Source organism: Bacteroidales bacterium (genome assembly GCA_013141385.1).
GTDB lineage: Bacteria > Bacteroidota > Bacteroidia > Bacteroidales > Tenuifilaceae > UBA8529.
Genome location: JABFRB010000016.1, coordinates 173,014 through 230,684 on the forward strand (window position 1 = coordinate 173,014; position 57,671 = coordinate 230,684).

General features: G+C 31.9%; 46 protein-coding genes (1 of these 46 running past the window's edge). 13 read left to right on the forward strand and 33 right to left on the reverse strand.

Annotation, left to right across the window (positions count from 1 at the left end):
* Positions 1-81: 81 nt before the first annotated feature.
* The 12 genes from HOO91_09230 to HOO91_09285 form a co-directional block, all read right to left on the reverse strand.
* Positions 82-408 carry a helix-turn-helix domain-containing protein gene (locus HOO91_09230; protein NOU17726.1) on the reverse strand — a complete coding sequence of 109 codons (327 nt, stop codon included), beginning with the start codon at positions 406-408 and terminating at the stop codon, positions 82-84.
* Positions 409-1,229: 821 nt separating this feature from the next.
* A complete protein-coding gene (locus HOO91_09235) occupies positions 1,230-1,478 on the reverse strand; it encodes a hypothetical protein (GenBank protein ID NOU17727.1) in 249 nt (82 codons plus the stop codon).
* A 456-nt stretch (positions 1,479-1,934) separates the two neighbouring features.
* Positions 1,935-2,396, reverse strand: a complete 462-nt coding sequence (locus HOO91_09240; GenBank protein ID NOU17728.1) for a hypothetical protein — start codon at positions 2,394-2,396, stop codon at positions 1,935-1,937.
* 184 nt (positions 2,397-2,580) lie between these two features.
* Complete coding sequence (locus tag HOO91_09245; GenBank protein NOU17729.1) at positions 2,581-2,961, reverse strand: hypothetical protein; 381 nt, start codon at positions 2,959-2,961, stop codon at positions 2,581-2,583.
* 18 nt (positions 2,962-2,979) lie between these two features.
* Positions 2,980-3,948 (reverse strand): caspase family protein, encoded by a 969-nt coding sequence (locus tag HOO91_09250; GenBank protein NOU17730.1) that lies wholly within the window; start codon positions 3,946-3,948, stop codon positions 2,980-2,982.
* A 176-nt stretch (positions 3,949-4,124) separates the two neighbouring features.
* Positions 4,125-5,357: a DUF4407 domain-containing protein gene (locus HOO91_09255; GenBank protein ID NOU17731.1), complete on the reverse strand. Its 1,233-nt coding sequence runs from the start codon at positions 5,355-5,357 to the stop codon at positions 4,125-4,127.
* On the reverse strand, positions 5,338-7,458 hold the full coding sequence (locus HOO91_09260) for a serine/threonine protein kinase (GenBank protein NOU17732.1): 2,121 nt from the start codon (positions 7,456-7,458) through the stop codon (positions 5,338-5,340). Before HOO91_09260 ends, HOO91_09255 begins: the two co-directional genes overlap by 20 nt.
* Entirely contained in the window at positions 7,445-8,332 is an 888-nt protein-coding gene (locus HOO91_09265; GenBank protein NOU17733.1) for a hypothetical protein, read from the reverse strand. The genes HOO91_09260 and HOO91_09265 overlap by 14 nt, the downstream gene beginning before the upstream one ends.
* Positions 8,333-8,334: 2 nt before the next feature.
* Positions 8,335-9,261, reverse strand: a complete 927-nt coding sequence (locus HOO91_09270) for a VWA domain-containing protein (GenBank protein NOU17734.1) — start codon at positions 9,259-9,261, stop codon at positions 8,335-8,337.
* 20 nt (positions 9,262-9,281) lie between these two features.
* Positions 9,282-11,528, reverse strand: a complete 2,247-nt coding sequence (locus tag HOO91_09275) for a hypothetical protein (GenBank protein ID NOU17735.1) — start codon at positions 11,526-11,528, stop codon at positions 9,282-9,284.
* Between the two features lie 16 nt (positions 11,529-11,544).
* On the reverse strand, positions 11,545-13,983 hold the full coding sequence (locus HOO91_09280) for a hypothetical protein (protein NOU17736.1): 2,439 nt from the start codon (positions 13,981-13,983) through the stop codon (positions 11,545-11,547).
* A gap of 5 nt (positions 13,984-13,988) precedes the next feature.
* Positions 13,989-14,540, reverse strand: a complete 552-nt coding sequence (locus HOO91_09285) for a toll/interleukin-1 receptor domain-containing protein (GenBank protein ID NOU17737.1) — start codon at positions 14,538-14,540, stop codon at positions 13,989-13,991.
* A 407-nt stretch (positions 14,541-14,947) separates the two neighbouring features.
* On the opposite strand from HOO91_09285, the gene HOO91_09290 reads away from it, so the two are divergent.
* Together HOO91_09290 and HOO91_09295 are read left to right on the forward strand one after the other, a co-directional pair.
* Positions 14,948-17,068, forward strand: a complete 2,121-nt coding sequence (locus HOO91_09290) for a tetratricopeptide repeat protein (protein NOU17738.1) — start codon at positions 14,948-14,950, stop codon at positions 17,066-17,068.
* Complete coding sequence (locus HOO91_09295; protein NOU17739.1) at positions 17,065-17,703, forward strand: response regulator transcription factor; 639 nt, start codon at positions 17,065-17,067, stop codon at positions 17,701-17,703. Before HOO91_09290 ends, HOO91_09295 begins: the two co-directional genes overlap by 4 nt.
* A gap of 567 nt (positions 17,704-18,270) precedes the next feature.
* Here HOO91_09295 and gwsS read toward each other — a convergent pair.
* The 5 genes from gwsS to HOO91_09320 all read right to left on the reverse strand — a co-directional run bounded on the left by gwsS (position 18,271) and on the right by HOO91_09320 (position 22,071).
* Positions 18,271-19,386, reverse strand: a complete 1,116-nt coding sequence (gene gwsS / locus HOO91_09300; protein ID NOU17740.1) for a grasp-with-spasm system SPASM domain peptide maturase — start codon at positions 19,384-19,386, stop codon at positions 18,271-18,273.
* Positions 19,387-19,403: 17 nt separating this feature from the next.
* Positions 19,404-19,583 (reverse strand): hypothetical protein, encoded by a 180-nt coding sequence (locus HOO91_09305; protein NOU17741.1) that lies wholly within the window; start codon positions 19,581-19,583, stop codon positions 19,404-19,406.
* A complete protein-coding gene (gene gwsG / locus HOO91_09310) occupies positions 19,565-20,557 on the reverse strand; it encodes a grasp-with-spasm system ATP-grasp peptide maturase (protein ID NOU17742.1) in 993 nt (330 codons plus the stop codon). Before gwsG ends, HOO91_09305 begins: the two co-directional genes overlap by 19 nt.
* A 22-nt stretch (positions 20,558-20,579) precedes the next feature.
* Positions 20,580-21,740 (reverse strand): hypothetical protein, encoded by a 1,161-nt coding sequence (locus HOO91_09315; GenBank protein NOU17743.1) that lies wholly within the window; start codon positions 21,738-21,740, stop codon positions 20,580-20,582.
* Positions 21,741-21,876: 136 nt separating this feature from the next.
* Entirely contained in the window at positions 21,877-22,071 is a 195-nt protein-coding gene (locus HOO91_09320) for a hypothetical protein (protein NOU17744.1), read from the reverse strand.
* A 749-nt stretch (positions 22,072-22,820) separates the two neighbouring features.
* Here HOO91_09320 and HOO91_09325 point away from each other — a divergent pair.
* On the forward strand, positions 22,821-25,523 hold the full coding sequence (locus HOO91_09325) for a CHAT domain-containing protein (protein ID NOU17745.1): 2,703 nt from the start codon (positions 22,821-22,823) through the stop codon (positions 25,521-25,523).
* A 189-nt stretch (positions 25,524-25,712) separates the two neighbouring features.
* Here the strand turns inward: HOO91_09325 and HOO91_09330 are convergent, their stop codons facing one another.
* The 4 genes from HOO91_09330 to HOO91_09345 all read right to left on the reverse strand — a co-directional run bounded on the left by HOO91_09330 (position 25,713) and on the right by HOO91_09345 (position 31,943).
* Positions 25,713-26,561 carry a tetratricopeptide repeat protein gene (locus HOO91_09330; protein ID NOU17746.1) on the reverse strand — a complete coding sequence of 283 codons (849 nt, stop codon included), beginning with the start codon at positions 26,559-26,561 and terminating at the stop codon, positions 25,713-25,715.
* Positions 26,562-27,224: 663 nt separating this feature from the next.
* Positions 27,225-28,481, reverse strand: coding sequence for a site-specific integrase (locus HOO91_09335; GenBank protein NOU17747.1), 1,257 nt, complete (start codon positions 28,479-28,481; stop codon positions 27,225-27,227).
* Positions 28,482-28,919: 438 nt separating this feature from the next.
* Positions 28,920-30,392, reverse strand: a complete 1,473-nt coding sequence (locus tag HOO91_09340) for a hypothetical protein (protein ID NOU17748.1) — start codon at positions 30,390-30,392, stop codon at positions 28,920-28,922.
* 30 nt (positions 30,393-30,422) lie between these two features.
* Positions 30,423-31,943 carry a TolC family protein gene (locus tag HOO91_09345; protein NOU17749.1) on the reverse strand — a complete coding sequence of 507 codons (1,521 nt, stop codon included), beginning with the start codon at positions 31,941-31,943 and terminating at the stop codon, positions 30,423-30,425.
* A 154-nt stretch (positions 31,944-32,097) separates the two neighbouring features.
* Between HOO91_09345 and HOO91_09350 the strand changes: the two genes are divergently transcribed.
* The 7 genes from HOO91_09350 (at position 32,098) to HOO91_09380 (ending at position 39,442) form a co-directional block, all read left to right on the forward strand.
* Entirely contained in the window at positions 32,098-33,321 is a 1,224-nt protein-coding gene (locus HOO91_09350) for a histidine kinase (GenBank protein NOU17750.1), read from the forward strand.
* Positions 33,322-33,323: 2 nt separating this feature from the next.
* Complete coding sequence (locus HOO91_09355; protein NOU17751.1) at positions 33,324-34,694, forward strand: sigma-54-dependent Fis family transcriptional regulator; 1,371 nt, start codon at positions 33,324-33,326, stop codon at positions 34,692-34,694.
* Between the two features lie 129 nt (positions 34,695-34,823).
* The gene (acpS, locus tag HOO91_09360) at positions 34,824-35,252 is read left to right on the forward strand and encodes a holo-ACP synthase (GenBank protein ID NOU17752.1); all 429 of its coding nucleotides are present in this window, start codon (positions 34,824-34,826) and stop codon (positions 35,250-35,252) included.
* Between the two features lie 8 nt (positions 35,253-35,260).
* Positions 35,261-35,977, forward strand: a complete 717-nt coding sequence (locus tag HOO91_09365; protein NOU17753.1) for an ABC transporter ATP-binding protein — start codon at positions 35,261-35,263, stop codon at positions 35,975-35,977.
* A gap of 14 nt (positions 35,978-35,991) precedes the next feature.
* Positions 35,992-37,554, forward strand: coding sequence for an ABC transporter permease subunit (locus HOO91_09370; GenBank protein ID NOU17754.1), 1,563 nt, complete (start codon positions 35,992-35,994; stop codon positions 37,552-37,554).
* Positions 37,554-38,972 carry an ABC transporter permease subunit gene (locus tag HOO91_09375; GenBank protein ID NOU17755.1) on the forward strand — a complete coding sequence of 473 codons (1,419 nt, stop codon included), beginning with the start codon at positions 37,554-37,556 and terminating at the stop codon, positions 38,970-38,972. Before HOO91_09370 ends, HOO91_09375 begins: the two co-directional genes overlap by 1 nt.
* A 29-nt stretch (positions 38,973-39,001) precedes the next feature.
* Positions 39,002-39,442 carry a hypothetical protein gene (locus tag HOO91_09380; GenBank protein ID NOU17756.1) on the forward strand — a complete coding sequence of 147 codons (441 nt, stop codon included), beginning with the start codon at positions 39,002-39,004 and terminating at the stop codon, positions 39,440-39,442.
* Positions 39,443-39,507: 65 nt separating this feature from the next.
* Here the strand turns inward: HOO91_09380 and HOO91_09385 are convergent, their stop codons facing one another.
* The 12 genes from HOO91_09385 to HOO91_09440 form a co-directional block, all read right to left on the reverse strand.
* The gene (locus HOO91_09385; protein ID NOU17757.1) at positions 39,508-39,747 is read right to left on the reverse strand and encodes an acyl carrier protein; all 240 of its coding nucleotides are present in this window, start codon (positions 39,745-39,747) and stop codon (positions 39,508-39,510) included.
* Positions 39,744-41,657: a DUF1611 domain-containing protein gene (locus HOO91_09390; protein ID NOU17758.1), complete on the reverse strand. Its 1,914-nt coding sequence runs from the start codon at positions 41,655-41,657 to the stop codon at positions 39,744-39,746. The genes HOO91_09385 and HOO91_09390 overlap by 4 nt, the downstream gene beginning before the upstream one ends.
* Before the next feature lie 8 nt (positions 41,658-41,665).
* Positions 41,666-43,069 carry a radical SAM protein gene (locus HOO91_09395; GenBank protein ID NOU17759.1) on the reverse strand — a complete coding sequence of 468 codons (1,404 nt, stop codon included), beginning with the start codon at positions 43,067-43,069 and terminating at the stop codon, positions 41,666-41,668.
* A 528-nt stretch (positions 43,070-43,597) separates the two neighbouring features.
* Positions 43,598-43,768 (reverse strand): hypothetical protein, encoded by a 171-nt coding sequence (locus tag HOO91_09400; protein NOU17760.1) that lies wholly within the window; start codon positions 43,766-43,768, stop codon positions 43,598-43,600.
* A 202-nt stretch (positions 43,769-43,970) separates the two neighbouring features.
* Positions 43,971-44,132, reverse strand: a complete 162-nt coding sequence (locus tag HOO91_09405; GenBank protein ID NOU17761.1) for a hypothetical protein — start codon at positions 44,130-44,132, stop codon at positions 43,971-43,973.
* Positions 44,133-44,156: 24 nt separating this feature from the next.
* A complete protein-coding gene (locus HOO91_09410) occupies positions 44,157-46,106 on the reverse strand; it encodes a hypothetical protein (protein ID NOU17762.1) in 1,950 nt (649 codons plus the stop codon).
* Entirely contained in the window at positions 46,107-46,997 is an 891-nt protein-coding gene (locus HOO91_09415) for a hypothetical protein (protein NOU17763.1), read from the reverse strand. It lies immediately after the preceding gene.
* Between the two features lie 58 nt (positions 46,998-47,055).
* The gene (locus HOO91_09420) at positions 47,056-47,835 is read right to left on the reverse strand and encodes a helix-turn-helix transcriptional regulator (protein NOU17764.1); all 780 of its coding nucleotides are present in this window, start codon (positions 47,833-47,835) and stop codon (positions 47,056-47,058) included.
* Positions 47,836-48,023: 188 nt separating this feature from the next.
* Entirely contained in the window at positions 48,024-49,568 is a 1,545-nt protein-coding gene (locus tag HOO91_09425; protein NOU17765.1) for a glycosyltransferase, read from the reverse strand.
* 141 nt (positions 49,569-49,709) lie between these two features.
* Positions 49,710-51,713 (reverse strand): hypothetical protein, encoded by a 2,004-nt coding sequence (locus HOO91_09430; protein NOU17766.1) that lies wholly within the window; start codon positions 51,711-51,713, stop codon positions 49,710-49,712.
* Positions 51,710-53,164: a hypothetical protein gene (locus tag HOO91_09435; GenBank protein ID NOU17767.1), complete on the reverse strand. Its 1,455-nt coding sequence runs from the start codon at positions 53,162-53,164 to the stop codon at positions 51,710-51,712. The genes HOO91_09430 and HOO91_09435 overlap by 4 nt, the downstream gene beginning before the upstream one ends.
* Positions 53,165-53,277: 113 nt before the next feature.
* A complete protein-coding gene (locus HOO91_09440) occupies positions 53,278-54,909 on the reverse strand; it encodes an ABC transporter ATP-binding protein (GenBank protein ID NOU17768.1) in 1,632 nt (543 codons plus the stop codon).
* Positions 54,910-56,057: 1,148 nt separating this feature from the next.
* On the opposite strand from HOO91_09440, the gene HOO91_09445 reads away from it, so the two are divergent.
* From HOO91_09445 to HOO91_09455, 3 genes are all read left to right on the forward strand, one after another.
* Complete coding sequence (locus HOO91_09445) at positions 56,058-56,636, forward strand: hypothetical protein (protein ID NOU17769.1); 579 nt, start codon at positions 56,058-56,060, stop codon at positions 56,634-56,636.
* Positions 56,629-56,913, forward strand: a complete 285-nt coding sequence (locus HOO91_09450) for a transcriptional regulator (protein NOU17770.1) — start codon at positions 56,629-56,631, stop codon at positions 56,911-56,913. Before HOO91_09445 ends, HOO91_09450 begins: the two co-directional genes overlap by 8 nt.
* Positions 56,914-57,192: 279 nt before the next feature.
* Positions 57,193-57,671, forward strand: the 5' portion of a protein-coding gene (locus HOO91_09455; GenBank protein NOU17771.1) for a hypothetical protein. Its footprint extends 100 nt past the window's final position; the window shows 479 of its 579 coding nt (coding positions 1-479); its start codon is at positions 57,193-57,195; its stop codon lies beyond the right edge, outside the window.

Below are 57,671 nucleotides of genomic sequence, written 5' to 3' on the forward strand. Positions count from 1 at the left end.
CGACTGGAGCGAACTGTTCGATTACCCGATATCCTCAGCCAACCAGACTAGGAAGACTTCTGTAAGGCGGAGCTATTCATTTTAAATACCCCTTTCGCTGTCTTGGCGCAACTGTGCAATAGTCTTACGCTCGCCTGACTCCAACCATGCCATTAGTGCTGAACGGCGGTAGTACACCTTTCCCGACATCTTCAAGAAGGGAATGCGCCTTCGGCTATTCATTGTATACAATGAGTGGACGGACAGATTAAGAAAATCGGCCGCCTCATGAATGGTCAGCAACTCTTTAGGAGGGTTAGCCTCGTTAGGCAGTAAAGGGGGTAGGTCGTTTCTTATCGACCTCTGCAAGTCAATGAACTCTCCAACAGTTAGAGAGTAGAGCGGTCTTTCGGATTTTGTCGTTTTCATGTAATTTTTGGTTTCACAAAGATTTGTAAAACCCCAAAGAGCTCTTATGGGTTTTCATGGGTTATTATAGGTTTTTATAGGTTTTCTTTTTTTAATTAGTTGATGTTTAGCGACATACACATTATTACAGGATAATTTAATATATGTCTGTATATCAATGATTTAAAAGAAAAATAGATTAAAATGAACCTCAATTTCAATACTCGGTTGTTTATTTTTTAATGTTTTCATAAAAATACAATTTTGGATTACGGGCAAATAAATATAGTTTGATGTGATCAAACAACGTCAATCGGAAATATTCCGCTCGCTAATTCCACTACTTTATCTAGCTCTACTTTCTGTTTTTCCAGCCCTTTTCCCAGCATTAGGAGATTGAGCTCTGGTTTTCAGCCGAAAACTGCAAGAAATACCCTGTCCTATTTGCCATTTACAGTAAGAGTACTTTTTCTTCGGTGGGTAACTTTTATGTAATAACCTTATTCCTATTTTTCGTTTTTTTCAGGTTTTTTGAGTGTCTCCGTAAGGTTTCTTTGTTAAATATTTGTAAAACAGTAGTAATAAATTGGTAATATTTAAGTAGTAACTATGGAACAACCCGTAAATAGCACTGAGTAATACCGCTATATCGGCTCATCTTTTATTCGGTTCTTACCCTTTTACGGATGCTCTCTTACTAGAAAATCAGCAATATCTTCCCCGGCGATTTTTTTATGAGAGCCATAATTTGATATTCCCAATATTGGGAACTCAGGCTATGATTTTCAGACGGAAAATCCACCACTTGTTTTAAAGCATAATCATTTCACAGGATTTTCACATTATAAAATCTCATAAACCGGAATTTTCTCAATAATTACACCGTTAGGGCCTGTTCGCTGCCCCATACGTACAGGCCACCAGCGATATTGATTGTTGTTTTCTCTGTAAACTACCGAGAAGGTTTTATTATAATCTAAAAACCCTGATTCAACATTTATAAAAGGACAGTAATTTTCAGTTTGTGGCTCTATAATAAATTGAATACAATATTTTGCATAAATCCTTTCTATTCTTAATTCTTGGAGCATCATCTTGTGATTTTGAATAACTCTTTAGTAACTTGGTTTAGAACAACACTTGAACAATTTTCGTAAATTCTTTAGTGTTTTCTAAATTCTTTTCAATTTCTGATATTTGTATATCAATTTCATCTTTGGTACTATTGGACTTTGGATTGTTAATCTCTGGAATATTATCCGTCCACAAAGGAGTCATTATATTCCCATTTATGAAGGCATTATAATCACCATAATTTTGCTAAGGAGCGTAAACCCCAAATAATGTTCCTGTGGTTTAGAGTGCTGTGGAATGAACTGCTGCACAGTTATTCATCGTTAAAAACTAAGTTAATGATAGTAATAATTCTACATCTGCAAAATCAGCCACAGTAGGCTAAATCACATTTTACGGGCTTGTTATTGTTAAAAAACAGTTCAGCCTTAGACTTAAACTTGAAAACTTTGACTGAACTGTTTTTTAATGCATCAATCAAACTTTCTGAGTTCATTCATTATTTCATTTTGACGATTAATCTTTCTTTCATTTATTTCATCCGCTTCCTTTTTCTTTGGTTGATAATATGCAAAGAAATAAATTAACCAAATAACGACACCAGTACCGTATACAAATGCTAAAATTAGAAAAATCCAAAAACTAACTGGAAAGAGTTTTGGAAATTTTGGATTTTCCAGAGAAAAATATTCATTTTCCAACTTTCTAACTTCATCTAAATTAGGTAAATCCAACTCTCTCGTAAATGCTAATTTGACATAATGTTCTGATGTTGTTACAGAATAAATGGAATCCCCTCTTTGCTCAAGATGACTGTCTTTAACTTTAATTTCCTGTGTGTTAAGTAAATTCCAATGGAATTTTTGCATTAAATTAATTTGAGACTGCTCATCATTAGGATGAACTTGAATCGAAAAACTTTCTGTACGTGCCATTTGATTTTGTTTTTATTTTCTTACTCATAAGGCTTTTCAGTATCGCCCCGTTTTATTAAAGGTGGTGTCTGGTCTCCCCCTATACCACAATCTTTTTAGGTGGTCAATCTTTTTGAAACCACAATGTCAGTTTTTAACTTGCCCTTAGCTATGTATGAGAATTAACCCCAAAAACTATATGTAACTACAATGATTCAATAAAGTCTGAAACATTATCCCATGTCCATTCTTTACAAGGAATACCATTCATATTAGCAGGTTTATCCGATAAGGTAGCACCACCAATATAAATGCCCATCATAGGAATTTTTTCATCTTTAGCGCAATCTATTTCCCATAACTCACCGCTTGCTTTCTTTGTATTTTTAGAAATCAGTGCAATAAACCCATCGCATCCCTTAATTCTTGTTCTGCAATTTGTTTTCCATTTCTCATCAAATGGTTCTTTCACAGACATATCAATAAAATCGTAAGGGACGCTTTTATTTTTTGCTTGACCAGTAAACAAGTTTTTTGTTATTTCATCTTCGATAGCAAAAGCTACGAATATTCTTTTGTTTGCCATTTTAATTAGTTTTAGTTGTTATATTCTGTTATCCTTTACTAATCTCCAATAGTGATATCCCAGATTTGAAAGTTTACATGCCTTTGAATTCATTGCTGCGAAAAACATAAATTGCTCGTCAACGGGAACAACGAGACCAATACTTTGCAGTTTTTGAAGATTTTTAAATATTGTTACATTCTTAAGTTTTGCGTATGGCCTAACTACTTTATGTTCTATTTGCAAGGTGTTTGTATCTTCATATGATGGATCTAAAGGATAGTGTTCTATTGGTGTAGGAAAATATTCCGTTAACTTTCTCAAAACCTCAATGGAAACTTGAGGTGCTATTGTTCGCAGCGAAATGAATTTTGTAATATTCGTTTTGAAAACAGGACGCTGATCCCAAGCTCCTAAAGCCTGATCGATATACGCATAAACACTGCCTGGCGTAATATGTCCATTGAGGTCTGCAGCACCACCTTGTAAAGCATCAAGCAACAAATTTGTAAAAACGCCATGTCCATTAACTTCTAGTGAAGTCTCGTTATCCTTACTGGCAGTAAGTATAGTGACCCCTTTGGCAATATGAGAAGATAAACCTCCCGTTATTTTGGGAGATCCAAATGCTCCAGAGTAGCAGCAGTCAAGAATAATTACCCGATTTTTTGCTTCTGATGCATTTGCCGCAATAAGAATCTCATCCATAGAGACACCTTCATCATTCCGTTCATAATCGGGTGTTACTATATAACCGCCAAGTTCATTAATAAAACCATGCCCAGAAAAATAGAATAGTGCAGAATCGCTATCTCCATTAAATAACTCAATAATCAATCTTCTTAAGTTTGCTTTTGTTGGAACATCTGTTCTTATTTTTACATCAAAATTTGGAGTACCATCACCATTCTTTTCAATGATACTGGCGAACGCTTCTGCATCATTAACACACCCGCTAAGAGGTGCGTTGGGATATTTGTTTATACCAATTACGAGTGCTTTTTTCATAACTTCAAAATTGTTTTTATTTGTACTTTTTATTGTGAACGAGAATAGTACTAATCCTTAAAAGATGAATTGGCTCTATCTGAGTTTAAAAAAATCTTTTTCAGTAGTAATATTTTAAATGTACTTGTATAGATTGCCATTTTTATTTGAATGCATACAGGCATCATCTTAAGTTCTCACTGTCTCTTAATATCAAATAATTCTTCTGTTTTTAAACTTTTTATAATCTCTTCGTACAATTGCTGTACAAGATTTTCATTCTCCAATTTTTGCAATCGATTATTATATTGTTTTTCAATTACTTCCAAATCGAATTCTGTTTTCCTTCTCCATATTTTATTTTTAATTTGTTCATCGTAAATAACTTCGCCATTATATTGAGACTTCTTTCTTTTTTCCTCTATTTTTTTTTCATAATCTTGAAAATCTGAATTGCCCTGAATATTTTTGATATTTTCCTTTTCATGCGCTTCCAATAACTCTTCATACAATCCTTTAGTTTGTGATAACTTAACTAATACGGGTGCCGTTTCAATGAGAATAAAAATCAGCGTTAAAAAAATATTTGCGAGTTTAAGTATAATCTTTTTACTAGTTAAGCTGGAAAGAGCTTCGATTTCCGCTAATGGTCCTTCATAATTCTCTGCCTCCCCTTGAAGGTTCTTGTCTCTATCTTTAACTTTTTGGTGTAAATCCTTCATTTCATCGTTTATCTCTTTTTCTCTTAATGTTACTTTTTCTTTTAATTTCTCATATTCTTTTTCGGTTTGAATCCGAATATTATTTTTCCGTTTAGCTTCTGGTCCAATGCCTATTTCTCCTGTAGTTGTAGTTGAATTTTTCCCTTTTATTTCATTATAATAATCTGTCTCGCTGTTGTCCAATTCTTTTTTCTTTTCAGAAAGCGTGATATGAAGGCGTCCCTTTTCATTCTCAAGCCGTCTAGTTGTAGAATCCATTTGGGCAATCTCTGCATTGGAACTCCGCATTTCGCCATGCAATTGATTTTTGATATTCGCTAACTCTGTTTTTATTTCATGCTCAAACAATTTTAATTCCAAAGGCTTAGCTACAACAATACCTAAACAAATAGCTAGAAAAACTCTAGGAAGTACGTTAATAAATTTTTTACTTTGATTAACACCCATGCTTGTAACCAAATATCTGTCAAGCGAAAAAATAACCACTCCCCAAAACATTCCAAATGCAATAGCTAAATATATTTGTCGAAATGCTGTAAAGAAAAAATAGCCTCCCGAAAGACTAGCCATCACTGCTGTAATTAAAAGTATAGTCCCCATAGTGCTGTACTTTGTAACTTGGGTTGGGCACTTCTCTAAAATAACTATACAAGCCCCTGAACACCTGCATAAAAAGACCGTAAAAGGTTTAATTTTTTGTGCTTCCATGATATTGTGTTTTAAATTGATTGAATATTTCTGGGTTTATTTCCAAGTTGAGGATGCTATCGTCAGGTTCTTTATTAAAAAAACTATCGGAAGGTGTTATGTTGAATAACATAGATAAACTAATCGTTTTTGATGCCGTGACTCCAAATAGCGTTTTAGCCGTTAACGTAAATACATTCTGGTCGGTTAAACAGATTTCAGCCTCAGTTTTATTAGAAATATCCCCTAGAAAAGGTAAAATACAAATATGCTCTGCATCAATTACCTCCCACGAGAGTTTAAAAATGTTATCAAGAAGATCAATTGCTTCATATTCGAATTTCTCTATGATAGGAGGATCTTTAGATACATTAATAGTAATGCTTTTCTCAGTTTTAATACCAAAAAAACTTTCAGCTAATAAAGTATATGTTGTTACGCCCAAAGGTTTAACCTCAACATTTGTTTTGTTGGTAACATCAATGTTCTCCGGGTTTAGAATAAGTCGATGCGCACTTTCAACTTGCCATTGTAGTTTTATTGGATTACTATTCAACCTTATAGGATTATCTGATTTAAATTCCTTTATAATAGGCGGTTGGTCAGATATACTTATGAAGAGGCTTTTTTGGCATTCAAATCCAAAGTAATTTTTGGCAATTAACGTATAAGTTGTATCAATCATAGGTTCAACCTCAACACTGGTTTTTCCATCAACATTAATATTTCCCGGATTCAGTATTAGTTCACTGCAATTATCCACATTCCATGAAAGGTTAATCGGAACAGCACCAATTCTAATCGGCTCATCAGATTTAAATACAATTATTTCAGGAGGTTGTTTTGATACCCTTATTTCTAGTTCCTTTTTATGTTCACCACAGTAGTTTTTTGCAATAAGAGAATAAAATGTATCCGTAACAGGGCTCACGTTATAACTATCCATACCAGTAACATTAATATTGCCCGGTTGGAGAATTAACTCTTCCTCATATTTTACAATCCAATGAAGCTTAACAGGATCCGAATTGATTCTTATTTTTTTATCGCTTGCAAAAACACCTATTTGAGGAGGGTTCTGAATTTTTTGTAAAGCGTACTTCCATGAGCCGTATAAACTTCGCATGGCAGGATTAGAGTATCCATCATTAAAAGTAGTTTCGAATATCTTTTTGATTTCAACTGATATATTCTGTTTATACCATGAAACAAACTGATTATAAAATGATTCGTTGTCCTTGTTGAAATAGTCTTCATTTGGGTCAATGTAAGGCCATCGATATTTTAAGAAATAATTTTTTATTGTATCCAACCCTGTATCTTTAAGCATAAAGAATGGGTGTGAAGAGCATATAAGATAGAAAATAGCCACAGTGATAGACCACCTATCGGAATTTAGATTCACATTTATTTCTTGCTGCTCACGAATGGATTTTCCAAACTGCCCCATTATCTCAGGAGCTAGCCAATCCTGAAATGAACCCAGAGTAGTTGGTTGATCATTGGAACTATCGGCAACTGCACCGCTGTCAAAGTCTATAATAACACATTCTTTGGTTGAAATATTTAAAAAAAGTGCGTCCTCCTTTAAATCGGCATGTATATAAAAAATTGAACTTAAAAAATCGAATGCTTTAATCAGATGATAAATCATTGGTATTTTGATATCAAAACCCACATGTTGAATAATACTTTTATCCAATGCTTCACTGAAACTTATAAAGCCTAAACTATTTAAATTATTTGCGGAGTATCCATAAACCTCTTCACCATTTAACATCCCAATAAAACTGAATTGTGGAACAGCTTTTAATGCGGAGTATTCTTTTATAATTGAATCTGTACCATTCTGCCTTACCTCTTGATTTTTGATCTTTAACTTTTTCTGCAATTTCTGAATTGTTTCGTAACCCTTCCTGTGTATATCTCTATTTGGGGTTAGTATTTTAATAAGTTGATCTACAGAGCATACAGAATTATTTACAGTGTAGCATTTATACACTTTTCCAAAACCACCTTCACCACCGCTGATTATGGTATCCGAAATTTCGATTGTCTTTATTACATCAAATTCGACAAGTAATTCAGTTGAAAGTGCGGATTTAACTTTAATGGTTTGCATTTTTTTGTCGGTTTTTAAAATAGGTTAAAGCCTGCCCAGTGATTATTATTCCAAGAGAACAATCATCGTCCATCCCTCCTGGTGTTTCTTTAAGTTCTTTCAGATAACTTTTCATTGCCAATTCGAGTGTTTCCTTTTTGTAATCCTCATTTTGTATCACATAAGTCCTTAGCGCTTTTATAAGTTTTAGTAAATTTTTATTTACTTCTAACCATACATTGCCATTACTATCTTTTCCTACATTGTCATGATCTGATGAGTATATTCCATCGGAACAAATGATGATTATGTCCCCAAACTCATGGTTGTCCTTTGTCAATTCAATGATACTTGGAGAATATTGCTTTGGGGATGCTCCGTAAGAAAAGTACTTATACAAGGCCTCTTTGCCGTTTTCAGGAACGGTATGTGGATTAAGGTAATTATTTAAACACCAAGGTAGATTATAAATATCTTCGGGAAAATCAATAAAATTTCCTTTCAGATGTAAAATTGCTCCGTTACCAGAATAGCCTATTTTAAAGGAATCCTGGGTTTCAATAGCACAAATGCAGGTCGTTCCATATGCATTTTCAGGTATTTGCTGGTTTTCCCCTAACTGATTATTTACATTGCAATCAAGTGACTCTGCCACCTTTTTAAAAAAAGGCTGTAATTCTATTTCTTTTATAATTTCTGCTTCCTTAAAATTGTCTCTTATGCCTTTTATAACAGCACTTGATGCCAACTCTGCTTTATCAAACGATCCAAGACCATCTGCTATTGCTATTAGATTAGCCTTTATAGAGTCGTTCCTTGAATTACAGTCCCAATCCTGATTTACAGATTTGACTGTTTCCCTTAGGCTAACTACAATACTTCTTGATGTATCCATTTTTAATTTATTTTTACTCCTGATGCTCTTGATATAGAACTCTCAAAAAAGTTGCGTAAAGTTTCAGGATCATAAGTTCTCTTGAAACCGATGATAGGATCTGAAGCAATCTCTTTCATCAACTCTTCTGCCGCTGTATTTTTATCGCCAGCGTGAGATAAAAAAGTAGTACAGATACTCATTTTCTCCATTCTTTTAATGGAATTAGCAACTCCCCGAGTTATATCCGGCTGATGACATTCTCCGTCTGATAACAGAAGGATAATTACCGAATGTGGGACTCCGCTTGTTGGATTTGAAAGAAAAGCCTCAGCTATCTTTTTGGCCTCTTCCAAGCCAGAATGTATGTAAGTGCCACCTCCATGATTTATAATTGGATCATAATTCCCATTTTCATTTATATTTTTTAATGGGGTTGTGTTAGTTTGTACTGATGCCGTGAAATCAAAAGAGACAACACTGAAAGAAAAATTATTTTTCTTTCGACTTACCTTAAACCGAGTTAATACATCGCGTATTGCCATATTAACAGCATCCTTTTTTTTGATATTACCATTGGTTAATTCCTCCATAGAGCCGCTCCCATCCATTACAAATATTCCTAACTGATGAAATTGTTGAGGAGAACTTATATCTGTTGGAGGTACAAGAGGCTCTATTCTTTTGGAAAAAGAGTTGTTGGGACTCGAATTATCTCGGCATAAATAGAGTTTTGAGCCATCACGAACATTGAGTTCATAAAATCTCTTGCTACTATCAAAAACCTGTCCTTGCTCTGTTTTTAAAGCCGCATTTCCGTTTAAGTTGGAAAACTCACTCTCTTTTAATAACTGCTCAACGATCTCTCTTACAATATCATTGGAATCAACCGAGCCATTATAACGAGAATTATTTGTCTCGTTTATAAATTCAATTTTTATCTCACTCATAGGTTAATAATTTAAGATTGCTATTTATTTGTATTGGGATCCTCATTGTGATCAAAATCTATTTCTATGCTTTTCGTTACAGATGAGAGTATTTCGGTTATTTCTGGCAACTTTAATTTTTCTCGGATATTTTTTCTTGAAGTTTTGGTGAGGGTCTCATTTATTTCATCGATTCTTTTATTTATATATTTTTCCATTTCAGAATCATTATATTTCATGTCAAGTTCCTTTTTTTGGAAATTAATCATGTTACTTAGTTTTTCTTCTTCAAACTCTTTAATTTTTATCATATCGTTAATGACTCTTTCCTTATCAAATAAATTCTTCTTCTGTTGTATCTCGTCAGTTATAGACGGGTGTCTTCTTAACCAAGGTGCAATCTTTATATCCAGACCAAATGCCTCGGCAACAATATTTCGAGTAGCATTTAATAAGCCTACCAAATGCCGAAAGAATTCATCCGTGTTAATGTTCTCTTCATTTAGTTCATGAATCTTATCTAGATGTAATTCGACATTATGTTTAACAAATCTCGAAATGTCCTCTAGTAGGATTAAAATATCCTTACTCCTATAAGCATCACATTTTGCCTTAAAAAGATCGTAGCTGTCTTCATGCACGCTGACAACCATAAATTGCGCATCGAACTTCGCCTGTAGTTGATATATCTCAATGTTTATGGTATGATTAACCCCAAATAGCGTTTTAAAACTTCGAACCAGATCGGTTTCCAATTGTTTCAGGATAATGTCAACCTCTTTAGTTCCAAATTCTTCATTCAGTTTGCTTAATATCTTTTTTCTAAGTTCGTCTGCAAGCGAATCTCCCTTTCCATTTTCTGGAAAATTAAAATTCAAGTAGAACCTTTTGGGATCTACTTGGTGAATAAACTGCCGTACTGTATTCACAACCGTTTCTTTCATTTTTGAAATAATTCCATCACGTGTGGTTCTGGGGTTTATTAATCTGGCAATTTTTTTTGGATCTTCGATTTTTCCGCTCGCGATGATGTTTAGTTTGATCCGTACATCTTCCTTATGGGTAGGAAATTCGATATCATTACCCACTTCAAAATCAAAATGATCAGGTATAATGCCTTCCAGTTTAGGTATTGTAATAAGTTGCCTGATCTCGTAACCCTTCTTGGTTAATGATTTAGCCATCTCAAGTTTGATGTAATCGCTATTGAAGTTGAGGGCTAGTTCAGTGAAATCTTTTTCAAATATGCAATCCTGAGTGATTCGGTTCAATTCATCTTTCACCCATTCGTTAATATCCTTAATCCCAGAATTATAAAAATCTCCCAGATTTTTTAATGTAAGAATCAAGTGATGTTCAATGTCGATCCCATAACTATTTTTCGTAATACAACTAACATTGTGGATTAACTGTGAACGTTCGGGAGGAACGTTCCTTAGTTGTGATTCAAGTGTTAGAAATTCAGGTTTTAAACCGTCTCTATCTAGATCAATATCTAATTCACGAATCAGAAACTCTCTTAGCCCTGTATGAAGATTGAAATGAAAATAGTGGAGGTCTATAGTGCTTTTACTATTAATACTTTTTTTGATGATTTCTTTTACTTTTTCATCTAGTTTGGTTGTGTTCATTAAAGTTTGCATTCCCTCAACCTTTTTGTTTTCCAAAACATTAACCTCCAATTCATACGATAATGGTATTCTGTTATGGAAATCATTTACTTTTACATCAACCTGCCCACGTAGAGTTTTGGATACTTTTTCTTCACGAACTTCAATTGCTAAATCTAGGCTGAGTCCTAGTTTTCTAGCTTCATCCTCTAGGTAATTCTTTAATTTGGTTTGTAAACTGTAGAATCGTTTAACAAATTGTGGTTCATTGCTAGCAAAAGTTGATATCCATCTGACAATTCGGTTATTTAATGCATTCTCAAAGCGAAGCTCGGTTACAAGAAGTTTAATCAGATCTTTCTGGTGATTTTGCTGTATCTGCGCACTGTAGTTGATCGTAATGCTCAAGGAACATGAATTGTCTAACTCGGTCAACTCTTTTTTCAGACCTTTTATTTCAGCAATCTCATTAAAATCAATAATATAGTAAGCCCATTCTTTTTTTGAGAATGAAATAGGTTTGTTCTCATAAACCTCCATCGAACCCTTATCTAAATAGTATTTCTTTTCTGAAGAATTAGGTTTATAGGTAGAATCAACCTCTCTAATCAGATTGTTAATATTATTTATAGATGTTGAAGATTTAAGTTCTTCTGCGAGTATTCGTTGTAGTCCCATAACCGTTGTGTTATTATTAATTAAATTTTAAATACAAGGTTCTGCATGCTTTTGCCTTAGCTAAAAAAAGTAGTGTAAATTGATAGTCAGTCTTTCTTTTGTATTTGCTGACTTCTTGCATGTATTCTCTGGTCATCAAAGCCCATTGTTGTTTTAACATAATCTGCTGAACATGAGTTATTTCTTTTAATAGAGTATTGTAAAACTCTTCAATAACGTTTTTTTGTAGCCGCTTTAGTTCTACATTTTCGTTAGTGCCATTCAGAATAAGATACCACGATTCCAAAATAAAAGCCTGAGCTTTTGTAAGCACTTCTTCTATATTGATATCAGATGTTATTCTTTGATTGTCAGCAACTTTGTACGCTTTAACCATATCTGGGTGAAACAACCATTGAATAAGAAACTTCCAAACGTCTTTTGCATTTTCCTCTTTAAAATTGAAGAGAAAGAATTTAGATGGCCATTTTCCATAATTTATCAAAGGGAACCGCCCGTATAATGGGTTGGCAAGGAATAGAATTAGCAGAATACTATTTGCCTGGCACAAGGATAAACTTCCATTTGAAGGTTTATGTGACCACCATTTCTGTATTTTCTCAAGAATATCAAATGTTTCATAAGTATTCAACTTGGAAATTCTATATAAACTTTTAATACACTCATAATGGATCTCACCTTTAGCCCCCTTTTGATTAAGTATCCTCTTAATCCATAACATTGCATTGATATGAGAGAAGTCTTGTAGGTCTTCTACTATCCTAAGTACTACTAGGAATAACTCTTTTTGAAATAGGAATTCGATGAAATCTTGTACTTGCTGACGTAAAAGTTCTGATTTATCCAACATTAATCTCATGAGATCCAGCAAACGATTAAAGCCGATTTCACTTTCAAATGCTTTTTTTTCGATATAATTATTTACCACCTCTATTTCTTCCTCATTCAATTCCTCTAACTTTTTCTTAAGTTGGATTTTATTATCTGTGAATATTCTAATAAAAATCCAATGCAACAGGTTTAACCCATAGAGATCAGGATCAAATGGAATTATATTGGTGATGTTTTGCAACAAGTTTTGTAAAAACGGTTTAGATATACTCGTTTCAAAGAAAATTCCCGAGCCGATTATCTGTTGAAACTGCTCTTCAAAAAATAGGAAATGCCTTTTTTGAAAAATAGTTCGTACTTCATCTTTTAACTCTGGTTCTTTAAAATCAAAATATTTTCTTCCGCTTGGATGCTCATAAGAAATAACCTGACAAGAACTTAGTATCTCATCACCATTATTTTCCCATTCTTCAAAAAGATTAATGATCTTAGGTTCATTAACAAGATTTTTTTCGTTGCCAGCTTTCTGATGATCTATTTGATTTGCTATTTCTGTTGTTTTTCCATTCAGGAGTAATTTCGCTATTAATTTGTACTCAGTTGTCGTAATCTCGGGGAAAAAAGCAGTTATAAATAGAATATGCTGATGGGTTTTTTGATCAAACGGAAGTTTCACTACCTTGCCAACAAGTTCTGAATGAAAATCATTATTTCTTCTTCTTTCAATTTCTCTTTCCAAACTGGAGATGTCTTCTTTCAAATAGCCACTAATAACTTCGTACAAATCACTTTCTGTTTTATTTTTCCCCCAGAACCCTTGCTCTTTTTGAGTAAGGATAATATCATGAAACTCTCTCCATCTTTTTTTAAAGTGGAATTGAAGAATAATAGGTAAAAAAGGGATGCTAAAAAGAGGGAAGAAGAAGCTGCGTTCAATAGCATCATTTTTTTTTGAAAATGATGCGTGACGTTTATTAATAATCGTGTTTAATAACGATTTATCTCGAACATAGCAGATGAAAAATATGTTTTTTCTCCTGAGTTCGGCTTGCGTAGAATCAAAACTTTCTTCCTCTTCTATGAACAAGGACTTAAAAAACTCAGATTGAATTAACTTTGTTTTAATAAAACATACTTTCCCTTTATTAAAATTTTCTTGGCTAAACGTTGATAAGGTTATCGATTCTTGATTCTCTTTAAAAGGTTTATCTTTATCAACATCATCATCTTTATCCTGAATGGATAATAATCTTTTTTGGAAATCATTAATTCCCTCCCTTTTAATAATGTAATCTACAATATCTTCAATTGTATTTTGAATAACCCCTTTATCCTCGCAATGAAGAACAATGAGCCTATTTTCAATAAGACGATCGGCATATTGTTTTATTTCCTTTTTCTCAATCCCATAGATGGCTTTAGTACCAGCAAACTCCCAAATTGTGGTTGGATCTTTGATTCCTATTCCATAGTAATTGGTTTGCTCACCAATGGTGGTTCCATTATTATCTCTAATAAATTGTAAGAATCTATTTTGGGTTGTTGGTTTGGGCGGATTATTAACATCTTCTTTATCAGTTGATGATTCATTGCTTTCATCTTGTTTATTTTTTTCGTCTTCCATGACTTTTAATTATTAAAGTGATTAACTTTCCCTATCACAAAGCCATTGTTTTCACCTATAGTCTGGATTACTTCAGCGATACTCTTTATTTTCGGTTTTTTGGTAACATTAGCACCCTTAGTATTACCATCGCTTCTATTTCGTTCTTCAAATTGCTTTAATAGTTTAAAAACTTTTACAGCTATTTCATAGCTATTTGATCCTGTCCAACGTTTATAAATTATCTGTTCTGAAATTCCGTCTATTTTTGTATCATCAATTCGAATCGGAATTAAATAGGGCATCCCTTCTCGCCTAAGAACTGTTAGAATAACTTCTTGCTCTTCTTTTGCCCATCGTTTCCTACTGTAATGTTCTGAAATAAGAACTAATGCAAGTCTAGATTCTTCGTGATAAATTTTCCATGTCAATTTTTTAAGAGGCTCGCCTAAGTTGTCCTGCTCATAAAAAAGGTAATACTTTACATCCAGATCTTTTAAAGCTCTTCCGATTTGTTCGGCAATTTCTTTATCCTCTTCCGCAAAAGAGATAGCAACGTCATATCTATATTTTTCCATTGTCTGAATTTTTGTCAAATATCTTTCTCTTTAATTCCCAGAACTACATCAAAAACAATGATTTTTATATCCTCAGAAGTAAGGAGGTGAAATAGGTCAGAAGTGAGGATTGTTTGAATTTGGTTTTATTCAGAATTTTGATGTCGAATAAATCTTAACTAAAAATTCGTTTTATGGAAAACATTAATGAAAGTATCCCTGAAGTAAAAGTTCAGGATTCTTTAGAAGTATCAGGTATTCGTAGCCCTGGTGAAACCGATCCGCCGATACCTATAGAAAAACCGTTAGATGAAAAGTTATTTTGAGAATGACAAGAAAGGGTTATCTGTTTTTTTAATAGATAATCCCTTTTTTATTATCTTACAGAACATTACAAATGAAAAATTTCACAATCGTTCCCAAATACCATGAACAGAAAGAATTGTCTTAAATTGCGACTACTAGTAATTCTAATTTCTTGTATATCTCATATTCATGCTCAAAACAGCGTGATTGCCGATAGCCTTATCCAAAAACTTAAGAAATGTAATAACGATTCGGTAAAAGTCTCATATCTAAATGAACTATCGTGGCTAAATAGAACTAACCAACCCGATATAGCTTTAAAATATGCAAATGAAGCAAAATCAATTGCTGAAAAAATTGGCTTTAAGTCAGGAGTTGCTACTAGTTTAAATAGAATTGGTGAAATTGAAAGAAGTCAAGGCAATTATAAGCAAGCCATTACAACCTTTAATAATGCTTTACAAATAGAGAAGGAGATTAATAATAATTATGGTATTGCAAGAGCCTGTGGACAATTGACCCTACTGTATAAGACTGTTGGTCAAATCGAAAAGGCATTTACTGCAGGACAAACTGCCATAAAACTCTATAAAGAACTTAATAATTTACAAGCATTGGCTAATGCTTATGATAGACAAGCTATTTTATATGAATACCAAGTCAAATTTGATAGTGCGTTGAGTTTAGTATATTCTGGGCTGGAAATAAGGAAGCAACTTAAAGATTCTGCAAATTTCATATATTCATATATGAACCTTGCTAATCTACACTTAAAATTGCAGAACAACGCAAATTCCTTAGAATTTAATAGCAAAGCAATTGAATTGGCTACGAAATTTAATGATCAGGTTAACCTGTCAAGAGCGTATACTAACATTAGCTTGGTTTATTACAATCTAAAACAATTTCATACTGCTATTGATTATAATTACAGGAGTATTGAGATTAAACAAAGTTTAAAACAGGACAAATCAATTGATACAAATTACGACAATCTGGGGTATTGCTTTTACGCTTTAGGTGAGTACGACAAAGCCATTCAATTTTATACTAAAAGCCTTGATTTAAAAGAAAAGATTGGAAAGAAAGAGGGTTTGTCTGCTGTTTACACCAACCTTGGTAATCTATTTTTTTCTAAAAAAGAATATGATAAGGCTTTATTCTATTACAAAAAGGGATTAATTAACGCTGAGACCAATAGTAACAAGTTAATAACCCTTGAACTCTACCAAAATATTTATAAATCTTATTCAATTACTGGACAGTTGGAAAATGCTGTCTCTTTCAACAATAAATATATCGTCCTAAGAGATAGCCTTGATGCTACATATCGCAATGCGATGAATTTAAAAGATAAATATCAGGAAGAACAAAGAAAAAATCAACTTCTTGAAAAAGATAATCTGATAAATGAAATAAAATTAAAAAAGAAAAACATTATGATCATGAGCCTTGTAGGGGGAATGATCTTACTGATCTTATTATTTTTTACCCTATTCCGCAGCTACAGATTAAAACAAAAAACACTATTGTCCGAAAAAAACAATAAAATCAACGAACAAAAAATATCAGAACTTTTAAAAGATCAGGAGTTAAAATCGATGAGTGCAATGATGGAGGGGCAGGAAGGTGAAAGAAAGAGAATTGCACAAGATCTGCACGATAGGTTGGGCAGTATGCTTTCAATGGTAAAGTTGCATTTCAAATCGGTGGAGGAAAATATACAAGCACTCAGGGAAAATAATATATTGATGTATTCAAAAGCAAATAATCTTTTAGATGAGGCTTGTGACGAAGTTCGTAAAATTGCAAATGATTTAACATCGGGTATATTAAATAAATTTGGACTTATCCCAGCCCTTAATAATCTAAAAGAATCTATTGAAGCTACGGGTCAACTTAAAATCGAAGTGCTTAACTTTGGATTTGATGAAAGCAGGCTTGATTATAATATCGAGATTAACCTTTATAGGATTATTCAGGAATTGATAAGTAATATATTAAAGCATTCAAAAGCTTCGGAGGTAAGTATTCAATTATTAAAAAAGGAAAAACAGTTGAATATTGTAGTGGAAGATAATGGTTTGGGATTCGATGTTAATCAGGCTAAAAATAGAAAAGGAATGGGTTTGAAAAATATAGAATCAAGGGTTAACTCGTTAAATGGTGAGTTTAACATTGATTCCGGCAAAGGTGCTGGAACCACTATTACTATTGACATACCTCTAAATTCAATAAAATGATAAATGTAATTATAGCAGATGATCATCAAATTGTACTCGATGGGTTAAAATCTCTTTTGGAAAGGGAAAAGGATATCTGTCCCGTTGGTGAGGCTCTTAACGGGTTTGAGTTATTAGCCCTATTAGAAAACAAACAGGTTGATGTTGCTGTAATCGACATAGATATGCCACGAATGAACGGCATTGAAACAACAAAAGAAATTAAAAAACGGTATCCAGAAGTAAGAGTACTTATTCTATCGATGTATAATGACAATGAATACATTAGGCAATTAATAGAAATTGGGGCTTCAGGTTACATTCTAAAAAACAAGGGAAAAGAAGAATTAGTTAATGCCATTAGAAAAATTGCAGCAGGTGGTGATTATTTGGGAGATGCCATTATCAAGACTCTCATGGATGAAATGAAAAAACCTAAGAAAAGCCTCAATGACAATAAGATCCCGTTAACCAAAAGAGAAATAGAGGTTCTGAAACTAATCGCCCAGGGATGTACTACACCACAGATTGCAGATAAATTATGCATTGCACATAGTACGGTTGAGACGCATAGACGGAATTTAATTGACAAACTGGGCGTTGCAAACTCGAAAGAACTAATTAGGTATGCGATTGAAAATGGTTATTGTCATTAACTATAAAATATTCTATCCAAAAGTCAGGTTATGTTAGTTTAACCCAGATTCCGCAACAGAAAATATCAGTACGTTCTCCCTTAGAAATCCTAATACATAATCTGGGATAAATGAATATTTGCCGGAATAGTAAAAGAGAGCTTATGCCTTTGAGAGAATAGAATTAATAAAGTCCAAAAAAGTAGCCTTATTTTATTAGATTGACACTTTTTTCGAGTTTTAGAGCACTTTTTTGGACTTTTAGAGCACTTTAAGGGCAGTGTAAAACAAGTTTTAGGGTACTTTTTTTGCTTTTTAGGGCACTTTAATCTAACATCGGGGAAGGTTTACTGCCAATTAATTCCGCTATCACTTTGAGTTAGTCCTTTAGTTTTTGCCTGCCCCATTAAGGTTGAATACTTGTAGAAAATCTTGATATAAAGCGAGTATACTCTCTTTTTTAAGGTTTCGAACACTCGAAATTGTAAAACCTTGCTAACTGAAGTTTGGTTTAGATATAGGATTAGAATTGAACAAGTTTTCTCTTTTTATTTGATTGATAAAAAGGAATTATGCATTTAATAATTATCAAGAACCCCATAGTTCCATATTTAAAGTTTCGACCTTCATCACATCAACAACAAATCCCTTACTTTTAGAATATGTGCCACACTCCTCTACGGAAACATAACCCTCCTCGCCCTCCCATTTAGCAATGTAGGGATTATAAGTGCAATTGGCTGGCTGTGAGTAGATGTTTTCTGGATCTTTAATGTAGGCTCTACAATCAGTACACATGTGACGAAACTCACAATCCTTACAAACATCAATCTGGTCTTTTGATACACCCCACAATTTTCTGAAATCAGGATGTTTCATTGCTCCTTTAATTGTCGAATTTTTGATATTCCCAAAGGATTGGGTGCATGATGGGCAATTTTTGATATTGCCATTTACATCAATAGAAACCTTCCTGTTTAGGCAGGTATTAAAGTTTTGAGATTCGGTATAAGTGTTTAAATGGCAAACAAAGTATGCTTTACTAATAATTCCACAGCTGGACTCATTGATGATTTTATCAGCTGTATAGCGTACCGTGGTTTGCTTGTAATCTGATAATTCTTTGTTGGGTGAGTCTGTAATAAACAGAGAGGTTACTTTGCTGTTCCTGTCAATGATTTCCTTTATAAATTCAACATTTACACCTTCCTTATTGGGAAATATAACCTCTAAATTTTTTGTATCTATTTTTGAAAATATATTGATTATATCTGCTATTTCCTTTTTACCTTTTATTGAAAATATTCTTAGCTGAATTACTTTTGACCTTAACCTAGAAATATCATTGGCAATATTTGTATAATCATAATTACTGCATCCATCAATATCAATAATGATTGAATTTACTCCCGCCGAGGATTCCCATGATTGGTTAAGGGGAGGAAAGTTCTCCAAATCCTCTTTCTCGCATAAAAAAATAAACTCGTTCTCAAGCAGGTATGAAAAGTATTTTTCAACTTGTTCCCGCTCATCATCGACTAGTTGTAAAACCTCATCGAATGTTTTACCCGAGTAATTAGTAAGTATATCTAATAACGAATTTGGGATGAAAAGGTAGTTTTTCCTTTGTAAATCATACAGGGCAGATCTTAGGTAACCTTTCACTGGGATGCAGCAAGAAAATAGCTTAAAGCGGTCTCGCATTACTAAGTCATTTACGATTAGATATTTATAATCTTCGATACTGGTTTCGGATAGGTTGATAGCCTATACCTATGGGTTTGTAAGTACTCAATACTTATATAGGTAGCCTTAACACCTACTTTTCCTATTGTGGCAACCCTTAAGCAAAGAGGATTTGCTGGATCATTAATAATCTGTTTTAGCTTTGAATCGGACATGATGGGATCGTTTGAATGATATATTCAGCAATTTTTTTCTCCAGCCAATAGTTACAGCTATCGCTAACCATCTCGATATTTCCAGCAGGGTTCACCTCTAGGAAAACAAACCGATTATCAGGGGTAAGTACCAAATCGATAGAACCTGTATTCAACTCACATTTCTTCATGAAGTTTAAAATCTTCTCTTCAACCTTGGCAGGTAATTTATACGTAACCATTCGGTTCATTTTACTGAAATCGTAATTCCTATAATCAGTATCTGTTTGCTTGTTGTTCTGAGAGAATATTGCCATTGCATAAACCTCATTGTAGAGTACAAAAGTTCTTACTTCTACCCATTTTTCTATCTTTTCTTGAATTAATGAAGGGAAAATATGTTCTGATTGGTTTTTAATTTTATTAAGGTCAACAATAGCGGTTTGAAGATCTATAAAAGAATCATCCTCACCAATAGGCATTGCCTCTCCTATGGGTTTTGTTATACATTGATTTTTTTCAATATAATTGACTAATGCAGAGGGTTTGCTTGAGATAAAGGTGTTTGGTATATCAAAGCCTATTTCTTTGGCAATTTGCAGCTTCTCAAGTTTATTGACGGTTGATCTAAAAAAATTACCCAAGGAGGGTCTTTGCTGTAGTTGCCGAATAATAAAGTTCCTGCAAACGGTTAGCTCCCATCCTAAAAACTCTTTTAGCTGGTTTTCTAAAATTTCCTTTAAAGAATCAGGTAGTTCTAGTTTAATGCTCCCATTCCTATACCAGAAGAAATCAATTTCACTCACCTTAAAGATTCTACCCTCAACCATTAAATCAATTTCTGGCTCGATGGAATCGTTCACTAACCTCATTCCAAGAATAGTAATGGGCTTATCCTCACTCAATCGGAGAATATTAGAGTAGCCAAATTTTAAGAGCCACTCAATCACTCGGTCAACGCTCCGATCATCGGGTTTGCTGATTATTACAATCATTTTGGAATATTGCTGGCTAATATTATTCTACGCTTTTTGCATTCTTAAAATAATTTTTAATCCCATTCAAGAATTTACAATTAATACCCGAAAGATCAGGTAAAATAAAACCCTTAAGCTTGGGGTTTGCCTTAAAATGATCCGAAGCTTTTATTTCTTCATTTACTATAAGGTTTATGTATTTCGTTTCTGTTATACATGCTTCACAGGCAAGTAACATCTTTTTTATCTCCGCAAAGGGGTACTCGGAATACCATGTAGTATTTAAAACATCTGGGTTTGTAAAAGTTATTTTAGGTAATCCTATTGCAACCCTATTCTTATTCACGGCATTAATTTTTTCGGGCGAGAGGTTAAGAAATAGCGTTGTCTTTTCTTGATCAAAATCAACCTTTACACAAAGGTCACCGTATGGGTTACTATTATCCCAATGTGATATCATTCCAACATAGGTCTGAGGGAGTATTAACCCTTTATAAAGCCCATTATCAATAATCTGTTTTAAGTTAATTTTATTAAAATCCATTGATCTGTAGCAGCTCTCTTTTAGCATTTCCGAATTGCTTTTAGCCCGATTAACAAGCCCGAAGTAATGCCTTATAAGGATATGCATTTTTGTGTTCAAAGTATCCTTATTGATCATACAGCCCGGAAAACCATACTGTGAAAAAACCTTCTCTAGTTCAACTGCCTGATAGTAAAATATACTATCCTGAAAACATATTTTTTTTGATAAAGCAACACCTTGATCCTTGAGAAACATCTCATAAATTTTATTTCGAAAGTGCGGATTTAATGTCTCGGTATACTTATTACGTAGTCTTGTATAACTATTTATAAAGGCTTTCCAGTGTTGGCTTCTTATTAATGGAGTAAATACTGAGTCTTTTTCAAAATCGTTCAATTCATACCCATGAAGAACAAGTTCCTCCGCCAATATCTCCGCTTTATCTAGTTTGTTGGTTTTTATATAGCAAAGGCAAGCATTATGTAAATCCTTGTAGAAATGGTTCGGGTAGCTATTGAATGCAGTTTCATATACAACTAGAGCCGAGTCATTATCATACTTATTAATCAATAATTCCGCTTGATTTATTTTACTGTAATAGCCCAAATAATTGACATTTTGAGCAATACTATAGTTGGAGAGAATTATAAGCAATAAAAAAGCACCAATTTTCATTCTAATAAAATATTTAATGAATTAGCTAAAAGGTTGATTAAAATGGGGTAGAGATTTAACATGTGTTAGGAACCTACTTTTATAAAATTTATTATAAAAGTAGGCTTCTCTGATCATAAATGATGATACAATTGCACTAGCAATAAGTATAATAGTACGAAACTGTACCATCATCAAATGCAGAACACCATTCGCATACTGTTCCTCCATCACCACTTCTATCCCTGCCTGAGAACACAGTTTCAGGTTCTCCCCCTTTTACCATTTCCATGTTGGCTTGATTTAGTTCCATTTTGCCAAAGAGCTCTTCATTTAATTTCTTTGCTTTCATTTTTTAATGTTTTTAGTTAAACAAAATCTTATATCAAATCTACAAAAAAGTATTTGGTTTTTACAAAAATTTAAACAGGATAGAATTAATTTCTTTCCCAAACGGGTGCTTAATTACTTGTAGGAGGGAAGTAGGTATAGGAAACAATTGCGTAAGCACCAGCAATGCAGGAGAAGATAAAGCCCTACTCCCAACCGCACCCTAAAAGTTGAATAGCATTTGGGGTGCGGTTCTTTTTAGTAGGGTTTCTTTTAAAATTATACAACTTAAAATTTTGTATCATTAGACTAAATCTTTTTACAACTTTTTCCTTTTTGTGATCGTTTTCATAATTGCTGCTTTTTAGGTTAAACATTAATCTATTCTTTTAATAAAGTAGATTATTTCCAAATAATATCTATTGGTTGACCTTCTCCACCAATAATTTTACCCATTTGTTTTGGGGTTAACACAACCAACGTGTTGATGTTTTTCTTTGAATTTTTTGTTTTCATAATTGCTGCTTTTTAGGTTAAACATTAAACCAATTCCTTAAGAGAATAAATTATTTCTTAGTATTTAATATAGTCTATTGGTTGAGGGTCGCCACCAATAATTTTACCCATTTGTTTTGGGGTTAACATGTTTGAAGGGTTGATGTTCTTCTTTGAATTTTTTGTTTTCATAATTGCTGCTTTTTAGGTTAAACATTAAACTTATTGTAAAACATTATATCTTAGCCTCAAATATATGTTTAAGTGATCATTATTATGAAATATTTCTTTACTATTTTCATTCTTATCATTTCTAACATAAATGCGCTAAGCATTCCATCGGATACGGTTTATGTAAAGAAAATTTACGATAGGGCAAGGGGATTTATTGAATCGGGCGATAATGGCAAAGCCATTCCATTACTGGAGGAGATAGTAACAATCAAAAAAAGTAATACAACTGATTTTAGTCCTCAGTATTTCAAGTTGTATAATATTCTGGGAGTATTGTACAAAAATTCGGGTCTTTTGCAGATAGCCTTGGATTATTACCGTAAGGCGTTGGATGCTACAAAAGATATCGATGAAAAATCTTTAATGTACGGAAATCTTGGTGCACTTTATACTAAACAAGGTGAATATGCTAAGGCGATAAACTACTACTCCTACGCATTGGCACTGTTTGAAAACTCACAGAATCTCTCAAAAAAGAATATTTTCATTACGTATAGTAACCTAGGCTTTGCATACTATAATGCTGGGCAGTGGGAAAAATCGTTGTACTACTACCAGAAAAGCATTCAAATATCAAAAGAAAATAGCTTTAAAGATTTAGGGGTTACTTATTATAATGCTGGTTTTTCCTGCCAAAAATTGGGCAAGCTTAAAGAAGCGAATCAGTACTATTTCCTATCCATCCAGAACTATACGAATGAGTATGGGCAGAGGCACTACAAAACGGCCATGTCGTATATCAACTACGCACAGTACCTACTTGCAGTGAACGATTTATCAAAAAGTTGGGAATACAATACCCGGGCGTACCAAGTTTTATCCCAAACCGTTGGGCTAAAGCACCCGTACATCGCCATATGCTTAATGGATATAGGGAATTACTGCTACTCCAGCAAGGATTACCGCAGGGCATTATCGTACTACCAGCAATCGCTCATTGCCAAAGTTTCCACATTCAACGATACATCAATTCTGGCTAACCCAAAGAGCGAGGGTTTCCCCGATATTAAGATGATTGAGATACTAAAAGCCAAAGCGCAAGCCCTTACGGCGTACTCAAGGCATCTGAATAGTTCCTCTTACCTTTTGGCTGCACTGGAAACCTATCGGCTTACGGCGGGTTATATCGAGAAACTTCGTATGGGGTACTCCTACGAGAGCTCTAAACTGCAAATCTCATCGCACGAGCATGAGGTGTTTATTGCCATTGTGACTATTGCCTACCAGCTATACCTACAAACGAACGATGAGAGCTATAAAACCCTTGCCTTCGAGTTTGCAGAAAGGGGAAAGTACGGAGTTCTGCGTCAGCTCCAAAACGAGAACATGGCACGGGATAGAGCGGGTATTCCCGATAGCATAACCAGCAGAGAGCTTAGAATTAAAGAGCGTATTGGTAGCCTTCAGTACGCCATAAACGAGGAGAGCAAACTGGAACGCCCGAGTACAGACAAGCTGGAAAAGCTGAATGCCGAACTGTTCGGTCTGGTAAGGGAGAGCGACCAACTCGTGAAAGATATAGAAAGCAGCTACCCTGCATACTACAATCAGAAGTACAGCAACCAAGTTGTAAGTGTTACTCAGCTACAAAAGTCAATGGACAAGAAGGAGGCTATACTGGAATACGTGCTGGGGAATAATGAGCTGTACACCTTTGCCATTACCAAGGACACATTTTTACTAGTAAAGCAGGAAACCGACAGCACCTTCCGCTCAAACCTTAATTTTATAATCTACTCCTTGCATAGCGAGTCCACAATGGGTTACTACGAGTACATGGATGCAGCGTATGCCTTCTACCAAAAACTGATCTACCCGGTTGAACCCCTGCTAAAGAACAAAAACCTGCTTATAATCCCGGATGGTGAGCTGAACCTTATCGCCTTTGATGCGCTCATAGACAAACCACATGCTGATAAACGTGATTACAGAAAAGAATCGTACCTGTTGCGAAAATACCCCATAGGCTATGCCTATTCCGCCACGTTGTACAGCAATTCCCTGAGTAGCATTCACAGAGGCTCACCCGATTTTCTTGGAATTGCACCCGATTACAAAAACTCCAAAGATTCGCTAAGAAGCATTCCTATGGGGTTAAGGAGCATAAGGAGAACGACATTGCTGACCTTCGGCAAATCGCTAACTGGGAGTAACGCTACGGAAGCGAACTTCAAAAAGTACTATGGCAGGTACGGGATTATCCATTTCTACGCACACGGGTTGGAGGATACCCTTAACTCCGCCAATTCGAAGCTAGCCCTATCCGCTCCAACCGATTCCACTGACGATGGCTATTTGCATGCATGGGAGGTCTATAACATGCAGCTGAATGCTGATCTTGTGGTACTGGCATCGTGCTACTCTGGGTCTGGAAAATTGTCCAAGGGGGAAGGGGTGCTAAGCCTAAGTAGGAGCTTTATGTACGCTGGTAGCCAATCAGTAATTATGTCGCTATGGATTGCATACGATGAGCCAACAAACGAAATACTAAACGATTTTTACCTGAACCTGCTCATGGGGATGCGAAAGGATGAGGCGCTAAGGCTAGCCAAACTGAAATATCTTGAAAACGAACCCATTTATACTCGCCCACGTTTTTGGGCGGGCATAGTGGTAAATGGCAACCAGAATGGGCTGTACCACCACTGGCTACTAAAAAGGATAATCCTCGCCGTTACCATAATTCTGCTTATACTCCTTGCTTTATTGAAACGGAAAGCGATAAGAAGCTTGCTTCATAAATAGGCTACTTTCAGGTCTGGCGATGCTGGAAGGTCTTGCCTAACAGGAAAAAACCCGATAGGGTCTGAAAGACCTATCGGTGTTTTGCTTGTAGAATTTCACATCCATCAAGCCGATTAAACGCAAGAATTCCGAACTTTTAAAAAGTTCGGAACTCTGGGTTTAGAAGAAATAAATGCAGATACGAAGCTGTTAATCATAAATTCTTTTTAGAATTTGCTTTGCCTCTTTACTGTAATCATTATTACTGCTTACGGTGGCATGGAAGATTTCAATCGCCTTTTCCTTATTTCCCAATTTAAGATAGCAAAGCCCAAGATACCACCTGACCTGTGGGATATAATCAAAATTGCTCTGGTTTGTAAGAATTTCTTCGAAATAGCCTACTGCCACCTTATACCTACCAATCTCCATTGATGACAAGCCGATGAACATATTTCTCTCGGCCTCAATGTTTACATACGATGGTAGATCCTTCAAAAGCAGTAGGGCATTGGTATAATCCCCATCCCTATACTTCTGTTTGGCAATAATAAAGGTGTTGTTAGCCAGTATGTAGTCATTAAAATTACTAAGCGGAGCATAATACTCTGCGTACAGCCTGTTCTCCAGCGAATCACTGGGTTGAGCATTGTAGCCTATTGTTATACCAACAATAAAAAGCACAAGGATCGAAGCAGCGGCTAACCAGTATTTAAATCGATTACTTATAGAAGTTTTCTTTATTATGGTGATGCTAGGGGTGTTGATGCTAGGTTGTTCCTGAGATGCTTCGTAGTTTTTAAAAGCTTCCTCCAGCTGCTTTTTTAGAAGAAGTTCCTCCGAAGAGCTACTTGTTTCCTTAGGCTGGTCAACCTTACTGAAAAGCTCCATATCCTTTATTAGCCTACTCTCAAACTCGGCTCGTTGGGCTGGAGTCATTTTATTATCGTAGTATTTCTTTGCATCGATTTTAAATTTTTCTTCCTTATGGATTTTTGCTAAACGCTTATCCTTGATTAATGCATTTGCAACTAAAGACATTTTTTCTTGAAAGTTCATTTAGTATAAATGCTTTAATCATATCCCTGTTAATCTGTAAATCCATAGATAATGTTTTTTATATACGGTGTATATTAATGATTACAATATTAATAAAAAACTTTAAAACAACAAGTAAACTAAATTATTTTGCCAATATAAATAACATTAAATACGTATTAATGTTATTTAAAATTTCATTGATAAAATACATCATTTTATGTAGAACTTAAATAGTTTTACCGCCCATAAAGTAATGATACAATGAAAACAATACTGATTTAAATCTATCTTTTACATTACAAAACAGCAGGAGGGGTGTTAAAAATAATAACATAATTAACGTGAGTTCTATGTAAGCATAATATATTGATTCTCAGCTTACCATTAGATTGTTGCTTTGTCATGCTGAACGAAGTGAAATCCGAAGGATTCGCTGAAAGCAACCATCTGTTTTATAAACAATTAGATCCTTCGCTTCGCTCAGAACCGAGCTTGCGAACCGAACGTAGTGAGCTCAGCGGAGCTAATTCGGCGCAACTAATGACACCTTACATCGAGCTGACGTTAAAATAATGAATTAGGCGGTTAGGTATTAAAATACGGAGAACCTTCTTTGAGTAAATTCACTAAAGCCACGCCCATACTATCTACCCGATGAGAAAGTAAGAAATAAGCAAAATTTTACAATATTGCGTTACTGGCTTCGTCTAGCACATCATTTGCAAAACTATCTAAGTAGATTTGAGTAGTCCGTTCGCTATCATGCCCCAATGCTTCGCTAATAATTGAAGTGGAGACACCACTCCTTTTCATAACGGTTGCATAAGTATGACGTGCTACATAGGTCGTTAGGGGTATACTCAACTTTGCTTCATTACCAATAACTTTTAAATCCTTATTGGTCTGTCCCAAAACTTTATGCAATCTATTATTTATGCTTTCTTGAGTTTTATGCTTATCCTCGTCCAAAATCGGAAATATATAACTTTTATCGCCCCTATAGAATTTCTGCTTATAGTAACTAAGAATTTCTAATGCTGGTGCAAGGAGCAAAACATTGTAGGGTTTATGAGTTTTTTGTCTAATATAACCTAATCTATTATCCTTTATATTTTTCCACTTTAGCATCGCCATATCTACAAAATTTAATCCTCGGCAGTAGTAGCTGAAAAGGAATAGGTTTTTTGAGCGTATTTTCTGAGCATCATCCTCTAAATCAACACCCTTAATTTTTTCAATTTCATCTCTCGTAATAGCTCGTTTGGCGGTTTTAGAGCTTAATGAGGCAATTTTATAGCTGTTGAAGGGATACATCTCTATTTTGCAAACCTTTTCTTGTATTGCTCTATTAAAAACGGCTCGTAATGAACGCATGTAAAACGATATTCCATTTCCAGTAGCACCCTTTGAAAGAAAATAGTTCTCATACTTTTTTAGAAAAGAATAGGTTATCTCTTTAAAAACTACATCCGTTTTGTTTTGCTCAGTAAGGAATGTTTCAAAAGACTTCCCCAAGTCTTTGTAGCATTTAGCTGTACCTAGATTCCCCAATCGCCTTTTCTCTTCAACAACTTTGTCAATAAAACTTAGAACAGAATGTTTTCCAACCGATTTTGCCCTGAGCATTTCTTCCTTTACCTGCTCCGAAGAAATTACATTGTCATCGGCGATTAAATCCTTAATGACTTTATTGGCATCATTGAGTTTTTTCAATAAAAGTTCATTGTTCCTTTCATGATCCTTTGCTTTTTGCAAATCTTCGGCTTTACGATAATTTGTTCTAAAGCGATTCTCCTTAGAATCCCAATCTTTTTCAGTACAATTAAAGCCAGTCTTGATATACCGAGGTTTTCGGTCTTCAATTACTCTGATAAAAATAGGAGATTCTCCATCTTTATTGGTTTGATAACTCCAAAATACTATTTTTGCTAGTCCCACAGCTTAGAGTTTGAGGGTCGCTTGACGAATTGTTACTAAAACATTACTAAAACAAAGTAACATATTTAAGATTAAAAAAACAAATTTTAGCAAAAAATAAATATTTTAAAATATTGATATACAGATTTATAAAATTATTGCAAAATTTCACAAAATGAAAAATAGCAGCTTCCCAAGCTGAGGGTCGCGGGTTCGAGTCCCGTTTCCCGCTCATCCGAAAAGAGATCCACCATTTAGGTTGATCTCTTTTTTATAAACATGCTTAAAACCTAATTTGCCAAAAATTTTAAATGCAAATTAGCATAACTAATTTGCATTTATAGAGTCCGTTAAAAGACTACTCTAACAATTGTTGATTTTTTATCCTGAACACCTAAAATACACAAAAATCTATTATGTTATTGAAAATAATTCTTTTATAACACTAAGGGCAATAGATTAACGTTTACTAATTTTAATTCCAAAAATTACAATCCCAACAATTAATCCAATAAGTAAAACAATTAGAACAATTATCCATAATACTTGGGTTTTAGCCTCAATTTGTATTCTCACCGTTTTATCATCAGAATCAACACGTCGATTATCAGCTAAAGCTTCCGTTTTAATTTTCACTTCTTGAGCTCCAACACCCTCATCTTTTGCAGGAATTATCGAAATATCAACCTCAACTTCTTTGTTTGGTTCCAATTCTTTTATTAATTCAGGATTAACATTTGAGTGCCAATTAACAGGCATATCTAATAGTACTTTAATATTATCCAAACGACGCGTACCTGCATTACGAATGACAACCTTCATATTTACACTATCGCCAATCTTTATTTCATGATACAAATTAGGGGCATTTACCTCTATTTTTCCTTTTCCTCTTGGAATAATTTCAAGTTTCTCTTTCCCTCCAAGAATATTTTTTATTTCGCTTTCCGAAAATATTTGATTGTTTTTCTCTACAATTTTATTGTATTCAGCATTAGTTAGTACTGCACAGTAAAATGTAATAGGTTTATCCATTACAATAATATCATCATCCCTATCAGGTAAATATACCTTTAGAGATAATTTTTTTGTATTAACACCTTGTAAAAATTTAATCTGCGATACTTTCGATTCAGCATCAAGTATATCATATGTTATTTGTTTGGGTAAATTTAGAATCATTATTCTATAGGCATCATCGTCAGATGAGAACTTTTCTAATGATAGATCGTAAGTGGCTTGCGAACTTAGATCTGCTTCTTGCGAAAACTGTGTTGAACTAATATCAATTGAGTTGATACTGGCATCTTTTTCTAAATAAATATTTTTCTGATCCTTTTTGCCGTTGTAATTTAAAACAACTTGTAAATTTTCCATATCTTTTAATAGTTCAAAATCAGCAATGGCTTCATTTCCCATATCAATAGATGGAATCCTATATTCATAAGGAGAACTAATAGTTATTTGATCGGCAATGTTAACAAGTGATACAAATACATTATATATTTTCCCAGAACGCATTTCAGGTGAAAATACATCAAAATGATCTTTAAACTGATTTAGATACTCTTGATTGCCTTCTATTGCACTTTTTACAGTAACCTTGACTCGCCTATTACCCTTTGCATCTTGATATTTTGTTGCCTTTTCAACAATTATATATGATTGTACAGAAATCAATCTAAGTAATAACTTTTGATAGTCAACTTCTTTACTTAAAAGCTCATTCTTGCTTTGGTTAAAATCATTCAGTGATATTGCCCTCTCATCTAACAGTTTTTTATTATTTTCGAATTTCTGTTTGGCTATTTCGTAATCAGCTCTTGTCTTTTTTAAATCCAGAACAATAGTTGCTTCGTCTTGTGAGAAACACAAACACCATGCGAAGAGCATTGATGATGTTAATATTAGGATTCGAACTATTTTATTCATATTTTTATTATTATTCATTCTTATTGTACTTTATTCTAATGGTGCTATATAACTTCTATAATTTTGAAAATCCCACATGGTTTTTCTTTTCAAATCAGCTAATGCCATTTGATAAGTGATATATGCATTTAAATATTCTAATTGCACTTGCGAAAGTCTTTCTTGCTCTACAGCCAACTGCTGACTTGTAAGCTCTCCATTCGAAAACCTAAGTTGACTTATTTTATAACTTTTAGCTGAAACTTCCTTGTTTTTTTCATAAATATTCAGCCTACTTCGACTTTCCTCGACAGTACGCACGATATCGCGAATTTCCTTTATAATTGTGTTCTTTGTATTTTCAAGAACTAATTTCCTCTCTTCAAGCCTGCAATTTTCTCTTCTGTATAGAGATTTAGATCTACCCCAATCAGAAATAGGAATTGCTATTGAAAATACGATGCTCCTGTTCGGTGGTCTCACTTTGATATTGTCTATTGAAGAATTATACAATTCGCTTAAAGATCCCTTATTCAATGTACTCACTCCCGTAAGATCGTAGTACGCTGATATTTTACCCTGTATCCTTCCTTCCCGTTTTGCTCTGTCAGTCTGTATTTTTTGTAACTCAATATCAAATTGCGCTTCTGACAATTCAAGTCTATTAAGCAAACCTTGATTAATAGCAGTGTTTAAATCAATTTTGTAAATATCATATCGTAGGTCTGTTACAATTGTAATATTTCTATCTATTTCCAATCCTATCAACTGTTTAAAATTATCCTTCTCTCGATCAAGGATGCTACAAACCTCAGAGTATTTAGTCTTATTTTGTGCTTTTGTTATCTCGGCAATCAATAAATCTCCCTCGGGTATGTTCCCTGTTTCATATTTCAATTTTGCAATCCGAAACGACTCCTCTGAATTTTTCATTTTTTCGTTTGCAATATCTTTTTCCATACTTGCACGATATAAGTTATAAAAACCAAAGCTTACATTATATATAATATCCATTTGGGCCCGTGTATATATACAATTCGATTTTTCATATTGAAGTTCAGCCTCTTTCAAATCCTCTTTCAATCTATTTTTAGTAAATAAAGGTTGCTCCAAACTTATCACAAATCGATTATATACATCATTAGTGTTAAGTTTTTTATAATTCATACCAGAGAATGCTGTTGATATATATTCTCGATATGAATAAGAGGTAAAGGCTAAATTACCTCCTGTGGGCAAAGTGTATGTAAATTTAAGATTTCCCCCAACTTGCATCGATCCAATTGAATTATATACAGGCAATGTATCTGCCTGTTGAATTTCAGTTACGGACTCAGACCAAGCAGGTGCAAACAGATTCAAATCGAGTCGAGGTTTGAAAGTCGCTTTATAAAATGAGAAATAATGCTGCATGGACTGTTGATTCGATTTAAACAATTTTATCGTATAACTTTCTTTTAATGCAATTTTAACGGCATCATCAAAAGTGATTAATAAGGTATCTTGTCCAAATATTTTAATGGAAAAGCCAATCAACACAATAGTTATGATAATTTTTTTATTAGGAATCATTTTTATACTTTTAGCATATTGCATAGCAAGAGACTTGCCAAAACACATTTGTTTTATATGTTGCTATATATTAATTGCTTATGTGATTTATTGCAAAATCAGTCCCTGTGTTGCATTTCACAATTTGAGTAAAATTACCCATTTAGGTTAACAAATGACTTCTCGACTCTATAAAATATTTGGGGGAAAAAATGATTTTTCTTTTAAGAATTTTTTAAAAGAATTCAACCGATCTATTTCTATAATAACTGATAAAGACTTACTGATTAACAATATTTTATCCAAACTTAAATATATAACGAGAGCCGAAAATATTCATTTATTTTTGCTTAATCCAGATATTAACAAATATGAATTTTATATCAGCTCAAACTATACACAGGGTATTACATCCATTAAACTAACACCAATCTCGCATATTATCAGGTGGCTTTTGATAAATGAAAAGCCAATGTTTTTAAGCAAGTACCTATTCCCATTAGAGGAGGATGAAAAGGAGTTATTCGATAATTTACACGTTAAGGTTTTATTCCCATTAAATGTGTTGGGCAAGTTAAATGGAGTGCTTTTTGTGTGTGGAAACATCAAAACGGAAGGAGAAATAAAAGAAAACATCGATCTAATCTCGATAACAATAGATCAGGCTGCAATGGCTTTTGAAAATGCTTTGTTATATGAACAGCAAAAAGACAGGTTGAAAAAAATGTATCGGGCAGATCAATTATCTGTTTTAGGTCAACTCGCCGCTGGAGCAGCACACGAAATTAGAAATCCCTTAACCATTATTAGGAGTACAATTCAGTTTCTAAAAGATGAGATACAAAACAAGGAAATGGTTAGTGAACTTATTGAAGAGGTTGATAGAATAAATTCCATTATTCAAGGCTTGCTAAATTTTGCAAAGCCAGCTCAACTTAATGTAGAAACAACTTCTCTTGAAACAATAATAACTCAATCTATTTCATTAGCTCGAACTACGGCAAAAAATAAAATTGACATCAAATTCATCAATAATTGTAAAAATTCTGACATTCACGCTGATGCCTCACAATTAAAACAAGTATTCTTAAACTTACTTCTAAACTCCATTGATGCAGTATCAGATAAGGACAACGGTTTCATTGATATTATTCTAGACATACAGAATCAGAACGAAAAGGGTATCAATTTTTTAGTCGTAAAAATAAAAGATAATGGGTATGGAATACCTGAAGAAAACTTAGAGAAGTTGTTCATCCCGTTTTTTACAACAAAAGCAAATGGCACAGGTTTGGGATTGTCTATCTGTTATGGTATAATAAACAGGCATGGTGGTGAAATCGAAATACATAGTAAAGAAAACTTAGGTACTACTATAAATATAAAACTCCCGCAATAATGATGAGTAGAAGTATTATGCTGGTTGACGATGAGGATAAACTTAGAAACATATTATCTAAGGTATTAACTAAGGAAGGCTATAAAGTATTAGCCGTTGGCAATGGTCATCAAACCTTAGAATTATATCCCTCCTTTACTCCTGATTTAATGATTCTAGACTATAAAATGCCTGGTATGACAGGGATAGAGTTAATGAACAAGATAAAAGAATCGAATCCAAACCAAACCTTCCTGTTTTTAACAGCATTTGGTAATGTGTCGCTTGCGGTTGAGGCAATAAAAGAGGGTGCTTATGATTTTATCGAAAAGCCCTTTGATAATGATCGGCTTTTACATACCATACACAAGGCATTAGAAAACAATGAATTAAAAATTAAAATAACCACCTTAAAGAAACAATTATTCGAAAAAAGTGCTTTTGATAATATTATTGGTAACAGTTTTAAAATTCAGCAAGTATTCTCACAGGTAAACAAAGTTGCCGAAACTAATGCTACCGTACTGCTTACTGGTGAAAGTGGTGTAGGCAAAGAACTTGTTGCTAAGGCCATTCACAATACTAGTTTTAAAAAAAATGGTACATTTATAGCCGTAAACTGTGGTGCTATTCCCATTCACTTAATGGAAAGTGAATTTTTTGGCTATGAAAAAGGAGCTTTTACAGATGCTAAAGAATCAAAACCGGGTCTATTTGAATTAGCCAATGGAGGCACTTTGTTTCTTGATGAAGTAGCGGAACTTACTCTTGAAGCCCAAGTTAAATTATTAAGAGTACTTGAAGAAAAAAAAATTTTCAGGCTCGGGGGCAAAAAAACAATTCCTGTGGATATGAGAATTATCTCTGCAACTAATAGAAATATTGAAGAAAAAGTTAAAGATGGAAGTTTTCGACTGGATTTACTGTACCGTTTAAATCTTTTTACTATCACAATTCCTCCGCTGAGAGAAAGAAAAGATGATATACCCCTTTTGGTTGATTACTTTATTACAAAACACAATGGCACACTTAACCTCAAAATAAGCAACATATCAAAAGAAGCGATTGAAACCCTTATGAATTATTCCTGGCCTGGTAATATAAGAGATCTTGAAAACGCCTTGCAAAGCGCAATGATATTGTGTTGCGAAGGGGTCATAACAAACGCCCATTTACCTTCGCGCGTTAAGGGATATGTGCAATTGAATGAGCAAAATGATTTGTCATATATTACTCCAACAATTCTAGGCAAAAAAGAAATAAGTCCCGAATTAGAAAAAGAAATAATTACTGATGCATTAATTAAATGTAAGCATCACAAATCAACAACGGCTAAACTACTTAATATAAGCAGAAAAACCCTATTCAATAAAATGAAAAAATATAATTTATAAATACCCATTTACTCAAAACAGGTATTACTTATTACCCAAAGTGAGCAACGACAATTTGTGTGTTGTTTGTAAAATACAGATTAACTGCATATTATTAGAAACTTTCCACATGGGCATATTTTTTGACTTATGATAATTGGAATTGGAGTTGATATTGTTGATGTAAACTCATTTACTGAATCATTCAACAGAAGTGAAAGGTTTAAGCAAAAGGTTTTTACCCAAAATGAGATTGCTTATTGTGAAAGTAGACCTAATAAGTATCAACATTATGCTGTTCGCTTTGCTGCCAAAGAGGCAGTAATGAAAGCCATTGGAACTGGTTGGAATAAAGGCATACAGTGGAAGCAAATTGAAACAATAAATGAGATAATAGAAGTTGAGCAACATCAAAAAAGCGATAAGAATGTTGATGCGAAAGGGGGAAAACCAGAAATAATATTAAGAGGAAAAGCATTAGCAATAACAAGTAAAATCGGGATTAATAAAATATTTATATCATTGTCGCATAGTGAAAAACAAGCTATTGCATTTGTTGTTTTAGAAAATTGTAAATAATATATAATATGCTACAAGCCAGCAATTTAACCAAACGTTACGAAGACGGGAAATTAGCATTAGATTCTTTAAGCCTGGAAATTAAAGATGGTGAAATTTTTTTCTTATTAGGTGCTAATGGGGCAGGAAAAACAACAACCATTAATTTGTTCTTAAATTTTATTGAACCAACTGACGGCAATGCATTAATCAATAATATAGACATTATGAGAGAACCATTAGAAGCTAAAAAACATGTTTCTTATGTTTCTGAAAACGTAATGCTATATGGAAACTTTTCTGCAAGACAAAATCTCGATTTTTTCGCCAAACTTGGCGGTAAAGAAAATTTAAAAAAAGAAGACTATTATCGCCTGTTCAATGAGGTTGGTTTGCAGGAAGAAGCATATGAGCAAAAACTCAAAACCTTTTCAAAAGGCATGCGACAAAAAGTAGGATTGGTTATTGCTATGGTAAAAGATGCAAACAATATTCTTCTGGATGAACCAACATCTGGCTTAGACCCGAAAGCCGCAGGCGAATTAATAGAAATTTTGAAAAAAGAACGAAATAGAGGAAAAGCCATTTTAATGTGTACTCATGATATTTTTAGAGCCCGAGAATTGGCCGATAGAGTAGGTATAATGAAAGAAGGTCGATTAATAAAAGTTCTCACTCATCAGGAGTTTATTAACGAAAATATTGAAAAGTTATATATTGAATTTACAGAAGGTAAGGAGAATTAAAACTACGATTATCAATGATGTTAACTTTAATTAAAAAGGAAATTAACCTTTGTCTTTTAGAGACAAGAATTCAAATTTTATTGATTACGGTATTTAGTCTTACCTTTGTAGTTACAATTCTAGATTCTTACGAATACAAAGATAAATTTGAAAAATATTTGACAGAACGTAATAGCTCTGTTGATAACCTTAAAAAAAATCAAGTTTATGCTACTATTAAACCTAAATTACTAAAAAAGCCATCAGAATTATCAATAATTTCAAAAGGTGTTGAAGACGATATGGGTGATTGTGTTGATTTTGATTATATGAACATTCCATACACCGCCTATAAAGTTAATAAAACTAACGATTATACAAGTGAATTTACAAACTTAGACATATCTAAAGTGTTGATATGGCTAATTAGTTTAATATCAATATTTATATCTTATGATTTGGTGTCTCGTGAAAACGAATCAGGAACTCTTAAATTAAATTTAGTAAATAAAATTTCGAGAAATAGCCTCTATTTGTCAAAATTTATTGCCGCATGTCTATTAATATTTTTTATTATAACATCGATACTTTTCATCATTTCTTTAATATATATAATTTCACCTTGGCTAATTATCAATTATGAAATTTTAAGTCGTTTCTTATTCCTTTTTATAACATTATTTCTATTTTCCCTTTTCTTCATCACTGCAGGTTTGTTTTTTTCTGTAATTTCAAAATCCTCAGTTCAATCATTAGTTTTTTGTCTAACATTATGGGTAATACTAACTATTGTAATTCCTAGTTTGATCAAATTAACTATTGGGAACACTAATTTCACTACAGAAAACAAAAAAATACATGCAAGTCAAAATGAAATAATGCAACAATATTGGTCGAAAAACGATGAAGCATGGACAAATTACTTAAATCCTTTAATCAATGATTTGAAATTTTGTACTTTCGGAGGAAGTCCTGGTTGGGAGCCTGTTTTGGGGGCTAATCCTGCAACAAAAGAAGCAATTATTAAATATTATGCATTATTGAATCCGCTCAAAGAGAAAATAGCTAATACGAAATATGAAATTGCTAATAGAGAAATAATAGTACCACTTAAAAAGAAGTTAAAAAAACTTTATACACTTTCTTATCTTTCTCCAATTACTTCTACAGACATAATTTTGATGAATATCTCGAATACCTCATACGAAGATCATTTCAAATTTCTAGATGATGCTCGGGTTTATAGAGATGCCGTTCTTAAATATGTACAAAGTAAGAATGGCATTTATTCAACAAGATGGTTTACTCCAGAAAATGATTATTATCCTTTTAGTGCAAATCACCCTCTTTGCCCAACTAACGTTTACAAGCTAACAAAGACAGAATTAGCAAACCTAAGTAAATATTACCAAGGTGTAGAAAATAATAGTGATTTTATTCTTGACTTGGGAGATTTCCCCCAATTTAAATCTCCATTTAGGAATTATTCAGACTTTATTCAAGATATCTGGTTATACTTTGTTGCTATTTGCATGCCAAGTATTATTTTGCTAGCATTAGGTTTTAGTTTTATGAATAAATATAATTTAGATAAATAATGAAATATATTTTTTATAAAGAAATTCAGAACCAAATCAAAGATAGTAGGTTTTATATAATTATTACTATTTTCCTTGTCCTATCCATTTTAAGTGGGGTAATTGAGTCTTTTTACTTTAAAGAGAATAATGAAATTTACAAACAGTTAAATGAAGAATATCACAAAGAATTAAAAGATAATTCTTATTCATTGCAAAGCATCGCTTTTATGAATCACCTAGCGATAAAAAAAACGTTTCCTTACACTTTTATTGTTGGTGCAAATGCGAATAATTTTCCTAATTATTCAATTGTTTTTTTACCAGAAATTTTTTTTAGAGGTGATTATTATCAATACATTCCTAAAAAATCACTGAATGAACATATCCCTATTTTCAAGTTTTTCAGATTGGATATTTGTTTTCTGAATGAAATATTACTGTCTTTTTTAATTATATTATTAGTTCATGATAGCATTTGTAAGGAAAAGGAAGAAAAAACTATAAGTTTAATTTTAAGTAATAGTATTCCTAAATATAAATTATTACTTGGGAAAATTTCTGCAAGTTTTATCACAATATCAATTTCTTTTATTCTTGGACTTGTTTTACAACTTTTAATAATAGTTTCTATTAATAACATACCTATATCAAATAATTTACTATTTGATTATTTACTTTTTATTCCCATATCCTTTTTATATATATTGTTATGGATACTAATTACTACTTTTGTTTCTATTTTTTCAAAACAATCAAACATAGCATTGTCATATTTACTGATAGTATGGATTGCCTTCGTTTTTGTAATACCTTCAATAGGAAAAATAATTGTTTCATATAATAATAAATTAACTAGTTCGAAAGAAATTAGTCTTGGTTTCGAGACTATTGAGAAAAACATGTTTGACGAAGCCAAATTACATAATGGCGGATGGAGAGGAGGCAATATTAAAGCAAATGAAATAGACAATCATATTTATGAACGAAACTTCTCTCCAATATATCTAAAATACATGGATAAAAGTAATGAATATCAAAATTTCATTATAAAAAAACAAATAGATCAATTAAAATACATCTACAATATTTCATCTGTTTCACCATCTTTTTTATATAGGCGATTATGTGAGTCAATTTATGGGGTTGGAATTAAAAATCATTATAGATTTCTTGAAGATTTGAAAAATTATAGGAATAGGTTGAAAATCGAAATAGCATCTATTGATGCCAAAGATTTAGACTCATTCCATTTCTTATTTCTCCCTAATTACATGTCAAAGAAAAACTTAGATCCAAAACTGATCTCAGAGTTTAACTTTAATAATTGTACTACCCAAGAAGATTTCGAGTATATTTCTCTTTTTATTCTCCTTTTTGAGGTTATTATTATGTTTCTTATTATTTACACTTTTTTCATTAAATATGATCCGCGATAAGAATAATCAAAAATTTAAAAACCTTAACTATGAAAACAACAATTGTATTTCAAATTATTTTTCTTGCTTTACTTTTATCTTGTAAACCTACTAACACAAATGAAAAGCAGACAGGAGAAGATTGGTGGGGACCAATTATTAGTAAACATAAAATAGAGAAATACTCATTTAATAACTATAAAAATTATTTGGAAATATCTAAAGATGGTAATAGTATTAGTGCTGATAAGGTTGAATTAAAAAATGCAACATTGATTATTAATGAAGGCAATTGTTACTTAATAGCAACCGCTTCAATAATATATAAGACAAGAAAAGATAGTTTATATTTTGTTATTAACGGTTTTATTGATAAATTTAATAAAAAGGATTCATCCATTAAATCAATAGAACACTGGGAATCAGACACCCTGATTATTAGATCTAACAAGGAACAAAGTGAGATTTTGAATAAAATACTCCTCAAATAATAAAATTTCTAGGGTGAAGTCGCATGTGAAAGGGATACCAGCTTAGGTACTCTTAACTAAAAGGTTTACAAATGCTTTAAAATTCGAGTAGTAATTACATTATAGTCCATAAAAAAATCGATATCAATTTCTTCATCTTCAAACTCTATATTAAATTCATCTTCAATTAAACAGACAAATTCAAGGGCTTGGGCCGATTCACTTAAAATATAATGAAGAATTTCATTGTCATCAGAACATGAGTTATCTCCTAATATATTTTTAGCCAATGAAACTATTTTTGCTTTGATTTCTAGATCATTCATTTTGAAAATGCATTTTCAATTACATCGAGAATAAATTTGTCATTATTCTTATCCATAATATTAATAACAGGGAGGCCTAATGTATTTTGAAGTTCCTTCATTTTTTCATACATTTCATTTTCTTCAAGAAATTTATGCTCTCCAACCACTTTGTCTTTATTTATAGTTTTATAGTTTCTTTCCCAAGGAGTCATTACAAAAAAAAGAATCTTGGCTTTTGAATAAATCTTAATACATTGTATCATGTTATTTATTAATTCAACCGTATCCTGAGGATTAATAGCACAAATAATAGCATCCGGTAATACACCAACTAAATAATGAAGTGATGATAAAAGGCCTTCTCCTGTATATTCCTCAAATGAATAACCTCTCGGTAAAAACTTTCCTTGAGTCCCGCTCACTATAATATGTGGTCTATTATATCTTTCAATTCCTTTCATAACGGTACTAATGTACCTACCCCATAAATCTTCATTTACAGTAACAGTCGTCTTATGTCCATATGGAAAAACAAACTCTGAGCCCAACAATATTCCTTGAGGTTCTGTCGATAAATGGGATAATTTATATCCATCTCTGGACATAACTTCCATAATTCGCAATTGTGTTGTTATTTTTCCTTGCTTATTACTTGTTCCAACAACCAATATTACGGGTACATTAACATTTGGAAGATGCCTGAATTGCATTATTTCATCAAATGATTTCTGAGTTGCCTTAGGCAGATATAAAGTTCCCGTATAATTCAATTTGAGTTTTAAAATTTGTTTTTTTATATAATTATATACATTAAAATCCCATGTAATAATGTTTTTATTTAGTTTTAAAGCACTTTCGATTAGTTTATATCCAAAAAGAATGTTTGCATCAAATAATTGATCCAGAAAATATCCGACAACAAGCGTGTCAAACATAGCAAAATCTTCCTCTTCAATACTCTTTTTTACTAAAAATTCATTGCTAATAGATTGATTAAAGAAATTAAAACGTCTTGGGTAATCATAGCATATTGAAATATTGCATGGACATAAACTCCTGAAATTAAGGATTGTGCTAAATTCTTTTTCACAAATGGGAAAAAGGGCGATATTTTTTGCAAAATCTAAACGATACTTTGAAGTAAATAATCTTTCTCCTAGATCATCAATGTTTGTATCCTTTTTATGAAAATAAAATCTTTCAGTGGTCGGTGCATATTGAAGGATAGTAACTTCTTTATTGGAACCTTCCTTCAGAGAATGATACAATTGTTCATTTGTTATATTACAATTGTTCGTATCCATAAGTCGTTTTGCAACCAAGGCACTAAAATGGGCTGTTGCAAAACTTGTCCCAGATGTAATTCTGTAACCTTTATTTGTCCATGCTAAGCGTTGTGTAGTTCCTTTTGCAATAAATACGTCCCCATCTTCGTCGTATCCATATTCCCCTTTGTTTTGGATATATCCAGTAGTCACACCAAATACAAAAGGAAAACTAGCAGGGTATGTATCAAACCCTGGCATATTTTGATGAGCGGCACAGATAATGACCCCTTTATCAAAAGCTTTTTTACATATATCATGCAGCTTATGATAGGGAGTTTTACTTGCAATTCCCATACTGATATTTAGTATCTTTATCTCCTCATGAGAAATGCACCATTCAATTGCAGCTATTAATAAATCTTCGGTAATATTTTGATTATAAGAAGAAAGTTTTACGGCCACAATTTCAATATCAGGAATTTGCTGATGAATAATACCTGCAATTGCAGTACCATGTCCACTTTCATCGGCAAATTCATTAGCCAATATTTCAATCTTATTATTATCTTTCTTTAGAGTAATGCCTTCTATTCGACAATTTTTAATTCTTGGGTGATCCCTATCTATTCCACTGTCTATTACTCCAATCTTGATTCTCATTTAAATTATTATTTTTTTAAAAACATAATATCAGGATTTTCAGAATATTTTAAATATTGAGCTTTTATTCCTTCTTCAATTGAACCGTCCTTATAAATACATTTTGCAATTTTATTATGGTGCTGAGGACAACTAATATCGCCACACACTGGTAAATATTTGCAAATATCGCACCCAGATACGGAAATACGATTATAATTTAATGAGAATCTATATTTCTCAATATCGAATTCTTCTGAAATACTCTGTAACCTTGTATTTACATCATTAACATCCTCCCAACACTTATGTGTAAAACCATCAGCATCTATACAAAAATTATATGGTGAAATTATTGACCAGCAATCTTCAAAACTTGGTTTTTCAACTTGAAATATTAACCTTCCATGGTTAACATTGTTTTTAGAAGCCCAATCGTTAAAAAAATCAAACTTCATTTGGCGTAATTTTTGGTAATATATATTAAATTCCTTATTAGGAATCCTACATGAAGTATCAATTTCATTCGCTTGCGGGTAGGTTCTCAATAATGAAGGGGAAACATTAATATTTTTATAACGCTGAGGCCAAATTCCATAGGATTTTAAATCTTCTAATAACTCGCCAAAACTATCCACAACTTCTTTGTCCGTATTTACACGGATAGTCACTCTCATTCCATCTGGGATTTTGGCAATATTTTCTAAAATCCTTTCATAATTTTTTTCATTCTTGTTTTTTAATGGCCTATTTTTATTATGAACATGCTTTGGCCCATCTATTGTAATCTGAGCCCAATTAACATTGTTTTTCTGAAGCATTTCCCATGTTTCATCAGTTAGCAGAATACCATTTGTAATTATATCCGCTTTGTATTCCATTCCGTTTTTTTTAGCAAAAGAGATAAGTTGGGGAGTAAGAGATTCTATTACATTCTTTCCAATTAATGGCTCTCCACCATACCATGTAATTCCAAATCCTCTCCAATTTTTAATTGGGGAATTCTTAATTACGCTCTCAAGAAAAATAATTAGTTTGTCCATGCTATCATTGCTAAAAACACTACTGTTTTTCGTAAACTCATAACAATAAGGGCATTCCATATTACAAGCATTTGTGGTAGCCAGAGTTAATACAATGTTTGCATCTTCAGAATAAAATAATCTATTGGTTCTTTCAATATATTTTTCTTTATATAATTCAATTTCATCTAACTCCGATGAAACTAAATATCCCCTTTCTCGTAAATTATCATATAAGGATTGATATTTATCAATTTCTGTAATATTAATAGTACCATCAATCAACTCTTTAATAAAATGACCTTCGTTTTCATTTAGAGCAATTAAACCGCCCGTACAAGTATTAAATAATAAATATTCATTTAATTCTGGCACAGGAATCAAACAATTGTAATAACTACTTTTATACATATTGAAATTTTTAAATAAAGCTTAGTGTTTGTCACACTAAGCTTTATCTGGTTATTAATTAAAAGAGTAATTCATCTTCTCCACTCATGGAGCTATTAGGGTTTGTATTTGAACACCCTCTGACAGAGTCACAACAAACCTTATTACATCCAGATGAACAAGATTCATCTAGAAACATCATTAGCTCATAGTTGTTTTCTAATGAAACTGGTTTTACTAATTCTTTCATAATTTTTCCTCCAATTACAGTTTTTAAAATAAAATATCATCGCCTTCAACTGAAGTATTTGAGTAAGTACGACAATCACAAGCCCTATTGCATGTATCACGACCACTACATACAGTTTCACAATAAGAATAAACACTATCTGTGTTTTTCATTTCTTCATTGTTTGGTTTTACAAGTTCTTTCATATTTTTTCCTCCAAATTAATTTGTTAAAATATATTATCCTTTTCTTCTACTAATAGTTTTGATAATCCCTATATCAATCAATAATTACCGTAATATATTATGAATAATTAATGATTAAAATATTATATCGCCCTCATCATCTAAGGAAGTATTTGAGGCACCACCAGTACAATACTTATTGCAATTTTGCCTCCAAACATTTCCATCACAGCACGATGATTCACTTAAAAAATAAATTGATTCATTAGCTGCTTCTAGTTTATTCGATTTTACAAGTTCTTTCATATTCAAAAGTTTTAAAAGTTAAAATAGAATATCATCTTCATTATCTAATGAATTGTTTGTGGCACCACCCCGGCAGCCCCTATTAGCAACGTGATCACAGCTTGAGCAATCAACCTCACAATAAGGTTGAAGTATTTTGTGCTCAGATTCAAAATTGTTTGGTTTTACAAGTTCTTTCATAATTTTTCCTCCTAGTTTTTAGTTAAAAAATAATGTCATCTTCTAAACTACCTGAACTATTTGTAGTTCCTCTATCACTACAAACTTTGTTACAATTATAACGGCAATTGCATGGACCTTCATCAAAAAGTTCCATAATTTCGTATTCCTGTTCAAACGAAATTGGTTTTACTAATTCTTTCATAATAGTTAATTTAAATTGTTAATATTAGTTTAATAAAAGGCCTTTACAAGCTTTAAGCAATTTGTCGTTATATGGGATTAAGTCAAACACACTGCCACGTGTTATCCATATATCAGGAGATAATCCTTTATTCTCAATAATTCCTACATTTGAATGATATATTTTGGGCGTTAAGCAATCTATGCTAAAGTAAGCTCCTGAAGGAAAAGTAATACCAAACCTACTTTGAAGAGCCCCACATGTTCTTGAAGATCCCATAAATATTGCTTTTGAACAATTACGCATAGCTTGAATAAAATCTTCTGAAGCACATGCTGTATTTTCATCACCAATTATTACAACCTTAATTGAAGCAGGGATTCTGAAATTGCAATTTGGATTTAATACTAATGATTCGAATTTTGAGCTATCAATTAAACTCATAGCATGGTGATAAACTGATGGTTTGTCGATAAACATCGAAAATATTTGCATCCCATCCGAAGATGAACCGCCAGGGTTACCGCGTAGATCAATTATTAAACCCTTACATTTTAATATCTCATTGTAATGATTTCTAAATCTAAGAAATACATTTCCATCCATACGATTAGCCCTAAAATAGGCAATACTTTCATTTAATATTTTAAAATCACAATGTTTGGGTTTAAAATTTTCTGGCACTCTAAATTTCTTATTATAAAATAACGTTACATATGATGTTTTTTTAAATTCCTTTCTTGATTTATACCCTAATATACAACTATCTTGTTTAGCACGATTTAAAAGGGATGTAATTGTACTGCTTCGTTTCCTCTCGGTAATTCCAATTTTACTTTTCGACAAACTATCGATAAGAGTTTCAATAGGAATATTGTTTACAGATACAATCTCATCACCTAAATGAAGTTTTTTACAATAAGTACTATCAAAAATTGCAGCAACCACAACCTTACCATTTATTTCGAAAAGCCTAACAGGAGAATTAACTAACTCATCATTATCTCTGGAGGGAGGTTCAATAAAGAGATGCCCATCATTGAACTCCTGAATAAGAAATGTTGCTATTGCTTTTGTAAATGTTTTTGTTGAACAAGTATCTTGATATTTTACACATAATTTAGAAAATTCATTTCTTATATGGCTTTTATTAATCCTCCTTTCAGAATAAAAAGGGTAAACATCAATTAAATTGAATATAAAACTTTTAATCAATCTATTTTCTTTACTAACATTATAATCCTTGCATACAAGATCAAAATAATTTGAGAACTTCTCTAACTTATAAGTTTCTTCGGTTGAAAGTAAAATGTTATTATTAGGAGTATAAAAACAATTTTTAGTCAAAATAGTATCAGACCTGCCCTCTGTTCCTAGTACTTTATCCAAAAAAGGATGAATACACTCTTTGTTTATTTGTTTACGATTTCCAATTAATAATTCTCCAAATATAAAATCAAACGGTTCATGTATATTACTAATTGTTGCATCTATTTTAATTGAATCTATTATTGAAAAAAGTAAAGAATCCTTTGCAGACTCCTCGTAAAACCAATCATTTACAAGTTCATTTTGAGGAGGTTGGTATCCATCTTCTGTAATCAAGAAGTCTTTCGAATACCATTTATTGTTTAAATATGTATGAAATAAAATATTATAGCTTTTAACATTTTTAGTATATACCTTTTGGTACAAAAAAGTAGAGTTTTTAATATTCATTATTCTTGGGTTCAATCTCTTTATCCAAAGAATTAAAGAATTATCTTTATGAAAATCTGAGAGTTTGGAGGTTATCCTGCAACCTGTTGTCAAAGAAGAATCTAAATCACTATAATAAACAAAAAACAAACCACTATCTTTTTTTATGTTACTGTCTTGCTTGATAGAATACATAATATTTAGTATAGAATCCTGTTTATAAACAGCCTTCCATTGAGCATTAATCTCACTGAATTGTAAAAAGCAAAAAACAAATATTACTAGTAGTTTTGTCATTTATTTTATGTTCTCAACGTTATTAACCTCAATCTTGAAATGATTATTCAAATGTTGAAGTAATGTGTCCTCAATATATTTCCATTGATCATCAGGTGTATAGCCACTATATCTTGAACGGCATATTGAAATAATTGAAGGTTTCACACTCTTTGTTATAATGTTGTTTACGAAATTTTCAATCCTAACTAAAATCTCATTTTCTGAAACCCTAAATTCATTAGGGTATATCTCACGATAATTATTTAAGACATAAAAATATTTTTCGCCTTTTATTTCTGCATCAACTTTTCCTATCCCGAAATATCTTAATCTATGATAATTATTTTTCTTGAAATTGTCATATTCTTCTTTCGTTATCTCAAGGTATAATTCATTTAATTCATTCGGATTACCAGAGCATGAAAAATAATCTAGATCTATATCCAAAACAACTCTTTTTTTGGAAGGAACTGTTTGAATTGGTTCAAGGTGATAATCAAAAAAAACTCTATCAGGATCTTCTTTTATTTCTTTCAAATCTTTTACTTTTCCAGACATTAACCTCTTTCCTGCTTGATTGTATGATCTAACATACATCTTAGTACCCTTTGTTTTTTCTACACGATGTTTTTGCCTTATCCAGTAGACTTTATTAAATATACTTTTATATACCGCAGGTATTATAAAGCCCGCTATTCCAAGCTCTGAATACGTAAAATCTTTAATTTCTTGAATATCCCCATTCAACTCATGGATTGATCTATTAAATCGTGGAGTCCCCATATCGGAATGCTCATCCACATGAAAAAGTATATTTTCCCTTGGGGGTATTATGCCATGTTGTATTGCATAGTTCCATACAATAAAGGCCTCGTGATGTTCTTCAATGATGAAAGCAGGTATTGACATAGTTATTCTAAAATTTATATACAAATATGTGACTTATATTAATGGTATTCATCCAGACTTATTTGATATCTATTACGCTTTCTTGACTACCTATACCAACCCCTCTCACAATCCCTTTATTTCTAAATTCAGAAGGTGATTTGCCAAATACCCTAATAAAACACTCAATAAATCTCTGTTCATTCGTAAATCCCGACAAGTTTGCAATTTCTTTAATTTTCAAGCCGGTCCTCTTTAAAAGTTCAACAGAATGCATTACTTTAAAATACATCAACAATCGTTTAGGAGAACAAAGTTTGTTCTTTTGAAATTCTCGCGAAATTGTACTTTCGGTTACTCCTATATAATCAGCAATATCAGTAATAGTAAAAATGTTAAGATAATTTTGCTCTATAAAAGCTAGTATTTTTTGCATATTCATTGGGTGATTTTCAATAAAAATAGAAAATTTAGTTAGTGTTATCTTTGTATTATGAATGTTTGAAAGTTTGCTGTCAAGAAGATTCAGTTCTGAGTATGCAAGTACTTCTTTCACATTACAAGTTCCAAGAAAATGTGAAGTTCTGTAACTAGGTTCCTTTAAAATGGCTATACTGTAAATATTTGGAAAACTAGCCCCAATATAGTTTAAGATAATATACTCATCTGTGGTTTGTTCAAAGTTTATATACAACAACAAGATATCAAAATGGTATTTTGTAAGTTTATAACGTATTTTTGATAATGTGCTTACAAAGTGACATTCATATCGCGTTAAATAAGGTTTAAAAATATATTCATCATTGTGATTACAAATTATTAAAGAAATATTTTTTCCCATTCTGTCAATATTATCCATCGTGTATATAGTATAGGTTTGGGTCGTTAATAATTATTAAAACAATCAGATATAAAAGTGAATACCTCCATCTGATTTTCTATTTGCATGTTAAGTTTGCTTTTGCCTCTTATAATCTAACTAAAAATAATTAAACACTTTTAATTGTGTTAATAAGTCCAACTTAATTCGAAATTTAAAAAGACATACTATGTCGTTTCATTTATTAGAACCTTATTAATTTCTATTTCTTGAAAAAAACTAAAATAGTTTTGTACATTTTTATCCCATGAGAAATCTTGTGTCATTGCATTTTTTTGTATTTGTTCCCAGATATCCCGATGGTTCTTATAAATTTCGACTACTTTTTTAGTTGTAAACAACAGGTCTTTCCTACTAAAATTATTCATATAAAAGCCTGTTGGTATGTTATTTTTCTCAAAATAACAGTTAATCGTGTCTTTAAGTCCCCCTACTGGATTAACAATGGGTACTGCTCCAAAAGCCATAGAGTACAACTGAACTAATCCACAAGGTTCAAATAATGATGGTAATAATACCACATCAGCAGAGGCCAAATATAGGTGAGCATCCTTTTCATTATAATATGGGTTATAATAAAATGATTCAGTAAATTTTTGGCTTATTAAAGTCAACGCTTCGTGAATTTTTCCATTTAGTCCGCCTGCTGGAGCACCATATATAATGAATTTAGATTCTAGGTCAAGGAATTTCTCAAAAAAAGCTGTTGCTGCATTTTGATCTTTATCATAAGCATCATAAAACAAATTGATACCCTTTTGCTCAGAAAGTCTGCACATATATAGTATCAAAGGAGTATCCTTAATATTTTCAGATTTAAATCCACAATTTTTAAAAACTTCCTTTTTGAATTTTATTTTTTTATCTTTAGAATTGATGTTAAAATTATCTTTTAAATAAGGGCTATTTGAAGGGTGCCATATTTTGTAATCTGCCCCATTTAATAATCCCACAATCTTTTTTTCACTTTGAGATACAAATTTTAAGTTTTCATGCGGTAAATTGCCATCTGTCAGTTCTTTTGCATAATTTTCGCTCACAGTCAAAATTGAATCCGATTGATTAATAGCCAACCCGAGCATTGTTGCAAACCCATATCTATTATATAAATCTCTGATAAGCAAAAGGGTTTCTTCTTCCAAAAAAGGTAAAACATCTTCAAAAATATACCCTTGATAACCATAATTATGGATAAGGATAAAACTTAAAATATTACGACTACAACTAGTTTTAATTGTTTTTAAAATTGAAGGGTATGCGAATACACCAGCTGCATGCCAATCATGGCAAATTATATGCATTACATTTGGGATTCGAAGTTGTATCAACTTTAATACGGCCTTTCCAAAATACAAGAAAATAATGACAGAAGATAAGTTTTTATATGGGTTATTTCCATTTAATGAGCTAAAACCAAAATTGCAAAAGACATACTCATCTTCCATGTTAAGGAAATAGTATTCTACATGGTTTTTTGTAAGATAGTAGTATTTGAACTTATACTCAACCCCTTGAAATTCAACAAAAAAATCATTTGATATATAATTATTAAAATGACTCATCATTCCTTTATAATAAAAAGAAATAACTACATTACTGTATTCCTTTGATAAGTATTGAGGTAAAGCAGAAACAACATCACCCAAGCCTCCATTTTTATAGAAAGGAGCAACCTCATAAGCAATGTGTATAATCTGTTTTTCTTTTTCCATTTCTTATAAACTATACAAAATATACTATTTTTATTATCTAAATTCCTGTTCTCTAGACTCTTTAATAATCAATCACTATGTTTCATTGCAAATAATCTAGGTTAAACCTTTTATTTGAAATATTTTGAACTGTTATTATCCTTAAACAACCGATTGTATTTGCTTTCTTGCTTTTTGACTATCATTTGTTTCAGAAATATCTAATTGTATAATGGTGATATTTTTTTCAAGTATTTCAACATTTTCTTCATCGGTTCTCATTCCCATTAACACTTCAGGTTTTCCATATGAATAAATAAAAACATCCGTATTCATTATTATCTTTTCTTCAGAAAAATTCATCACAAAACAAACGATATTCGTATTGAATTTTCTAGTAATAATCAGCAACTTCTTACTGTTATCAACATATGGGATCTCAATATTGCCATAATCAAAAACCTCCTTAAATTGATTTCGAATCTCAACTATTTTTTTTAAAAATTTAATAACTTCTGAATCTAAATCATATCCGTTCCAGTCCATGGAGCATCTATTATCTTCCATTTCCCCAAGCAACAAATGTTCTTCCCCGTAATACAAAACAGGTGTTCCTGGTATCGCTAAGAGTAAACACAAGGCCAACAAATAGTCCTTCCTATTCTTCAATTCATAATAAAATCTTGGCAAATCGTGATTACTTAAAAAATTCCATGAGTGTTGAATAGCCCAAAATGAATGCGAATAGTTATATTCCATAAGTTTATTGGCCAATTCAACAAGAGTTATTCTTTTTTCAATAAAAAAAAGTTTAAAAACATCTATATATAAACCATAAGCAGTTATTCCATCGCCACCAACTTTATTAACAAAATCTTCGGTATCATCGTGAAGGTTTTCTCCAATTAGAAGTATATCTTTTTTGATATCCTTAACTGCATTTACAAATTTGGACACAAAAAAATCTGGCATTTCACTGCTCACATCAATACGCCAACCATCGATATCATAACTGGTTATCCAAAATATTGCAGATTCAATTAAATATTTTTGAACTTCAATATTGTTAAAATTAAATTGTGGTAATTCTTTATATCCATGCCAACAACTATAGTTTTTTTCATCTATTAAAACAGGAAACTTTTCAATTATAAACCAATCTCGATATTTTGATTTTTCTTGAAAGTTTAATATATCTTGAAATGCGAATAAATCCACACTGCAATGATTAATTGAAATATCCAAGATTATCTTTAAGCCTTCGGTATGTATCTTTTCAACTAATCTTTTAAAATCAGCATGAGAACCTAATACTGGATCTACTACTCTATAATCAATAGTATCATACCTGTGTGCGCTTTTAGCATGAAATATTGGATTTAAGTAAATGAATTTGATTCCCAATTTTATAATTAAGGGGATTTTTTCAATTATCCCTGAGATGTCTCCGCCATACCAAGTGTAGGTTTGATGTAAACTTCCCCATTCCTGAAAACTTGGATTGCTGATCTGGTTTTTTGATTTCCAAAAAGCATCTGGGAATATTTGATACCCAACACCTAAGAATGGGGTTTCACTATTGAATTTTGGAAAGATAAAGAACACATCTTCATTATAATCTTTCGAGGCTTTGTTTTTATCTAAGAGCCAATATTCTCTTTCTCCAGCACCAAATTTGATAGCAAATTTTTTTTGATCCCGTATTTTATACCTAAGATTCCAGAATTTAATATTTCTATACTCAAAGCATATATGAAATTCAAATTCTTGAAATTTATCATTTACTAGTTTCACTTCATTTATCCAAGAATAGTAACTAATGGCCTTGAATTCGACTAAATCATCCTTAATGTAGGAAATAAACCTTGGAGTATTGTTAAAATACAAATGGGTAAATATTTCTGATTTTACTATTATAGGAACTCTAGATTTTAAATCCTGACCCACCAAAGGTGTATTAATATCAACATACTCGATTGTAAAATCATCATTCAAATACAAGTGATAATAGGAAATCCCTATAGGTAAATCTAATTCAACAATAAAAAAATCATTTTTCTTCAACATTTCTTTGCGATAATACCTTCCCTTTGCTGGAAATATACCTATCGTAATACAATGAATATCCTCTCGACCCTCTCTATGTATTATTACCTCTTTGATCATATTTTAGACTTGTCATAAAGCATTAATTCAATATCTTGTATTTTTTGAGTAGTGTTTATTTTAAAACTATCAATTAATTGAAGATAACTATTGAATATAAACTCGATTGTGTCTTTTGAAAACAAGCTTGTTTTATAGCCACAACTTATATCAATAATATTGTTATAAATTGTAATACCACAATCAATATTAAAATAGGGATTTCCAGCGTTTTCTCTATGTACCGCTTCTTGATTATAATTATTATTTATTACATCCTCAGAACCTATAATATTTAGAAATAAATTACTAATGCGATGGAAGGGAACATCAGAATCGCATAATGCCTTTTCAAATGGGTATATTTGGTGTCTTAATGCTTTAAAAAAACCAATATAAACATTTTTAATATAACCTATTAAATCAATAGATTCTTCTATTTTATAACGAAATAAAACTGTATTTGTCAAACAGCCTATAATATTGTATAATTCTTTTCGCTCCCTTGTATTCGAACATATCCCGATAATATTATCTCTTTCACCAGTCAGTTTGTAAATTAGAAGGTGAAAGGTTGCAATGATTATATGAGGCATACTAACATTTGATTTCTTTACCAATCCTTTTAAAATCGTTAGCCGTTGTGAATCAATTATAAAATGATAACTAGCACCTCGCTCAAACTTTAGAAAAGAAACCGTTCCAAAAAAATCATTCTCCATCTTTGTAGATATTGTTCTACAACATTCATTTATTTCTTTTCGAATTGTTTCCTTGTATGAAGTACTCTTATTAGATTTACTATTTGCGAATAGGGTTGTTAAATTATTACTTGGTAGTTCGTTTAAAACATTTTTCCAATACAATCGATATTTTTCTCCCTTATCACTTCTTAAGATTTCATTTATTTCGGTTACATAATCTTTATATTGAAAAGTTTTAGGAATATCAATACTTTCACCATTTAAATATGCTTCATATATTAAAGACAATTCTTTCTTAATAAAATTAATTGAACTATCATCAGAAATCATGTGAGGTGTCACCATAAGTAAGATACTTATTTTTTCATCAAACATTACAAGCTCCGCACGCAACCAAGGACGCTGATTACATTTAAAAAGCACTTGACTAAAATCGCTCCTTAATTGATCAAGTTGCTTTTCTTTATTCTTAGATTTGTTAAGATTTGTTATTTTAATATTAAAGAGTGCAGAATCGTGATCCCATATTTTCTGCTTTACCTCACCATTTACCATTAAAAGAGTAGTTCTAAAGATTTCATGACGTTGAATTAAGATATCAAAAGCCTTCTTGAGTGCTTCTAAATTCAAATTTTTTATTTTAATTGAACCAGAAACATTGAAAGGAACAATTTGTTTTTTAGTTTTAGCATATAAATGCCCTATGAAAGCTGCTTTTTGAGTTTGTGATGCTTCATAGTATATCTGATTTTCGTTACTCTCTTTCATATCATTGTTTGATTAGTAGCCTTCTTTTAAGTCCTATGAAATAATCAAATAAATTATTTTTCTTTTAAGCCTTACTTTCCGTTAATTAAAATTCAATATTCGTACTCATAATATTACTCTATTTGTTGTTTAAATAACTCCCAATAAAATCCTCTCTTTTGAACTAAATAATTGTGATCTCCTTTTTCAACAACCCTACCCTTATCCAAACAGATAATTTCATCAACATTTTTTATAGCACTTAGTCTGTGGCTGATTAGAATTATTATCTTGCCTTTATAATGATTTGATATATTATTAAAAATGTTATTTTCGCTTTCAGAGTCTAATGCCGAAGTTGCTTCATCTAATATTATCAAATCAGCATCTTTTAAAAATGCCCTTGCTATTGCAATACGCTGTTTCTGACCACCCGAAATTTTTGTTCCTTCATTACCAATTACTGAATCAAATCCCTCGTTTAAAATATTTATAAAGTCATCTAATCCAACCTGATGAGAAACATGTAAAATATCTTCAGGTGTACAATTGAGATTTCCATATTTAATATTTTCTGATATTGAATCGTGGAAAAGATGATTATCTTGCGTTATTAATGCAATTCTTTTTCTTACCTCATGTACATTTAATTTTTCAATTCTTTGACCGCCTATAATTATAATTCCTTTTTGATGCTCATAAAATTTACATAATAAATTAATAATTGTGCTCTTCCCACAACCACTTGAGCCCACAAAAGCATACTTTTTACCTGGCATCAACTCCAAATTGAAATCCCTAAGCACAATTTCTCCATCATATTTAAATTCTACATTTTCAAAACTTATTTTCTTATTTAAATCTATATTCTTTATTTCTTCACTCATTTGCTCAATAGGTAAATCCATATACTCAAATATTCTTCGCATTGATACCGAAGTTCGTACCATATCCCAATATAAGTACATGAAATCGTTAACTGGGTTAAAAATTCTATTTAGATATTGTATGAAGGCTATTAATGAACCCATCGTCATTGCACCTACAATTACACTTTGTCCTCCCCAAGCAAAAATGATTAAAGGAGATAAAGAAATCAAAAAAGTAGTAATGCTTTGAGTTCCTGATGATAATATTGCAGTCTTTAAATTTATATCAATTAATTCATTACCCTTTGAATTTAACTTTTCACGTTCATACTGATAGCGATTATAACTTTTTATAAGTTTTATGTTGTTAAACCTTTCCACAAAAAATCCTAAAATATCGGAATCTTTTTCTCGTGATTTTTTTATTAAATTATGGATTTTTGGTTGAAAATATCTTGCATTAAATAATGCAAAAGGGACAACCACCATTGAAATGATAAATAACTTATAGTTTAATAAGCAAAGAGCAATTGCTAATCCAATAAGAGTTAAAATATTTCTTATAAAACGAACCAAGGATCCTGTGAGCATTCCCTGAACTGCATTTACCTCTTCATTTATTCTATGGGTAACATCTCCTGTTTTATTTTTATCAAAAAATGAGATAGGAAAATGTAGTATTCGTTTGAATAACTCCATGCGTATATCTAGCATGATATGATTGCTCACCAAAGCATATAAATAATTAGAGTAAAAATCGAGCAGTATTCTAACAATATTAATTACTACTAAAAGAAGTAATATGTGAATCAAAAAGGTAAAATTCCTTGTTGGAATAATTTCATCAATAATAACTTTCAAAATATAAGGAGAAACCAGTGTACCAGCACTTGCCAAAATCATTAGGATAAAAAGAATAATTTCTTTAACCCAATAAGGTTTTATAAATCTTAGAAATTTTAAAAACAGCTGGTGTGATTTCATTTTTAGATACCTTACCCAATTAATAAATATTACATATAGTGAATAATATTACAACAACGCGAATTCGATAAAACTGCAATAATGTATTTATTTTCAATTATATATAATTATTTGGTGCAATAATGGAAGGTTGGAATAAGAGAAAACAAGAGGTTATATTTTCGCCGATATCTTCCATTTTCCTCCTAGTTGAATTCGTAAATTCGATTCCAATTTTCCATTACTCCTTTGATTCAAATAAAACAAAATAGTTGACGTTTATATTGATACACTATATTCTATGCCGAACTCACATTATTATAATTTATCGTCTTTCATAAAACGATATCTCATCTTCATTTTCCAAATATTCATGGTTTTTCAAATATCTCCTATATGGAAAAAAACAGTCATGGCACAACAACTTAAAATCACTAATTATTCTTGTCAAACGTCCATTATTTCCAACAAATCAAAATCAACAGCTTAATAGATTCTAATTAAAAACGAGCTTCTCTAAATTTTGCCTTCTAACATTACGACTAAAGCAGAACTAGCACGAATACATTATCATAATTTATAAATTAAAATATTACAATTACGTGTTATATATTTACATAAAAACAAACAAACATAATAATCAAGTCTAATGTAATAAAACATGACATTATATTATGCATAAACTAATTAAATTCATTTATAATTATTATTAGTAATTATAAAACCAAATATAGTTTTTTTTACCAACAATCAAAATAACATAAAATAATATTTGATAAATATAGTATTTATAAAACATAATGTTAACATATTTAATGATTTATTAAATTTATAGTATTATCAATTTATAAGAGAAGTGTTATTACAAGTTGCTGATCGCATCAATATTATTTTATCCATCTAATATTTTGCTTTAAAAAGATCCGATTATAATAGTAATGCTGAATAAACGAATACAATTTTTAATTATCATCTTGTTTTCTAGATCATTAACCAAACACTCCATCTAAAAGCAAGAAAAAGTAGTAATGTTTTTGTTTATTTCATAAACTACTTTATATTTGCAAATAAATTTAACTTTTATGGATGATCAAATTAAAAATGCCGAAGAAAGTTTTCAGATTATCAAGGATATGATTGAAAACGAAAAAGTTCGCTTTAACGAAAACGGGTTTGTTTATTTATTCTGGGGGTGGCTTGCAATATTTTGTGCTACCCTTGAATATGTACTAATATTTTCAGAAGTTCAGCATCACTACTACGCTTGGTTCACAATGCTTTTAGGCGGAGTGTTCATGGGATTTTATTTTCGCAATAAAAAGGGACGGTCTTCAATGCCTTTAACAGGAAAGGTTATATCCACCCTGTGGATTTCAATTGGAGTGAACATCTTTATAACTGCTTTTCTAATCCCCGCAACTTTTGGACATTTACTATTATTCCTTATTCTAGCAATGATTGGTGTTGGCACTACAATTTCTGGTGCATTGATAAGGTTCTCTTGGCTAACAATTGGTGGCATTATCTGTAATACCCTTGCTTTTGTTACTATTTTCGTACCGCCAATTTACTGGGGAGCAATCTCAATTATAGCAATTATATTTGCAGATCTTATTCCTGGTTATATGTTAAGAGTTAAATATCGCAATCATCATGTTTAAAGATCTTGACCCATTGCTGCATTCGCCTCTTCGTTTGGCTATAATTTCTCTTTTGGTTAAAGAGGGGAAATTTGATTTCAATGCACTAAAGGATAAGACTGGAGCAACTTCTGGCAATATTAGTATCCAACTCAAAAAACTAGAAGAGGCTGGTTATATAACCATTGAGAAATCTTTTAGGAAAAACTATCCACATACAGATGTTTCAATATCTAAAAATGGCCTTATTGCTTTTGAAGAGTACGTAAACACATTAAAGGACTATTTAGGAGTTTAGTTTTTTTATCAATTTAGTTTATAATATAAACTTATTTATATAAACTAAAATAGAAATTATTTATCTGGTATTTGCAATTAAAAATTATTGCAAAAGAAGTATAAAATATTCTGAAAAAGAACATTTTGCAATATAACAAATACAGGTAATTTCTCTGAAAAGCGTTCAGTAAAACGATAGGCTTTAAAATTATATGAGATAAAGGGGTGATAAAAATCGCCCCTACCTCTTTTCTAGCATAATTAAAACTTATATCTTGTGCATTAATACCCCAGATAAATGCAAAGAAAACAGATTTATAGAATTGGAGTCGCTGTTTTTATTTTTGCTGTTTTTCAATCTCCCGCATCATACCTGATATTTGGTGAGATTGAAAAAGGGAGAGTTGTTGAAACTATTTTTGAATATCCGGGAATTACTTTATTGCCTTCCTCATCATATCCTAGAATTGAGTTTACATATCAAAATAAATCTTATATAATTAGGGGCGAAGAGAATGAAAATTTGTTAGTTGGTGAACAAGTGAAAGTTATATTTTTCAAGGATAATCCATCAAAAGCCAAAGTATTGACTTTTGGTGGACTATTTATCAATTCAATTATTCAATTACCTATTGGATTACTGATATGGTGGGCTTTATTCAAGAGTTTCCCTAATCTTTTTAACTCATCAAAAGATTCTCCTTCTTTTGAGAATTCATTTAATAAACATAGGTTTAGAAGGGAGGATAAAATATCGGATTCTCCAGCACTTACTAG

Excerpts from the sequence above, each read along its gene's own strand:
- HOO91_09345 (NOU17749.1), bottom strand. The coding sequence starts at position 31,943 with ATGATTCCTAATAAAAAAATTATCATAACTATTGTGTTGATTGGCTTT.
- HOO91_09400 (NOU17760.1), bottom strand. The coding sequence starts at position 43,768 with ATGAAAGAACTTGTAAAATCGAATAAACTAGAAGCAGCTAATGAATCA.
- HOO91_09390 (NOU17758.1), bottom strand. The coding sequence starts at position 41,657 with ATGAGAATCAAGATTGGAGTAATAGACAGTGGAATAGATAGGGATCAC.
- HOO91_09245 (NOU17729.1), bottom strand. The coding sequence starts at position 2,961 with ATGGCAAACAAAAGAATATTCGTAGCTTTTGCTATCGAAGATGAAATA.
- HOO91_09330 (NOU17746.1), bottom strand. The coding sequence starts at position 26,561 with ATGAACTTTCAAGAAAAAATGTCTTTAGTTGCAAATGCATTAATCAAG.
- HOO91_09435 (NOU17767.1), bottom strand. The coding sequence starts at position 53,164 with ATGAAAGAGAGTAACGAAAATCAGATATACTATGAAGCATCACAAACT.
- gwsS (NOU17740.1), bottom strand. The coding sequence starts at position 19,386 with ATGCGAGACCGCTTTAAGCTATTTTCTTGCTGCATCCCAGTGAAAGGT.
- HOO91_09285 (NOU17737.1), bottom strand. The coding sequence starts at position 14,540 with ATGGAAAAATATAGATATGACGTTGCTATCTCTTTTGCGGAAGAGGAT.
- HOO91_09315 (NOU17743.1), bottom strand. The coding sequence starts at position 21,740 with ATGAAAATTGGTGCTTTTTTATTGCTTATAATTCTCTCCAACTATAGT.
- HOO91_09410 (NOU17762.1), bottom strand. The coding sequence starts at position 46,106 with ATGACAAAACTACTAGTAATATTTGTTTTTTGCTTTTTACAATTCAGT.
- HOO91_09320 (NOU17744.1), bottom strand. The coding sequence starts at position 22,071 with ATGAAAGCAAAGAAATTAAATGAAGAGCTCTTTGGCAAAATGGAACTA.
- HOO91_09450 (NOU17770.1), top strand. The coding sequence starts at position 56,629 with ATGTTTAAAGATCTTGACCCATTGCTGCATTCGCCTCTTCGTTTGGCT.
- HOO91_09305 (NOU17741.1), bottom strand. The coding sequence starts at position 19,583 with ATGTCCGATTCAAAGCTAAAACAGATTATTAATGATCCAGCAAATCCT.
- HOO91_09355 (NOU17751.1), top strand. The coding sequence starts at position 33,324 with ATGAGTAGAAGTATTATGCTGGTTGACGATGAGGATAAACTTAGAAAC.
- HOO91_09395 (NOU17759.1), bottom strand. The coding sequence starts at position 43,069 with ATGTATAAAAGTAGTTATTACAATTGTTTGATTCCTGTGCCAGAATTA.
- HOO91_09425 (NOU17765.1), bottom strand. The coding sequence starts at position 49,568 with ATGGAAAAAGAAAAACAGATTATACACATTGCTTATGAGGTTGCTCCT.
- HOO91_09280 (NOU17736.1), bottom strand. The coding sequence starts at position 13,983 with ATGGAAGACGAAAAAAATAAACAAGATGAAAGCAATGAATCATCAACT.
- HOO91_09255 (NOU17731.1), bottom strand. The coding sequence starts at position 5,357 with ATGGAAGCACAAAAAATTAAACCTTTTACGGTCTTTTTATGCAGGTGT.
- HOO91_09365 (NOU17753.1), top strand. The coding sequence starts at position 35,261 with ATGCTACAAGCCAGCAATTTAACCAAACGTTACGAAGACGGGAAATTA.
- HOO91_09325 (NOU17745.1), top strand. The coding sequence starts at position 22,821 with ATGAAATATTTCTTTACTATTTTCATTCTTATCATTTCTAACATAAAT.
- HOO91_09290 (NOU17738.1), top strand. The coding sequence starts at position 14,948 with ATGAACAGAAAGAATTGTCTTAAATTGCGACTACTAGTAATTCTAATT.
- HOO91_09270 (NOU17734.1), bottom strand. The coding sequence starts at position 9,261 with ATGAGTGAGATAAAAATTGAATTTATAAACGAGACAAATAATTCTCGT.
- HOO91_09380 (NOU17756.1), top strand. The coding sequence starts at position 39,002 with ATGAAAACAACAATTGTATTTCAAATTATTTTTCTTGCTTTACTTTTA.
- HOO91_09275 (NOU17735.1), bottom strand. The coding sequence starts at position 11,528 with ATGGGACTACAACGAATACTCGCAGAAGAACTTAAATCTTCAACATCT.
- HOO91_09445 (NOU17769.1), top strand. The coding sequence starts at position 56,058 with ATGGATGATCAAATTAAAAATGCCGAAGAAAGTTTTCAGATTATCAAG.
- HOO91_09235 (NOU17727.1), bottom strand. The coding sequence starts at position 1,478 with ATGCTCCAAGAATTAAGAATAGAAAGGATTTATGCAAAATATTGTATT.
- HOO91_09265 (NOU17733.1), bottom strand. The coding sequence starts at position 8,332 with ATGGATACATCAAGAAGTATTGTAGTTAGCCTAAGGGAAACAGTCAAA.
- HOO91_09260 (NOU17732.1), bottom strand. The coding sequence starts at position 7,458 with ATGCAAACCATTAAAGTTAAATCCGCACTTTCAACTGAATTACTTGTC.
- HOO91_09250 (NOU17730.1), bottom strand. The coding sequence starts at position 3,948 with ATGAAAAAAGCACTCGTAATTGGTATAAACAAATATCCCAACGCACCT.
- HOO91_09375 (NOU17755.1), top strand. The coding sequence starts at position 37,554 with ATGAAATATATTTTTTATAAAGAAATTCAGAACCAAATCAAAGATAGT.
- HOO91_09340 (NOU17748.1), bottom strand. The coding sequence starts at position 30,392 with ATGAATAAAATAGTTCGAATCCTAATATTAACATCATCAATGCTCTTC.
- HOO91_09420 (NOU17764.1), bottom strand. The coding sequence starts at position 47,835 with ATGGATAATATTGACAGAATGGGAAAAAATATTTCTTTAATAATTTGT.
- HOO91_09240 (NOU17728.1), bottom strand. The coding sequence starts at position 2,396 with ATGGCACGTACAGAAAGTTTTTCGATTCAAGTTCATCCTAATGATGAG.
- HOO91_09430 (NOU17766.1), bottom strand. The coding sequence starts at position 51,713 with ATGATCAAAGAGGTAATAATACATAGAGAGGGTCGAGAGGATATTCAT.
- HOO91_09230 (NOU17726.1), bottom strand. The coding sequence starts at position 408 with ATGAAAACGACAAAATCCGAAAGACCGCTCTACTCTCTAACTGTTGGA.
- HOO91_09295 (NOU17739.1), top strand. The coding sequence starts at position 17,065 with ATGATAAATGTAATTATAGCAGATGATCATCAAATTGTACTCGATGGG.
- HOO91_09405 (NOU17761.1), bottom strand. The coding sequence starts at position 44,132 with ATGAAAGAATTAGTAAAACCAATTTCGTTTGAACAGGAATACGAAATT.
- HOO91_09350 (NOU17750.1), top strand. The coding sequence starts at position 32,098 with ATGACTTCTCGACTCTATAAAATATTTGGGGGAAAAAATGATTTTTCT.
- gwsG (NOU17742.1), bottom strand. The coding sequence starts at position 20,557 with ATGATTGTAATAATCAGCAAACCCGATGATCGGAGCGTTGACCGAGTG.
- HOO91_09385 (NOU17757.1), bottom strand. The coding sequence starts at position 39,747 with ATGAATGATCTAGAAATCAAAGCAAAAATAGTTTCATTGGCTAAAAAT.
- acpS (NOU17752.1), top strand. The coding sequence starts at position 34,824 with ATGATAATTGGAATTGGAGTTGATATTGTTGATGTAAACTCATTTACT.
- HOO91_09415 (NOU17763.1), bottom strand. The coding sequence starts at position 46,997 with ATGTCAATACCTGCTTTCATCATTGAAGAACATCACGAGGCCTTTATT.
- HOO91_09370 (NOU17754.1), top strand. The coding sequence starts at position 35,992 with ATGATGTTAACTTTAATTAAAAAGGAAATTAACCTTTGTCTTTTAGAG.